The following is a 56554-nucleotide window of genomic DNA, read 5'->3' as shown; positions in this document are numbered from 1 at the left end:
CCGCGCGCCGGTTCAAGGTTGCGTGACTGCAGGGCCGCCTCTTCGGTTGACTGCTACGCCCGCACGTGGGCTCGAAGGCGCACTCGCCGAGATCGCGCGCAGTGCTGGTCTCGGGCCGCATGGTGCGCGGGAACAGGCTCTGAGACCGGCCGTCCTACCAACATGGGCCGGTGGCCGTCTGCCGAGCGGGGCCAACGCGTGTGCTTGGCGGCACGCCCGGCGCGTTCCACTAAGACGGGCCCTGAGTCATCGACCCGGGGTGGCCGGATGCTGCGCGCCGATTCACTGTTGCGTGATTGCAGATCCGTCTTTGTGGCCGACTGCTGCACCTACCCGTGGGCCCGAGGGCACACTCGCCGTGATCGCCCACAGTGCTGGTCTTGGGGCCGCATGGTGGGCAGGTCCACGCCTGAGCCCGGCTGTCGCACCAGCACGGGCCGGGGACTGTCCGCCGCACTAGGGCAAAGCCGTGTGGTCGGCGGCGTACCCGGCGCGTTCCTCTAGGACGGGCTGTGAGCTGTCGACCTGGGGTGGCCGATTGCCGCGCGTCGGTTCACGGTTGCGTGGCAGCCTCGTCTCTATGCCGGATGCTGCACCCGCATGTGGGACCGAAGGCGCACTCGCCGCGATCGCCTGCAGTGCTGGTTTTGGGGCGCTGATGGGCAGGTTCACGCCCTAAATCCGGCCGTCCCATCAACAAGGGCCGGGGGCTGTCCGTCGCGCTGGGCCGACGACCTGTGATCGGCGGCGTGCCCTGCTCGTCCCATCAGCATGGGCCGGGGCCGTCTGCCGCGCTGAGCCAGCGCTGTGTGGTCGGCGGCGTTGCTGGCGCGTTCCGCTCAGACGGGCTGGGGGCCGTCCAGCCGTGCTGGTCGGGTGCCGCGTGCCGGTTCATGGTTGTGTGGCTTAGGCCCCGTCTCTGTTGGTGGGTGCTGCGCCTGCATGTGGGGCCGGAGGCAGGCTCGCCGCGATCGGCCGCAGGGCAGGGCCACGTCATGGGCTCTGACGTTCTCGGCGTCGTTGTGGAGGGTCTTGGGCTGGGTGGAGGGGCGGTTGTAGGTGGCGTGATGGTGTGGTTTGTCGGCTCAGGTGTTTGTGCGTGCGGGTTTTTGTGTTGGGCGGGGGTGCTTGGGTGGGGAGCCGATGGCGATTGAGAGGACGAGGGTCAGGGCGGCGGCTGCTGTTATCTGGAGTTCGCCGACTGTGGACATGTCCTTCTTGGGGCCGCTGATCGGGGGGAAGCGCCCCTGCGGGTCGAGGACGACCGGGATGGTGTCGCCGACCGTGTGGCCTTCGCAGTTTGTGGCCAGTTCGCGGGTGAGCGGGGTGCCGTCGGGGTGGCGGAGTGTGCAGTGGTGTTGCGGTTTGCCCTTGGTGCCGCCGGTTGTCCAGGTCTTGGCCACGATCACGTCGGCGTCGGTGCCTACCAGGGTCATTGTGACGTCTCGGGCGGCGATGACGCCTACGGCGTTGAGGGTGAGGAGGGCCAGGTAGCCGAGGGAGAGGGGCACGATCTTGAAGCGGAGCGGGCGCCGTGTGTCGTACAGCAGGCCGAGGGCCACGGCCGTGCAGATGCAGCCGACGATGGCGGCCAGTGCGGCGGACGCCATGCCCCAGCGCAGGTAGGCGGCCGAGGCCAGGGTCAGGAAGAGGAGGGCTATGGCCAGCGTTCGGGCCCCGCGCCAGAGGGCGGAAACGGCGGCGGGCAATGCGTCCTCCAGGGTGCGGTGTGCTGATCGCACCGTAGCGGGCGCAAATCATCCGGAGGCGTCGGTATCGGTCGCTAGGGTGTGATCGCTCGGAAAGTGATCGGGGAGGCGGACGGTGGCGGAGCAGGCGTTTCAGGTCGATCTGCGTGGCGTGGTGGATCTGCTGAGCCGCCATCTCTACGCGAGTCCACGCGTTTACCTGCGGGAACTGCTGCAGAACGCGGTGGACGCGATCACCGCGCGGGGGGACGGCGGGCGCGTCGAGATCGAGACCGGGGGCGGGACGCTCAAGGTCCATGATGACGGGGTCGGGCTGACGGAGGACGAGGTCCACACGCTGCTCGCGACGATCGGGCGGTCGTCCAAGCGGGACGAGCTCGGGTTCGCGCGGCATGACTTCCTGGGGCAGTTCGGCATCGGGCTGCTGTCCGCGTTTCTCGTCGCGGACGAGATCGAGGTCGTGACGCGGTCCGCGAAGGGCGGGGACGCGGTCCGGTGGACGGGGCGGTCCGAGGGGAGCTATCGGGTCGAGGCCGGGCAGCGGGACGCGCCGGGGACGACCGTGACGCTGCGGGCGCGGCCGGGGGCGGGGGAGCTGCTCAGTCCGGAGGTCGTGGCCGAGCTGGCGCGTACCTACGGGTCTCTGCTGCCCGTTGACCTGGTCGTGGACGGTGTCGAGGTCACCGGGGAGCCGCCGTGGCGGGCCTCCTACCGGGATCCGGCCGGGCGGCGGCGGGCGCTGGAGGCGTACTGCGAGGAGCTCTACGGGTTCACGCCGTTCGATGTCGTGGATCTGGACGTGCCTGAGGCGGGCTTGACGGGGGTCGCGTTCATCTTGCCCGCGCCGGTGTCGCCTACTGCGCGGGCCTCGCATCGGGTTTATCTGAAGCGCATGCTGCTTGCCGAGAACGTCGAGGGGCTGCTGCCTGAGTGGGCGTTCTTCGCGCGGTGTGTCGTGGACGCGGGGGAGCTGCGGCCCACCGCCAGTCGTGAGGCTCTGTACGAGGACGAGCTTCTGGAGTCGACGCGCCTTGGGCTCGGGGACGTGCTTCGGCAGTGGCTGGTGAAGCTGTCCGAGACCGATCCGGCGCGGCTGCGCGCGTTCCTGCGGCTGCATCAGCTCGGTGTGAAGGCGATGGCGCTGCACGACGACGACATGCTGCGGATCGTCGACCGGTGGCTGGACTATGAGACCTCCGCCGGGCCGATGACGCTGCACGAGTTCCGGCGGCGGCATCCGGACGGGCGGTTCACCGCGAGCGTGGACGAGTTCCGGCGGCTGTCGGCGGTCGCGGGCGCGCAGGGCATCGGGCTCGTCAACGGCGGTTACGTGCACGATACGGAGATCATCGAGCGGCTGCCCGATCTCGATCCCGACATCCGGCTGGCCCGGCTGGACGCGGCGGAGCTGACCACGACGTTCGGTGTGCTCGATCCGGCCGCCGAGCTGGCGCTGCGGCCGTTCCTCGCGGCGGCGCAGCGGGCCGTCGAGCGGCTCGGGTGCGAGGTGGTGGTCCGCGATTTCGACCCGGCGTCGCTGCCCGCGCTGTACCTGACCAGCCGGGACGCGCAGTTCCGCGAGGAGTTGACGCGGGCGAGGGAGGAGGCCGGCGAGCTGTGGGCGGACGTCCTCGGCGCCGTCAACGCGTCCGCCGGCGTCGAGCGTCCGCAACTGGTGCTGAACTACCGCAACCCGCTGGCGCGGCGGGTCACTTCGCTGGGCGACGGCGGGCCGGTCGAGCTGGCCGTCCAGGCCTTGTACGGGCAGGCGCTGCTGCTCGGCCATCATCCGCTGCGGCCCGCCGACACGGCGGTGCTGAACCGTTCCTTCATCGGCCTGCTGGAGTGGGCCGTCCACTCCCCGGAGGCCCCCGAATGACAGATGACGTCTACGCGCTGATGGCGCGGTCGCAGGAGTTGCCCTACGGGGAGGCCCGCACCGTGCTGGTCGAGGACGCGCTGCGCCGTGCCGAGGCGGCCGGTGACGACGTGCTGGCCTTCCATGTGAGGGTTCGGCTGACCGACGCCTACCGGTACGGGGGCGAGCCTGCGAAGGCGTTCGCGACCTTCAGCCGGACGCTGGCCGAGCACGACCGCGACCCGGGCCGGTTCGACGACACCCATGGGCTGCTCTGGCAGATCAAAGCGATCGTCAGCTCGCTCACGCTCTTCCCTGAGATCCCGCTGGACCGCACCTATGCCGTGCTGGACGACATGGAGCGTCGCTACAAGGCGGGTGGGCACAGCCTCCAGGCGGTGTATCACTACCGCAACGTGGTGGCCCGGCACGTCGGTGACGGGACGGCCGACGAGTGGTACGTGAAGTGGCGTGCCGCCGAACGTGACGAGCTGTCGGACTGCGAGGGCTGCGACCCCACCGGCATGGCCCGGCACCTGATCGAGGCGGGGCGGCACGAGGAGGCGTTCGAGGTCGCCGCGCCGGTGCTGAGCGCGCAGCTGAACTGCAACGAGCAGCCGCAGTCGATCCAGACCGCGCTGATGCCGGTCTACCTGCGGCTGGGCCGTCCGGAGCAGGCCGCCGACGCACACCGCCGCGCCTACCGGGTGCACCGGGCGCGGCTCGCCGACCTCAGCGACATCGCCGAGCACCTGGAGTTCTGCGCGGTCACCGGCAACGAGGCGCGCGGCCTGGAGATCCTGCAGCGGCATCTCGGCTGGCTGGACCGGGCGCCGAGCACGCACGCCGCCATGGAGTTCTCCGCCGCCGCGGCCCTGCTGCTCGGGCGGCTGGCCGCCGCGGGGCACGGCGCGGCGACGGTCCGGCGGCCGGCCGCCGACGGGCGTCCCGCCGCCGATGTGCCGCTGGACGAGCTGCGCGCCGAGCTGGCGGGCCGGGCGACGGAGCTGGCGGCCCGGTTCGACGCCCGCAACGGCACGTCCTGCCAGGGCGACAAGGTGTGCGGCACGCTGGCCGCCGAGCCGGTCGCCGAGTTCGTTCCGCTGGCCGCCCACCACCGTCGTCCCGCCGCGGCTCCGGCGCCCGTCCGGCCGGCGGAGCCCGAGACGGATGATCTCACCGCCGTGACCGATCTCGACGAGCTGCTCGACATCGCCGACCGGCACCGCAAGAAGAGCGACATGCCCGGGATGCTGGCGGCGTGGCGGCGGTTCGACGCCGCCGCCGAGGCGGCCGAGCCGACGCCGCTGCAGAAGGCGCGCCGGCTGGACGCGCGGGGCGTCGAGCACGCCGTCGAGGGGGACGCGGAGAACGCGGCCGAGTGCTGGGCGGAGGCGGCCCGGCTGTTCGGCGAGCTCGGCGACGAGACGCGGCGGCACCGCACGCTCGGCCGGCTCGGCATGATCCGGCTCGAACTCGGTGACGAGGGCGGGATGGAGCAGGTGGTCGCGTCCGCCGAGCACTTCACCGCGCATCCGGGCGAGGACGGCGACGCCGCGCCCGCGCTGCTGCGGCTCGCGACCGCGCATGTCAAGGGCGACCGTCCGGACGAGGCTCTCGGCGTGCTCGACCAGGTGGCGGCGGACGGCGAGCATGTGGGCGAGCTGTGGTTCCTGCGCGGGCAGGCGCTGCTGCTCACCGACCGGGTCGACGAGGCGGTCACGGCGTTGCGCCGCTCCCTGGAGGCGGCGCGCGAGTCCAGCGATCCCGAGCACATCGCCTCGCCCGCGCTGCTGCTCGCGCGGACCCTCGCCCGGCGGGAGGACGGCCCCGGCGACGAGGCGTTCGCCCTGCTCGACGAGGTGATCGGCGTGCTGCGCGAGCCGTCGCCGATGCGCGCCGCCGCGTACACCGAGCGGGGCCTCGCGCACCTGAACGCCGACCGTGCCGCCGATGCCGTCGCCGACCTGGTGGAGGCCATCGCGGGCTGGACGGCCGAGGGGCTGCACCCGCAGGCCGTCCAGTTGCGGGTCGATCTGGCCGCCGCCTACCTGTCCACGGACCGGGCCCTGGAGGCCGCCGAGGCCGCCGAGGAGGCGCTGCCGAACCTCGACGACGACAACGGGCGCCGCTGCCGGCTGATCCTCGCGCACGCGCAGAAGCAGCTCGGCGAGGAGGACGCCGCCGCCCTGTTCACGGGTCTCGCCGAGGAGGCCGCGCGGGAGGGGCAGCATGACGCCGTCGCGCACTTCCTGAACGAGGCCGCCGACGTCCTGACGAACCTCGACATCGACGCGCAGGCCGCCGAACGGTACGCGCAGGCCGCCGAGGCGTACGAGAAGGCCGGGGACCCCTACGGGGTGGTCCGCGCCCGCCGCCGCGCCGCGATGTGCCTGATGTGGAGCGGCGAGGGGGAGCAGGCGGCGGCCGCCATGGAGACGGCCCGCGCCGCCCTCGCGGACCTGCCCCCGGACAACGAGCCCGTCCGCGTCTGGGAGACCGCCCTGACCTCCTTCGAGCAGGCCCGCGTCCTGGCCCGGCTGGGACGCCTGGACGAGGCGGCCGGCCACGCGACCGCCGCCGTGGACGGCTTCACCGCCATCGACCAGACCGAGCCCGCCCAGGACGCCGCCCGGCTCCTGGAGGACATCAAGGCCGCGCTCAGCTGACCCGTCGCGCCCCGTCCGAGGGGATGGCCTCCAGGAAGCGCGGCGGTGTCCAGCCGCGCTTCTCGTAGGCCGCCGTGACGGCCTCGCCGACCCGCTCCGCGCGGGCGGCGGGGGCCAGCACGATGACGGAGCCGCCGAAGCCGCCGCCGACCATGCGGCCGCCGCGGGCGCCCGCCCGCAGCGCCGCGTCCACGGTGGCGTCCGCCTCCGGCCACGACACCTCGAACTGGTCGCGCAGCGACAGGTGGGAGGCGTTCAGCATCGCGCCGAACTCCGGCAGGGCACCGGCCCGCAGCAGGCCGACGGTGGCCTCGACGCGGTGGTTCTCGGTGACGACGTGCTGGACGCGGCGCCGCAGCACCGGGTCCTTCAGCGAGCCCAGCGCGGCGGCCAGGTCCTTGACGTCGCGCAGCGCGTCCACGCCGAGCAGCGACGCGGCCTCCTCGCATTCGGCGCGGCGCCGCCCGTACTCGCCGCCGGTCAGGGCGTGCGAGGCGCGCGTGTCGACGACCAGCAGCGTCAGCCCGGCGGCCGCCGGGTCGAACGGGACCTGCGACGACAGGCCGCTGCGGCAGTCGAGCATCAGCGCGTGCCCGGCCTTGCACAGCAGCGACGCGGACTGGTCCATCAGCCCGCAGGGCATGCCGACCTGCTCGTTCTCGGCGCGCTGCGCGAGCCGCGCCAGCGCCGGGCGGTCGATCTCGACGCCGTGCAGGTCGCACAGCGCCAGCGCCGTCGCGCACTCCAGCGCGGCCGACGACGACAGCCCCGCGCCCTGCGGGAGGTCGGAGTCGATCAGCATGGACGCGCCGCCCGTGCCGTGCTCGCGCAGCACCCGCGCCACGCCGACCGGGTACGCGGCCCACGCGTGCTCGGCGGGCCAGCCCTCGGAGACGACCGGCGGGCCGTCCACCGGCGCGGTGACGGCGGTGGACGCCTGCCGCGACCGCACCTCGACCACGCCGTCGTCGCGGCGCGCCGCCGCCACCGTCACGCCGCGCGACAGCGCGAACGGCAGCACGAAACCGTCGTTGTAGTCGGTGTGCTCGCCGATCAGGTTGACCCTGCCCGGGGCGCGCCACACGCCGTCCGGCGCGCGCCCGAACGCCTCGCCGAACGCCGCCGCCAGGCCCTCGGTCATCGGGACCGCAGGAAGGTCCACGCGTCGTCGACCATCGTCCGCAGGTCGCGCTCCGGCTTCCAGCCGAGTTGGGCCTGGATCTTGTCGGACGAGGCGATCAGCACCGCCGGGTCGCCGGCGCGGCGCGGCCCGACCTCGGCCGGGATCTCGCGGCCGGTGACCTCGCGGCACACCTCCACGACCTCCCGGACGGAGTAGCCGGTGCCGCTGCCCAGGTTGAAGATCTGGTGGGCGCCCGGCTCGCAGGCGTCCAGCGCCAGCAGGTGCGCGCGGCCCAGGTCGATCACGTGGATGTAGTCGCGGACGCAGGTGCCGTCGGCCGTCGGGTAGTCGTCGCCGAACATCTTCACCGCGTCCCCGTCGCCCTGCGCGATCTTCAGCACGTTGGGGATCAGGTGGGTCTCGACGGTGTGCCGCTCGCCGTGCCGCCCGTAGGCGCCCGCCACGTTGAAGTACCGCAGCGACACCCCGCCGATGCCGTGCAGCCGCGCGTACTCGGTGAGGACCGTGTCGATCGCCAGCTTGGACGCGCCGTAGGGGTTGGTCGGACGGGTCGGGTCGGTCTCCAGGATCGGCGTCGACTCCGGCTCACCGTACGTCGCGGCGGTCGAGGAGAACACGATCCGGGGCACGCCGGCGACGCGCATCGCGTCCAGCAGCGCCAGCGACTCGCCGAGGTTCTTGTCCCAGTACAGGCCGGGCTTCTGCACCGACTCGCCGACCAGCGACCTGGCGGCGAAGTGCAGCACCGCCTCGAACCCGGCGCCCGCGAGGACGTCGCCGGCCATGTCGCGCAGCGTGCCGCGCACCAGCCGGGCGCCCTCGGGCACCGCGTCCTCGTGCCCGGTGGACAGGTCGTCCAGGACGACGACCTCGTGCCCCGCCTCCAGGAGCAGTGCGGAGACGACGCTGCCGATATAGCCGGCGCCTCCGGTGACGAGCAGCTTCACTGACGAACCTCCAGAAAAGTCTCGGGCGGCGGGGCCAGACCAGGCTATCCGCAACCCCGAACGGGGAAGGCTGAACGCATGGACCGGACGCCGCCCGGGACGCCCCCGCGGCCGCCCGCGGGGCCCGCGCGCCCGCTGGTGTGGCTGCTGTCGCGCTCCGCCGATCTCGTCGTGCGGCTGTCGGGCGGCGACCCGCGCGCGCTGCGCGAGGAGATCACCGCGGAGCGGATGCGGGCCCTCGTGGCAGGGAACACCCAGCTCACCGCCGACGAGCGCACCCTCATCGGGGAGGTGTTCGCGGCGGGTGAGCGGCCGCTGCGCGAGGTCCTCGTACCCCGCACCGAGGTCGTGTTCCTGGACGCGGAGCTCACCCTCACCGCCGCCGCGCGGCTCGCCGCGCGCAGCCCGCACTCCCGCTTCCCCGTCTGCCGCGACTCCCACGACGAGGTGATCGGGTTCGTCCACATCCGCGACCTGCTCGTCACGGACGGCCCCGACGCGCCCGCCGGGGACGTCCCGGTGGGCGATCTCGTGCGTCCGGTGAAGTTCCTGCCGCCGTCGAAGCGGGTACTGCCCGCGCTGTCGGAGATGCGCCGGGAGGGCTGCCACCTGGCGATCGTCACCGACGAGTACGGCGGGGTGGCCGGAATCGTCACCATGGAGGACCTCCTCGAGGAACTCATCGGCGACATCCGCGACGAATATGATGTGCAGGACGCGCAGGCACGGCGCCTGCACGGCGGAGTGGTCGAGGTGGACGGCCTGCTCAACCTGGACGACTTCGCCGCCGAGACCGGCATCCGGCTGCCGGACGGGCCGTACGAGACGGTCGCCGGGCACATCATGGCGGTGCTGCGCCGGGTGCCCGCCGAGGGCGACTCGGTGGAGGCCGCGGGCCGCCGCCTCGCGGTGGCCCGGATGGACGGCCGGCGGGTGGCCCGCGTGCGCGTCATGCCGCGCGCGGCGCCGCAGGCCGTGCCCGCGCCGCCCGGCACGCCGTCCGCGACCCCGCGGGCGGTGCCCGGCGACGCCGCCGGCGGCCCCTCCCGCGGGCCGGCGACCGGCGGCGGCGCTCCCGATGACACCTGAGAGAATCGGTCCGTGCAGATGCCCGAAGCGCCCACTCCCGAAGCGTCCGACGCCGGAACCACCGCGGCCCCGCCGCGGGTGCTGTCCGGCATCCAGCCCACCGCCGACTCGTTCCACCTCGGCAACTACCTGGGCGCGCTCCGGCAGTGGGTCGCCATGCAGGACACGCACGAGGCGTTCTACTGCGTGGTCGACCTGCACGCGATCACCGTCGAGCACGACCCCGAGCTGCTGCGCCGCCGCACGAAGGTCGCCGCCGCGCAGCTGTTCGCCATGGGCATCGACCCGGACCGCTCCGCGGTGTTCGTGCAGAGCCACGTCCCCGAGCACGCCGAGCTGGCGTGGGTGCTCAGCTGCCTCACCGGGTTCGGCGAGGCGGGCCGCATGACCCAGTTCAAGGACAAGTCGTCCAAGCAGGGCACCAGCGGGACGAGCGTCGGCCTGTTCACGTACCCGATCCTGCAGGCCGCCGACATCCTGCTCTACACGCCCGACCCGGCGGCCGGGCGCCCGCTGCGCGTCCCCGTCGGGGAGGACCAGCGGCAGCACCTGGAACTGACCCGCACCCTCGCGCAGCGTTTCAACCACCGGTTCGGGGAGACGTTCGTCCTGCCGGACGCCCACATTCCCGAGGGCGCCGCCAAGATCACCGACCTGCAGGAGCCGGGCGCGAAGATGAGCAAGTCGGCGTCGTCCCCGCAGGGCATTCTCGACGTGCTGGAGGAGCCGGGGCCCATGCGCAAGAAGATCATGCGCGCGGTCACCGACACCGGCTCCGAGGTCGTCTACGACGAGGAGAAGAAGGCCGGCGTCACCAACCTGCTGCGGATCTACTCCGCGCTGGAGGGCACGTCCATCCCCGACCTGGAGGCCCGCTACGCCGGCTCCGGGTACGGGCAGTTCAAGAAGGACCTCGCGCAGGTCGTCCTCGACACGTTCACGCCGATCCGGGAGCGCACCCTCAAGCTGCTGGACGACGAGGACCATCTCGACCGGCTCCTCGCCCGCGGCGCCGAGCGCGCCTCCGAGGTCGCCGTGCGGACGATGGAGACCGTGCGCGAACGGGTGGGATTCGTGGGACGTGGTCGCTGACCGCGCCGCACTCGACGACGCCGCGGAGGGCCCGGGGGAGGGCCTCTCCGCGGCCGAGACCACGATGACCGGCGGCATCACCGCCCGGCGGGCGCCGGGCCGCCGGGCGATCGGCGTCGCGATCCCGATCCCCGACCCGCACGGCTCCTACCTGCAGTCGCGGCGCGCCTCGTTCGGCGACCCGCTCGCGCACGCGATCCCGACGCACATCACGCTGCTCCCGCCGACCGAGGTGGACGAGGCGGCGATGGACGGCATCCAGCGGCACCTGCTGGCCGTCGCCCGCACCGAGCGGCCCTTCCCGATCAGGTTGCGCGGCAGCGGAACGTTCCGGCCGGTGTCCCCGGTGGTGTTCGTGGCGCTGGCCGAGGGAATCGGCGGCTGCGAGCGCGTCCAGGCGAAGGTTCTGTCGGGTCCGCTGGCGCGTCCGCTGCCGTTCCCGTACCACCCGCACGTGACGATCGCCCACCACCTGCCCGACGACGTCATGGACCGCGCGTTCAAGGAACTCGCCGCCTACGGCGCCGACTTCGAGGTGTGGGGGTTCTCCCTCTACGAGCACGGGCTGGACGGCGTGTGGCGCCGCCACTGCGACTTCGTGTTCGGCGACGGCGCCGTCCCCGCCCCCGGCCGCCGCCTCTGAGGCGGGGCGCCCCCCGCCCGGCCCTAAACGCTGCGTTTAACGGGCGATTACCGTACGCGGTATCGGGCGGCCCGGAGTGGGTACGGTGCGTACATGCGGCAGGTGATCAATAGCGTGCAGGGCCGGATCGAGTCCCTGTTCGGTAAGGGAAAGGACCTGCTGCGCGGCGCGCGCGACCGCTCGCGGTGGTTCGACCACCAGGCCCGCGCGTTCGAGCGCTACCAGGAGCGGCGCGGCGACCGGCTCGCCGCCGCCCTCACCTGCTACGCGTTCCTGTCGTTCTTCCCGCTGCTGGCGCTCGCGTACTCGCTGCTCGGCTACGTCGTCGGGGTCAGCGAGCAGGTCCGCGACTACTTCGTCCGGGCGATCGACTCGCAGCTGCCCGGCCTCGGGGGCCGGCTCCAGGTCGAGCAGATCGCCCAGTCCAAGACCGCCGTCGGGATCGTCGGCCTGGTCGCGCTGCTGTTCACCGGGCTCGGCTGGGTGCAGGTGCTGCGCGAGTCGCTGCGCGACATCTGGGGCAACGAACCGGGCGGCGGCGGCAACTTCTTCCTCAAGAAGCTGTGGGACGCCGCCGTGCTGGTGTTCCTCGGCGTGATCCTCGTCTGCGGCATGGCGGTCACGACGGTCACGACGTCGGCCACCGGCACCGTCCTGCACTGGCTGGCGCTGGACGACGTCACCGGGGCCGGGACGGCGCTGCGGCTGCTGTCGGTGGCCTGCGCGATCCTGTTCGACACCGTGGTGTTCCTGGTGCTGTTCAGCCGGCTGTCGGGCACCCGGGCGCCGTGGCGGCGGATCATCCGGGGCGCCCTGTTCGGCGCGGTCGGCTTCGAGGCCCTCAAGCAGATCGCGACGATCCTCATCGGGCGGACGACGCAGAACCCCGTCTACGGCACGTTCGCCGTGCTGGTCGGGCTGATGGTGTGGATCAACATCGTGTCCCGGTTCGCGCTGTTCACCGCCGCGTGGACGGCGACCCGCCGCGTCGTCCTCACCGCCGACGCCGAGAACCCGGAGAACCGCGCCGACGAGGCGGAGGTCGAGGCCCTCCGGGAGCGCGCCGAAGAGGACTCGGGCGGCGAGACCGAGGCCGGCGGCGACGCCGCCCGCCCGGAACGCGAGCAGGGCCCGAAACCGGAGCAGGGCCCGAAATCGGAGCAGGGCCCGAAATCGGAGCAGGGCAGGGAGCGCGAGGAGCGGGAGCCGGGTGCGACGTCCGCGCACCTGAGCCGCTGACCTACCGGCCGGTGTCGCGGGACGCCGCGCGGGCCGCCTCCAGGCGTCGCCGGCGGCGCAGCACCACGAACAGCACCGCGATCGCGAGCAGGGCGCCGGCCGTGCCGCCGCCGAACAGCAGCCACCGGCGGGACGAGTCGTCCGAGGCGAGCGGGCCGTCCGGCAGCACGCCGCCCGGGCCGGCGTCCTTGCGGGCCTGGTCGATCTTGCCGGGCGGGACGAGCGCGCCCACCGGCTCGACCTTGCCGCGCGCCGCGAAGCCCCAGTCCAGCAGCTTGGCCGCGTACGGGGACGGCGGCTGGTCGGCCCGCATCAGCGAGATCAGGATCGTGTGCCCGCCGCGCCGCGCCTCCGCGACGAACGTCTGCCGGGCGGCGATCGTGTAGCCGTTCTTGCCGCCGATCATGCCCTGGTACGCCTGGCGCTCGCCCGCGAGCATGTGGTTGTGGGTGTGGATCGGGTAACCGCCGACCTTCTTGCCCTTCTTGCGCTCCTTCTTCGTCGGCGGCGCCGGGAAGTTGAAGTCGATGGCCTGCATGTACGCGCGGTAGGCGGGGTTCTTCATGCCCTCCCGCAGGATCAGCGCCAGGTCGTAGGCCGAGGTGTGCTGGGTGCGGACGTCCAGCCCGAGGTCCCGGTCGAGCCCGTTCGGCGACCCGGCGAGGGTGTCGTGGGCGTTGATCCGCTTGGCCTCGGCGTTCATGTGGGCGAGGGTATTCTGCACCCCGCCGTCCGCCTCGGCGAGCGTGTACGCCGCGTCGTTGGCGGACATCATCAGCATCGCGTGGAACAGGTCGGAGACCTTGTACTGCATCTTGGGCGTCAGCCCGACCTTGGTGCCCTCGACGTCGCACGCCTTCTGCGAGGGGCGGACGAGCCGGTTCGCGTCCAGCTTGGGGATCAGCGCCAGCGCGGTCAGCGTCTTGATCGTGCTCGCCGGGAGGTAGCGGCCGTGCGGGTCCTTGGCGGCGAGGACCTCGCCGGTGTCGGCGTCCGCGATCAGGTACGAGGAGGCCTTGATCTTGGGCGGCGCGGGCACGCCGGGGGCGGCGTTGACGATGACGCCGCGGCCGGCCAGTTTCGGCCCGCCGACGGTCTCGGCCGCGGGCACGGGGGTGGCGGGCGCGGCGGTGACCGGCGGTGCGACCGGAACGCCCGGCCGAGCGGGGGCGGCCGTGGCCGGAGCCGCGACCAGGACGGGGCCGGCGGCGACGGAGGCCGCCGCGAGCGGAACCACTGTCACCGTCAGGGCGCGGCGGCCGACGCCGGCCGGCCTTCGTCGCTCAGCTCGCAAGCTCCCGACGCTCCTTCGTCCCGTGGGAGCGCGGTCGCTCCCGGCGCGCAGGCGGCCAACGCCCATGACTTCCCCCGAAGAGTAGGCGACGTATCCGGCGAAGGGGTACCCGACCGCGAACGCGGCAAGCACGGTACGGAAGCGACGGATGACGCAAACGTGATATGACGGTACGTAAGGGACGCCCCGTACCGGTTACCGTCCGTCATGAAAGGTAGTTTGGGACGGACTGACTAGTTCGATCTAGTGGTGTCCCGGACAAGATCAATGACCGGAAAGTAGGACCCCTGAAGGTCCGCCCCCCGCCCGCATGAGTCAATTGATCCGCAAAGGGCATGGACATCCGGCAGGGTGGCGGGCACGAGCGCCATCATGGAGCGAACACGTGACCTGGACCGGCGTTTGTCCAGGCTTAGGGACCCGCTGGCTGAATTGCGCCACGTGCCACGCAACGACCTGCAAGGATTGTGGACGGAGGTTGGCCGTGGCCATTGACTTCAACGCATCGAACGGCGCGACGCTCGGCGTCGAGTGGGAGATCCAGCTGGTCGATGCGGAGACCAGGCACCTGCGGCAGGACGCACGCGAGGTGCTCGCCGCCCTGCCCGCGCTCAGCCTCGACGGCGACAACCCCCGGATCCGCCACGAGCTGATGGAGTCGATGGTCGAGGTCGTGACCGGCATCTGCGACACCGTGGGCGAGGCCAAGGCCGACCTCTCCGGCACCCTCACCGCGCTGCGGGGCGCCGCCGCCGAGCGCGGCATCGCGCTGGCCTGCACCGGCACCCACCCGATCAGCGACTGGCGGGACGCCGTGATGGCGCCCATGGGCCGCTACGCCCAGCTGGTCGAGGAGATGCAGTGGCTGGCCCGCCGCATCCAGACCTTCGGCGTTCACGTCCACGTCGGCATCTCCGACGGCGCCAAGGCCATCCCGATCATCAACGCGCTCTCGTCCTACCTTCCGCACTTCCTGGCCCTGACGGCGTCCAGCCCGTTCTGGAGCGCCGGCGACACCGGCCTCGCGTCCTGCCGGGCGGTCGTGTTCGGCCAGATGCCGACCGCCGGACCGCCCCACCTGCTAGACGACTGGGCGGCCTTCGAGGATTACATGGCCACGCTGATGCGTTCGGGAACCATAAGGAGCATCAAAGAGGTCTGGTGGGACATCCGCCCGCATCCCGACTTCGGCACCATCGAGATCAGGATGTTCGACGGCATCCCCACCATGCGCGAGGTGGGGATGGCGGCCGCACTGTGCCAGAGCCTGGTCACGCTGTTCGATCAGCAGCTCGACCGGGGCTACACGCTGCCGCGCCCGGCCGCCTGGGTGGTGCGCGACAACAAGTGGCGCGCGACGCGATACGGGCTGGACGCGATCGTGATCACCGACGACCGCGGCAGCACCGCCCCGCTGCGCGACGAACTCTACGAGCTGATCCGCGAGCTGGAGCCCGTCGCCGACCGGCTCGGCTGCGCCGAGGAGCTCAAGGTCGCGGGCGAGGTACTGGAGCACGGGGCCCCGTACGAGCGGCAGCGCGCGATCCGCGCCGCGGGCGGCACGCTGGAGAACATCGTCGACGCGGCGATCACCGAGCTCGCGGAGGACCGGTTCGTCACACTGGGGGAGGTCGTACATGCCGGAGCCTGACAGGCCGCAGCGGACGGCCCGCCCCGCCGAGCGGGTCGGGCCGGCGAATCCCTCCGGCCGCGCCGACCAGGCCGGGCCCGCGAACCCGTCCGGTCCGGTGAACGCGAAGAGGCCGAAGAGCGAACAGGTAGCAGAGAACGTTCCCGAGAACGGGAGCACCACCGGGCGGGCGCCGTTCGGCTCCGCCGTCGCGCAGGGGGCGCAGATGACATATCCGGGACCCGGGGTGATGCCCGGCCTTGAACCACCCACCGCCGCGGACCACGTGGACCGGGAGGCCGGCGCCGCCGGCCGCCTGACCGGGCCCGCGGCACCCGGCGACGCGGCGCCCGCGGCCGCCGCGCCCGCCGACGCGACCGCCCTGCCCGACGCCGCCGTGCCCGCCCCCGTGCCCGCCGTGCCCGCCGACGCGGGCCGCGCGGCGCCGGTGCCGCTCGGCGGCGCCGTCCTGCAGCCGGAGCTCGACGCCTTCCTCGCCGCGCACGAGGCCGAGCTGATCGCCTTCCGCCGCGACCTGCACGCGCACCCCGAGCTGGGCTACGCCGAGCACCGCACGACCGCGAAGATCGCCGAGCGGCTGCGCGCCGCCGGCCTCGACCCGGTGATCCTGCCGAAGGGCACCGGGCTGTTCTGCGACATCGGCCCCGCCGACGGCACCACGGTCGCGCTGCGGGCCGACATCGACGCGCTCCCGCTGCACGACGAGAAGGAGGGCGTCCCGTACCGGTCGACCGTCCCCGGCGTCGCGCACGCGTGCGGCCACGACGTGCACACCGTGATGGTGCTGGGCGCGGGCCTGTTCCTCGCGCAGCAGGCCGAGGCCGGGCTGCTGCCGGGCCGGGTCCGGCTGCTGTTCCAGCCCGCCGAGGAGACCCCCGGCGGGGCGCTGGACGTGATGGCCGCCGGCGGCATCGCGGGCGTCGACCGCGCGTTCGCGCTGCACTGCGACCCGCGCATCGAGGTCGGCCAGCTGGGGCTGCGCACCGGCCCGATCACCGCGGCCTGCGACAAGGTGTACGTCAAGGTCACCGGGCCCGGCGGGCACACCGCCCGGCCGCACCTGACCGCCGACCTGGTGTACGCGCTCGCCAAGATCGTCACCGAGCTGCCGTCCGCGCTGTCGCGGCGCGTCGACCCGCGCTCCAGCCTGTCGCTGGTGTGGGGGCGGGTGTCGGCCGGGTCCGTCGCCAACGCGATCCCCGACGACGGCATCGCCGAGGGCACCGTCCGCTGCCTGGACGACGAGGCGTGGCACCGCGCGCCGGAGATGATGAAGGCGCTGCTGCAGTCGGTCGCCGCCGCCTACGACGTGGAGGCGTCGCTGGAGTACGTCCGGGGCGTCCCGCCGACCGTGAACGAGGCGGCCAGCGTGCAGATGTTCCGCGACGCCGCCGCGCAGGTGATGGACGAGGACGGCGTCGTGCCGACCCCGCAGAGCCTCGGCGGCGAGGACTTCGGCTGGTACCTGGAGTCGATCCCCGGCGCGCTGGCCCGGCTCGGCGTCCGCACCCCCGGCTCGCCCGGCGAGTACGACCTGCACCGCGGCGACTTCGACGTCGACGAGCGGTGCATCGCGGTCGGCCTGCGGGTGCTGAGCGCGACCGCGCTGACCGCGCTGTGGGAGGGCGGCCGGCCCGGCGACAGCGAGCCGATCGAAGGTGCCGCGCTGGCCTGATCCGCCGCGGCGGTCACCGTGCGTGACCGCCCGTTCCCCTTTTCGGTGACCTGTGCCGCGGCGCGTCCTCCACGTCGGCCCGCGCCCGCTCAGGACCGTGACCGCGCCGCTGACCTGTGGCGATATGCGTACGCATTGGTAACGGACCTGTTGCGAATCGGTGCAGGCGGGAAGTTTGCCCTCATTCGCGAGGTAGCGTCCCATCGATTTCGGTGACCGCATCGGTCACCGGACCGTGGGTGGGGAACGGAAGGAGCGCTACCTTGCGCCGTGGACTGAAGACTTCGCTCGTCACCGTGACGGGTGCGGCGCTGCTGCTCAGCGCTTCCGCGTGCGGCGGCAAGAAGGCGGACACCGGTGGCGGTGACGAGGGCGGCAAGAAGACCCTCAAGATCGGTCTGGCCTTCGACATCGGCGGCCGCGGCGACCAGTCCTTCAACGACTCGGCCGCCGCGGGCCTCGACAAGGCCAAGCAGGACCTGGACGTCCAGACCGAGGAGATCTCGGCCAAGCCGGACGAGCCGGACTCCGACAAGGAGTCCCGCCTGCGGCTGCTGGCCAACAAGGGCTACAACCCGATCATCGGTGTCGGGTTCGCCTACACCACCTCGATCGTCAAGGTCGCCAAGGACTTCCCGAACACCAAGTTCCTCGTCGTCGACGCCGACCAGTGCAAGGTCGAGGGCGCCAACGTCAGCGGCGCCTGCTTCGCCGAGGAGCAGGGCTCCTTCCTGGTCGGCGCGGCCGCCGCGCTGAAGTCCAAGTCCGGCACGATCGGCTTCATCGGCGGCGTCAACGTGCCGCTGATCCACAAGTTCCAGGCCGGGTACGAGGCCGGCGCGAAGGCCGCCAAGCCGGGCATCAAGATCCTGCCGGCGAAGTACCTGACGCAGCCGCCGAACTTCAACGGCTTCAAGGACACCAGCCTCGGCAACGAGGCCGCCAAGGGCCAGCTCGACCAGGGCGCGGACGTCATCTACCACGCCGCGGGCGGCGCCGGTATCGGCGTCATCAAGACGGTCGGCGCGGCCGGCAAGTGGGCCATCGGCGTCGACTCCGACCAGTACAACCAGCCCGCGGTCGCCGGGGTGAAGCAGCACATCCTCACCTCGATGGTGAAGCACGTCGACCTCTCGGTGTTCGACTTCGTCGAGAGCGTCGCCAAGGGCACCTTCAAGGCCGGCACGACGACGTACGACCTGAAGAACGACGGGGTCGGCTACTCCTCGTCCGGCGGCAACGTCGACGACATCAAGGCCAAGCTGGACGAGCTCAAGGCCAAGATCGTCAGCGGCGAGATCAAGGTCCCGACCAAGGCGTGAGCCGGCGATCGGGGAGTGCGGGGACGTTCCCCCGCGCGGTGGCGGCGTGAGGCCGCACCACCCGGCAGCGACCGCGCACCGGGAGCCGTCCAGGCGGGCGGCCCCCGGTGCGGCGGCGTGTCCCCGGCCCCGTACCGCGGCGCCTTCCGTGCACGTTCGAGGCAGGAGGAGGGGCACTCGTGCCTGACCAGGTGCCGGCCGTGCGGCTGACATCGATCACCAAGCGGTTCCCCGGAGTGGTGGCCAACCGCGACATCAACCTCACCATCGAGCGCGGCGAGGTGCACGCGCTCTGCGGCGAGAACGGTGCCGGCAAGTCCACGCTGATGAAGATCCTCTACGGGATGCAGCGGCCGGACGAGGGCACCATCGAGGTCGACGGCGAGCAGGTCTCCTTCCGGACCCCGGCCGACGCGATCGGCCGCGGCATCGGCATGGTCCACCAGCACTTCAAGCTGGCCGACAACCTGACCGTGCTGGAGAACGTGGTCCTCGGCGCCGAGCCCCGCGGCAAGGGATGGCGGCGCGGCCGGATCGACTTCGCCGCCGCCCGCGCCAAGATCAAGGAGATGGCGCGGGCGTACGGGCTGCGCGTCGACCCCGACACCCTGGTGGAGGACCTCGGCGTCGGCGAGCGGCAGCGCGTGGAGATCCTCAAGGTGCTGTACCGGGGCGCCCGCGTGCTGATCCTGGACGAGCCGACCGCGGTGCTCGTCCCGCAGGAGGTCGACGAGCTGTTCGGCAACCTGCGGGAGCTGCGCGCCGAGGGCCTCACCGTGCTGTTCATCTCGCACAAGCTGGACGAGGTGCTCGCCGTCGCCGACACCATCTCGGTGATCCGGCGCGGCACCACCGTCGCGACCCGGCTCGACCCCGCCGAGGTCACCTCCCGGCGGCTCGCCGAGCTGATGGTCGGGTCCGAGCTGCCCACCCCCGAGCTGCGCGAGTCGACCGTCACCGAGGACGTCCAGCTGGACATCGGCGGGCTGACGGTGCTGACCCCCGAGGGCCGTCCCGTGGTGGACGACGTGTCGCTGCGCATCCGGCGCGGCGAGATCGTCGGGCTGGCCGGGGTCGAGGGCAACGGGCAGACCGAGCTCATCGAAGCGATCATGGGCATCCGCAACGCCGACGCCGGGACGATCGTGTACGGCGGCGACGACATCGCGCACTGGGCGACCCGCCGGCGCCGCGAGGCCGGCATCGCCTACATCCCCGAGGACCGGCACCGGCACGGGCTCATCCTGGAGGGGACGCTCTGGGAGAACCGGATGCTCGGCCACCAGACCCGCAGGCCGAACGTCCGCGGCCCCTGGACGGACCGGCGCGGCGCGCGCCGCGACACGACGCGGATCGTCCGCGAGTACGACGTCCGGACGCCGGGCATCGAGGTGCCCGCCGCCGCGCTGTCGGGCGGCAACCAGCAGAAGCTCATCGTCGGCCGGGAGATGTCCGGCGACCCGCACCTGCTGATCGCCGCGCACCCGACGCGCGGCATCGACGTCGGCGCCCAGGCCGCCATCTGGGACTACCTGCGGCAGGCCCGCGCGGACGGGCTGGCCGTGCTGCTGATCAGCGCCGATCTTGAGGAACTCATCGGTATGTCCGACACCCTGCACGTGATCCTGCGGGGCCGGCTGGTCGCGGAGGTCGATCCGCGGACCGTCACCCCCGAGGAGCTCGGCTCCGCGATGACCGGCGCGGGCGGCGCCTCATGAGCGAGCCGAAGGACCCGACGCCCCCGGGCGGCGGCGAACCCCCCGAGCCCCCCGAGGACGCGTCGAAGGACGCGCCGAAGAGCCTGTCGAAGGACGTACCGCCCGCCGACGGCAAGGACGCCGGGAAGGGCGTCCCGGAGCCGGTGCCGGCGTGGAAGGCGATCCTGCGCGGGCTGGGCCCGACCGGGCTCGGCCTGAAGATCGGCGCGCCGGTGCTGGCGCTGCTGATCTCGCTCGGCATCACGATGATCCTGCTGCGGGTCACCGGCGCCGACCCGATCAGCTCGATCCAGAGCATGATCGACTACGGCACCACCGAGAACTCGATCGTCGACATCGTCAACCGCGCGACCAGGTACTACCTGTCGGCGGTCGCGGTGGCGATCGGCTTCCGGATGGCGCTGCTGAACATCGGCGTGGACGGCCAGTACCGGATCGCCGCGTTCCTCGCCGCCGCGCTCGGCGGCGCGATCACGCTGCCCGCGCCGTTCGGCCAGCTGCTGGTGATCGTCGCGGCGATGGTGGTCGGCGGGCTGTGGGCCGCGATCGCGGGTGTGCTGAAGGTGACCCGCGGGGTCAGCGAGGTGCTGTCCACGATCATGCTGAACGCGATCGCGACCGGCGTCATCGCCTACCTCCTGAACGACAAGCGGCTCGCCGAGGTGCGGCCCGGCAGCAACAACGTCGCGACCGCGCAGATCCCCGAGTCGGGACGGGTCGGGCCGCTGAACGGGTTCCTGTCCTCGATCGGCATCGACCTGCCCGGCGACGTGTACGGGCTGCTGCCGCTCGCGATCCTCGTCGGGATCGTGTTCTGGGTCGTGATCAACTACACCCGGTTCGGCTTCGACCTGAAGGTGTCGGGGCTGTCGGCGTCCGCCGCGCAGGCCAGCGGCGTCAACGCCCGCCGCATGATCGTCTACACGATGATCGCGTCCGGCGTGGTGGCCGGCCTGATCGGCATGCCGGAGCTGCTCGGCGCGTCCTACGAGTACTCGCTGAACTTCCCGGCCGGGCTCGGCTTCACCGGCATCACGGTGGCGCTGCTCGGCCGCAACCATCCGGCCGGCATCGCGCTCGCCGCGCTGCTGTTCGCGTTCCTCGACCAGACCTCCGACGTGCTCCAGGAGGTCGACGTGCCGAAGGAGATCGTCGGGGTCATGCAGGGCGTGGTCGTGCTGACCGTCGTCATCGTGTACGAGCTCGTCCGGCGCTGGGAGATCCGGCTGCAGCAGCGGGCCGTCGCCGCCGAACTGGCCACCGGCCACGACCTGGCCCGCGAGGCCGCTGGGAGCGCCTCATGAGCGCCGCGACCGAGGCGGTGGCCACCGTGAAGGCCGCCAAGGGCAAGATCAGGCTGCGCTGGCCGCACTACCTGCTGATCGGCTCCGGGCTGCTGGTGCTGCTGTCGCTGGTCCGCGTCATCGACGACGCCGACCCGGTGACCTCCAGCGGGACGGTCAGCGCCGCGCTGCGCCTCGCCGTGCCGATCTTCCTGGCCGGGCTCGGCGGGCTCTGGTCGGAGCGGTCCGGTGTGATCAACATCGGTCTCGAGGGCATGATGATCCTCGGCACCTGGACGGGCGCCTGGGCCGGCTACCAGTGGGGCCCGTGGATCGGCGTCCTCGCCGGGATCATCGGCGGCGCGCTCGGCGGGCTGCTGCACGCCATCGCGACCGTGTCGTTCGGCGTCGACCACATCGTGTCCGGTGTCGCGATCAACATCCTCGGGCTGGGACTGACCCAGTTCCTGGCCGGGCTGATCTTCGACACGGGCGCGGCGAAGGCGCTCGGCGGCGGGCCCCGGCAGTCCCCGCCGGTCGATCCGATCATGACGTTGACGCTGCCGGTCCTGTCCGGCGGCAAGATCGGCGGCTGGCAGAGCCCCGACTGGCTCGGCTCGCTGGAGGGCCGCCACTGGTTCCTGCTGTCGGACATCGCCGGCATCGCCCGCGGGCTGACCAGCGACATGTCGCTGCTGACGCTGGTGTCGCTGCTGCTCGTCCCGCTCAGCTTCCTGATCCTGTGGCGGACCCCGTTCGGCCTGCGCATCCGCTCCTGCGGCGAGGACCCGTACGCGGCCGAGTCGCTCGGCGTGCAGGTGTACCGGATGAAGTACGCCGCCGTGGTCATCTCGGGCGCGTTCTCCGGCCTCGCCGGCGCGTTCCTCGTCACCGTCGCCGCCCCGCTCTACCAGGACGGCCAGACCAACGGCCGCGGCTTCATCGGCCTCGCCGCCATGATCTTCGGCAACTGGCGGCCGGGCGGGCTCGCCGCGGGCTCGCTGCTGTTCGGCTACACCGACGCGATGAACGTGCGCGGCGGCGGGCAGGCCGTCCACGCGCTGCTGCTGTTCGTCGCGATCCTGCTGATCGGCGTCGCGGTCTGGCAGGCGCTGCGGGCGAACCGGCTGCGCGGCCAGATCGTCACCGACCTCGGCCGCCGCGAGGTCCGCAACGCCTACCTCGGCGCGGTGCTGTCGCTGGTGGCGGCGGCCGGGCTGCTCGTCTGGTTCCTGATGAGCGAGATCGTCCCCGGCGAGCTGGTCTCCTTCACACCGCACCTGACGACGCTGCTCGTCCTGGCCCTGGCCAGCCAGCGCCTCCGCATGCCCGCGGCCAACGGCGTCCGCTACAGACGAGGCGAGGCAAGATAACTGTCATGGAGATCGACTGGCCTGGCCTGCGCACCGCCGCGCGGGAGGCGATGACGCGTGCGTACTGCCCGTACTCCGGGTTCCCGGTCGGCGCCGCAGCGCTGGTGGACGACGGCCGGATCATCACCGGGTGCAATGTCGAGAACGCCTCGTACGGGGTCGGGCTGTGCGCCGAGTGCTCGCTCGTGTCGGCGCTGCACGGCCCCGGCAAGGGCGAGCGGCCCCGCCTCGTCGCGGTGTCGGTCGTCGACAAGCACGGCGACCCGGTGATGCCGTGCGGGCGCTGCCGCCAGCTCCTGTGGGAGCACGGCGGCGCGCCGATGCTGCTGGAGACCGTCCGCGGCATCCTGCCCATGTCGGACGTCCTCCCGGACGCCTTCGGCCCCGACGACCTGATCGAGAGAGCTTGATCCATGGATGCCATTGACGTCATCCGCGCCAAGCGCGACGGCGGGGTGCTGAGCCCCGCGCAGATCGACTGGGCGGTGGACGCCTACACGCGGGGCGCGATCGCCGAGGAGCAGATGTCGGCGCTCGCGATGGCGATCCTGCTGAACGGCATGACCCGGGCCGAGGTGGCGCGGTGGACGGAGGCGATGATCCGCTCCGGCGAGCGGATGGACTGGTCGGCGCTGGACCGCCCGACCACCGACAAGCACTCCACCGGCGGCGTCGGCGACAAGATCACGCTGCCGCTGGCGCCGCTGGTGGCGGCGTGCGGCGCGGCCGTCCCGCAGCTGTCCGGCCGGGGCCTCGGCCACACCGGCGGCACCCTCGACAAGCTGGAGTCGATCCCCGGCTGGCGGGCGTCGCTGTCGAACGCCGAGATGCTGGACGTGCTGCGGTCGGCGGGCGCGGTGATCTGCGCGGCGGGCAGCGGCCTCGCCCCCGCCGACCGCAAGCTGTACGCGCTGCGCGACGTGACCGGCACGGTGGAGTCGATCCCGCTGATCGCGTCCTCGATCATGTCGAAGAAGATCGCGGAGGGGACGGGCGCGCTCGTCCTGGACGTCAAGGTCGGCTCCGGCGCGTTCATGAAGACGGTCGAGAACGCGCGCGAGCTGGCCGAGACGATGGTCGCGATCGGCACCGACCACGGCCTGCGCACGGTCGCGCTGCTCACCGCCATGGACCGGCCGCTCGGCAACGCGGTCGGCAACGCCGTCGAGGTCGCCGAGTCGGTGGAGGTCCTGGCGGGCGGCGGCCCGTCCGACGTGGTCGAGCTGACCCTGACCCTGGCCCGGGAGATGCTCGACGCCGCCGGGATCACGGGCAAGGACCCGGCGGACGCGCTGAAGGACGGCTCCGCCATGGACGTCTGGCGCCGCATGATCACCGCCCAGGGCGGCGACCCGGACGCGCCGCTGCCGACGGCCCGCGACACCCACACGGTCACGGCGCCGTCCAGCGGCGTCCTGACCCGCCTGGACGCCTACGGGGTGGGCGTCGCGGCGTGGCGGCTCGGCGCCGGCCGGGCCCGCAAGGAGGACCCGGTCTCGTTCGGCGCGGGCGTGATCTGCCACGCCAAGCCGGGCGACACGGTCAGCGCGGGGCAGCCGCTCCTCACGCTGTACGGCGACGACGAGGCCCGGTTCGCCCGCGCCCTGGAGTCCCTGGACGGCGCCTACGAGATCGAGGACGGCGCGGCCGCGTCCCCGCACCCACTGATCATCGACCGGATCGCCTGACGGGCGCGGCGTCGCGCACGAAGAAGCCGACGGCCCGGGTGGTCACCCACGCCTGGGCCGGGTCGCGGGCGTTGATGTCGGCGTGCCTCGGCCAATCCGATTGCCCGCCGTCTCGGGGCGGCACTAGCTTGGCCGGAGTGGATCACTTCTCACGCTCGTGGACGGCGTTGCTCGGGGCGGTCGCCGAACTCTCCGACGGGGACTGGGAGCGGCCGTCCGGCTGTGCGGGGTGGCTCGTCCGGGACCTGGTGTGCCACCTGGTCATCGACGCCCAGGACGTGCTGATCACGCTGGTCACGCCCGCCGACGGCGAACCGACCGCCGACGCCGACACCTACTGGAAGCTCGTCGACCCGCCGACCGGCGATGACCCGCTCGACGCGCTGATCCCGCGGCTGGCCGCCGCCTACGGCGACCCGGCCCTGCTGAAGTTCCATATCGACGACGTCGGCTCCGCCGCCGGGCGCGCCGCCGAACTCGCCGACCCGGAGCTCCGCGTCGCGACCCAGGACATGGTGCTGACCGCCGGGGACTACCTCTCCGCGTACGTCATGGAGTGGACGCTGCACCACCTCGACCTGATCGCGGACGTGCCCGAGGCCGCCGGCCCGCCCGCCGAGACCCTCGCCGCCTCGCGCGCGTCGCTGGAGCGGATCGCCGGGGCCCGGTTCCCGGCCTCGTTCTCCGACACGGACGCGCTGCTGATCGGCACCGGCCGCCGCCCTCCGACGGACGCAGACAGGGCCGCGCTCGGGGACCTGGCCGCACGGCTCCCGTTCGTCCTCGGCTGAGTTCCGCGTGTGAGGGTGGCCGGATCCATGGCCCTTCTGTCGGGCCGCCGTCCGTCCGGAGGGCACGGCGGGCCGGTTAGCCGATCTTGGTCAGAAGACGGCCGGGTGATCAGTGGAGGATGGCGAGGGGAACGCGGTGCTCGGTGCCGTCCGGGGCTCGCCAGGGGGCGGTGACATGGGCCTGGACGTCGGTGACGGTGTCGTGGGGGGCCAGGACGCGGGTCACGCCGATCGTGAGGGTGCCGCTCGGTTCGGTCGCCACGGTGATGCCGGTGCGGTCGGGGCCGTGCTCGACCACCTTGATCGCGGTCAGCGTCGAGGCGGTGGTTCCGGTGAAGTGCGCCGAGACGGACGGGTCCGGTTTGTCGCCGATGGTCTGGTGCTGCGGTTCGGCGCGCCCCTGGAGGAGGGCGAGGAGCTGGGCGACGAGCACCGGGTCGCGGGTGCCGTCGTAGACCCATCGCCGTCCCAGGACGCCGTGCTCCGAGGTGCCGACGAGTCCCTCCTCGGCCCCGTCCAGCGGGGCGCCGCGGTAGCTGAGCGGTACGTGGTAGGAGATGGGCCGGTCGCCGGAGGTGTCGGTGACCACCATGAACTCCATGCCGACCTCGCCGTCCGGGTCGTCGAGCCGGAAACCGCCCGCCCTGGTCAGGCGCGGCGCGGGTCCCGGGCCGGCGTACCAGGGCTGCGCGGGGAGCCATGCGGTGAGCAACTCCAGCTTCCCGGGCGTCATGGTCGTCTCGTAGATGACTGCCATGCGATCTTTCTACCGGATCGCCTGCCGGCTCCTTCTCGGCGGCATCGCCTTGGCGGGCCCTCGGCTGGGTAGAACAGCGGATGTGCTCGAAGCGTCGGCCGGCGGCTCCGGGCGGGGGGCTCAGGGAGAAAGGCTGATCGATGGGGACCGACCTCGAAGGCTTCGCCGAACTGATACCGCTGGATCACGGCCTGTGCGTGGTCAGCACGCTGCGGGGCGACGGCGGTGTGCAGTCGTCCGTCGTCAACGCGGGCGTTCTGGAGCATCCGCTGCGGGGCGGACGGGTCGTCGGGCTCGTCGCCACCGGTGGTTCTCGCAAGCTGCACCATTTGCGCGCCGACCCGCGGGCCACGATCGTCGCCCGCGCGGGCTGGCGGTGGACGGCCGTGGAGGGCGACGCGGAGATCATCGGCCCGGACGATCCGCAGCCCGGCGTCGACGGCGAGGCGCTGCGGTTGCTGCTGCGCGACATCTTCAGCGCGGCCGGCGGCACGCACGACGACTGGGACACCTACGACCGCGTGATGGCGGAGGAGCGGCGGGCCGCCGTGCTCGTCACCCCGCGCCGCGTCTACGGCAACCCGCCGGCCTCCTGAACTGCGCGCCCGCTTTTCGGCGGCCGCTTCCGGGCGGCGCCTGGAAAACGGCACGGGAACAACGTTGAAGTGGCCGGTTCCGTCGAGGGGGATGTACTCTGGTCGCCGAAAGACCACCTCTGTGAACTGTCGCCGCCGAAGCGTCCGAGGCGCCTGCGGGTGTTGACTCATTTCATTACCGGACCGCCGGAAAACGTGACTCGGTGGGCGTTAATCCCGGGGCCCTGTCCGCAATGACCTTCAGGCTAGGGATTTGTATCGGATGGGCGAGGAGCGCGCACGCCTTGATCGTGACTCCCGTCAGAAATCGATCTTTTCGTGATCACAGATATCGGACAGGTGCTTTACGCGCCGTCTGGCACAGTTGTCAACTACCCTGCCGGGTGGTTCTGCGGTACCGCGCGTCCCGTCCGGTGATCAGTGGCTGAGCTGCGCTTTCATCGGGTTTCGGGGACGCCTGGGGATGGTGGGGCGCCGGGCTCGGGGGAGCGGCCGGGGTGTGACCGGGCCGTCGTCCCAGAGGTGAGAATCTCTCTCAATCGTCACAACAGCAGCTAGTTGCACATTAAACTCATCATTCCCAAAGTGATCAGCCGTCGACTGCGGGCACGGCCGGAACATGGCCTGCAGGCTCGAATCGTCGTTGGCTGATTACGGTCAGCCAGAGGAGCCTTGCGTCTGGTGATCGTTCGTTTCACCATGGCGTGAGAGTCTCAGACGAGCGATTGGCAAGGAGGTTCGCTCGGCCGGCCCAGCGGCCGGTCGGGCATGAGCGTGTTCTTCCGACGGCCGGATTCCGGCGACTTCCCCCTGCATTGACGCGCCGACCCGTGAGAGCGGACACCATGACGAATGCTCTACTGTCCCTGTCCACGAACGACTTCATCGCCGGTATCGAGGCGATCGCCCCCCGATTCGACACCGCCACCTACCCGCAGCAGAACCTCCCGGCCGACGACTGGACGCTGCTGACCCGGGCCGGCGTGCTGCTGCCGACGCTGCCGAGAGAGTTCGGCGGACGCGACAGTCACGTCGAGATGTGCCGAGTCGTGGAAGCGCTGTCCGAATGGAACCTTCCGCTCGGCATGTACGCCACGGTGATCACCGGGGTGGCGCTGCGACCCATCGCGCTGTGGGCGGACGAGGAGGCCAAGCGGGAGGTGCTGCCGCAGTACGCCGGCGGCGACCCCATGGTCTGCGGGTTCGCGTCCACCGAGCCCGGCTGCGGCTCCGCCATGTCCGGCATGACGACCACGTTCGAGGAGGTCCCGGGCGGCTACCGGATCCGCGGCCGCAAGCACTGGCAGGCGTTCAGCTCCAGCGCGCACTGGTGGCTGGTCAGCGCGAAGAACGACGACTGCGGCCGCGAGTACGGCTACTTCATCGTCAAGCGCAGCGAGGGCTTCCGCACCCTGCAGCCCTACGAGCCGCTCGGCCTCAAGGTGATCGACTACGGGCTCAACGAGATCGACGTGGTCGTCCCCCGGCACCGGCGCATCCGGGTGGAGGGCCGCAACCTGCGCCCCATGGTGGAGATGCTCATGGCGTCGCGGGCGATGATGGCGGCGATGGGCGCCGGCTTCCTGCGCCGCATCAGCCGGGAGGCGCGCGCGTACGCGAACGCGCGGCGGATCGGCCCGGGGCCGCAGTCGGCGATCCGGTTCGTCCGGTACCGGCTCGCGGCGATCGACACGTCCTACACCGTCTGCGCGGCGCTCAACGACTACCTGCAGACCTCGCTGGACATGAAGTCCGACATGATCGGCGCGTTCCCCGCCGTCCAGGCCATCAAGACGGTCGCCACCGAGCGGATGCTCAGCGCCGCGCACCACTACCAGCAGCTCTCCGGCGGCGAGGGGTACCGCTGCGGGTCGCCGACGAACATCTCCGCGCAGGCGTTCCTCGACGCCCGCGTCTACACCATCTTCGACGGCACCAACGACCTGCTCAGCCAGCAGCTCACCGAGTACTGCCTCGCGCGGACGGACGGCCTGCCGCTCAGCAAGTTCCTGGCCGACTGGCCGCTCACCGCGTCCGCGATCACCTCGCAGGGGCTGGACCTCGGCTTCCTCGACCGGGACCTCCGCCAGGAGCACCTGGTCCTCGCCGGCCGCGCGATCGCCTACGCGTTCGCGATCGCCCAGGTCATGCGGTGGGCGGCGAAGCCCGGCAACGACGCGGGCCGCGCCCGGGCGGCGATCGAGTTCCTCAAGGCCGACATCGCGGGCGTCGCGACGGAGTTCGGGCTGCTGTCCACGGGCGTGCTCGGCATCGAGGACGGCGCCGTCCCGCCCTCGCCGGGCGTGCTCTTCTCGCGCTCGGTGCCGCTGCCCGCCGAGGCGTGACCCGGCCCCGGGTCAGCCCAGCATCTCCTCGCGGCGGCGGATCAGCTGGACGAGTTCCGCCGCGCGCTCCTTGATGAGGTTCAGCCCGGGGTGGCCCCACGGGCGCGGCTCGCGGTCGATGATGCAGATCGTGCCGAGGGTCGTGCCCGTGTGGTCGATCAGCGGGGCGCCGACGTAGGTGCGGATGCCGAGCTTGTCGACGACCGGGTTGCCGGCGAAGCGCGGGTAGTCGCACACGTCGTCCAGGACGAGCGCCTTGCGCCGGACGACGACGTGCGGGCAGTAGCCGTGGTCGAGCGGGACCTCCCGGCCCAGCTCCACGCCGCCGGACGGGTCGGTGGGGTCCTGCGGGGAGTACAGGCCGGACAGGTACTGCCGGTCGGTGACGAAGTTGACCATCGCGAACGGGGGCAGCCCGGTGCCGACGAGGCGCCGGGCGGTCTCGGCGAGGTCGCGGGCGAACGCGTCGAACTCGGGGTCGGCCTCCTGCCCGAGCCCGAGCTCGCGCAGCCGCGCCACGCGCCGCGGCACCTCGGGGTCGACGGGGGTCAGCAGATGGCCGGGGGGCTCGTAGAGCGGCTCTTGGGTCACGGCGATCTCCAGATGCGGTGGGGCGGGGTGGGAGTCAGGCGGTCGGGGAGGTGAGGCGGTCGGGAGCGGGGGCGGTCGCGGTGGCGATGAGGTGGCGGATCAGGGCCCGCAGCACCGCGGTGGCGGAGCGGGCGTCCCGCGCGTCGCACAGCACGATCGGCACGCCCGGGTCGAGTTCGAGGGCGGCCCGCACCTCGTCGGGGTCGTAGCGGAACGCGCCGTCGAACTCGTTCACCGCGACGAGGAACTTCGTCCCCCGGTTCTCGAAGAAGTCGACGGCCTCGAAGCAGGCGTCCAGGCGGCGGGTGTCGGCGAGCACGACGGCGCCCAGCGCCCCCGCGCACAGCTCGTCCCACATGAACCAGAAGCGCTGCTGGCCGGGCGTGCCGAACAGGTACAGCACGATGCCGTGCTGCTCGATCGTGATGCGGCCGAAGTCGAGCGCCACGGTGGTCGTGGTCTTGCCCTCCACGCCGCCGAGGTCGTCGATGCCGACGCTCGCGGTGGTGATGAGCTCCTCGGTGCTGAGCGGTTCGATCTCGCTCGCCGCGCCGACGAACGTCGTCTTCCCGACCCCGAATCCGCCCGCGATCAGGATCTTGACCTGAGTGGGGAACATCTCAGGCTCGTTGTAGGCCATCGAGCAGCTTCTCCAGGAGGTCTCGGTCGGTGAGCTCGGCCGCGGGGCGCGGCGCTCGGGTGGACATGGCCCGCCAGTTCACGAGGTCGGCGAGGAGGACCTTGGTGACCGCGACGGGGAGCCGCAGGTACGCCGCGACCTCGGCGACCGAGGTCGGGGTGCGGCACAGGCCGAGCGCCCGGTGGTGCTCCGGGTCGAGGTTCGCCGGCACCTCGCCGGTCGCCACCACCAGGGACAGCATGTCCAGCCGCATCGCCGGCCGGGTGCGCCCGGCGGTCACCGTGTACGGGCGCACCAGCGGCCCGGCGTCGTCGTCGAGCCAGACCTCGTCCTCGCCGGCCGTCATGACGAGGGGATCGGACCGCCCGGCGCCGCCGCCGCGCGCGTCGCCGTGCCGAGGAAGGGACGGACGGACTTGATCAGCCGGGCCATCTCGAAGCCGACGACGGCCGGATCGGCCTCGCCCCTCGCCAGCACCGCCAGCACCGAGTTGTAACCGGCCCACGAGATGAACAGCTGGCTCGACTTCAGCTCCGTCACGACCTGCCGGACCTCGTTGCTGTCGTCGAACTTCGTCCCCGCGCTCCGGGCGATGGAGAACAGGCCCGAGGCGAGCGCGGCGAGCTGCTCCGCGCTCGCGCGGTCGAAGCCGTCGGAGGCCTTCAGCATGCCGTCGGCGGACAGCAGCACGCTGCCGCGGATGACCGGAACCTCCTCGCCCAGCCCCCGCAACAGCCAAGCAAGATCCTGAGCCTGGTTCGGGGAGACAGCACTCAATGGACGCTCCTTATCCCTCGTGATGTTTCGTCAGTCCGTACCATCGGTGCCGTCCACGTCGCCGTCGCTCTCTTCGGCGCCGCGCACGCCCCGTTGGAATGCCGCCATGAGACCGGGATTGTGCGCGACCTCCGTATCGTCCTGCAGATGCTGCGGCGCGGGAGGATTCACCAGTTCGGGAGCCATATTCGTCTGGACCCGGCGGCGCGGCAGCGACGGCCGCTCAGCATTGTCCACCATGCCGGATTCCGCCACCGCACCGGGATTTGCGGCCGGACCGGAATTCGCGGCCGGACCGGAATTCGCGGCGGCGGCGGAATTGGCGTGGCGGCCGGGGTCGTCCGCCGCGACGAAGCGGTCGGCCGGGGCGTAGCCCTCCGACGGGCCGGAGTACGCGGACGCGGGGACGGTCTCCCGCGAGGCGGCCGGGGCGGCCGCGGCGGCGGGCACCGGGACGGGCTCGGCGTGCGCCGGCTGGGCCTGCGGTACGGCCTCGGCCTCCGCGGGTTCCGCGCCGACCAGTTCGCCCGGCACGACGACGGTGGCCTGGACCCCGCCGTAGAGGTTGTCGCGGAGTTCGACGCGGACGCCGTGCCGGCGGGCGAGCGCGGAGACGACCAGCAGGCCGATGCGCCCCTCCTGCAGCAGCTCCTCGGCGCCGCCCCGGTCGGGGTCGGCGAGCAGGTCGTTCAGCCGCCGCTGGCTCTCCCGGGGGATGCCGAGGCCGCGGTCCTCGACCTCGATGGCCAGCCCGGCGGTGACGGCGTCGACCCGGACCAGCACCTGCGTGTGCGGCGGCGCGAACCGGGTGGCGTTCTCGATGAGCTCGGCGAGCAGGTGGACGACGTCCGCGACCGCGCTGCCGTCCAGGGTGCCCTCGACGGGCGGGACGACCTTGACCCGGTTGTAGTGCTCCACCTCGGCGATGGCCGAGCGCAGCACCTCGTAGACGGTCACCGGCCGGCTCCACTGGCGGCGGGACGCGGCGCCGCCGATCACCGCGAGGCTCTCGGCCTGGCGGCGCATGCGGGTGCTGAGGTGGTCGACCCGGAACAGGCCCTTGAGCAGGTCCGGGTCCTCGACCTGGTTCTCCAGCTCGTCGAGCCCCTTGATGGCGCGGTGGGCCAGCGACTGCATGCGGCGGGCCAGGTTGACGAACACGTCGACCCGCCGGTCGGTGCCGCTGCTGGTGCCCGTGCCGGCGGCGGCGCCGGCGCCGCCGGTGCCGTTCTGCGCGCGGCTCGCGGCGACGTCCAGCACGGCGTTCCACGCCTCGCCCTGCGCCTGCCGCAGCTCGTAGGCGAGCCGGACGAACGCGTCGCCCGACTCGATGGCCGGGACGTCCTCGCTGCGCGGTGCCGTCTCCCCGGCCTTGACCCGCTCGGTGAGCTCCTTGAGGCCCTGCCGGCCGCGCGCGATCGAGAACCACAGCTCGCCGAGCCGCCGCTGCACGTCCTCCGGAGTCGGGCCCTGGACCCGGTCGGGCCGCCGGGCGGGCTGCCGCTCGAACCTGCGGGTCGCCACGTCCGCCCCGAACACGGCGGCGCCCAGCGTCAGGACGGCCGCCACGGCGGCCGCGGCCAGCACGAGCTGCGCCCGCGGCGTCACGTCGTCGCCGTTGTAGAGCACCGCCGCGGCGGCGACCCCGAGGATCCCGATAACGGCCGCGGGAAGGACGGAAATGCACAGGTGAAAGGACCGTGCGCTGCTCTGGCGACGCGTTCCGCGGGTCGGCGGCCTGCCGTGCCGCCGGAAATCCTGGCGCTCGGTGTCGGCAGGTTCGGAGAAAACGGGCATCGGACGTCCTCAGCGCGGTCGACGGCACGGCACGGGGTCACATTACTGAGTGAGACGTACTCTTACCGGTACAGTCCGTATCTAGGCTGACACACCGCCCGTTCGGGGAAGCGTGGATTGCCGAGATTACCGGGACGTCCGTCCGCTTTCCGGCAATCTGCGGCACTGTGCCCATTTTTGCCCGATTGGCAACAAATGTACGGCCTGTATTGCGTGCGCGCTCCGGTGTGCCGCCCGGCGCGCCGCCGACCCGTCAGCGGCCTGCGGCGGAGCGCCTTCGGGCCACGTCCCTCACGTAGTGCGGGAGCGCCTCCAGCGACACCAGCGGCGGCAGCAGCTCCGGCGCGGTGGTGAGGGCGCGGAACGCCATGGCCGCGGTCACCCCGTGGCGGGGACGACGCACCCGCTCGACCGGGTCGCCCGCGCGGATCTCGCCGGGCTCGACCACCCGCAGGTAGGCGCCGGGCATCGCCGCCCGCGTGAACCGCTTGATCCAGCCCGCCTCGTCCAGCCACGCCTGGAAGGTGCCGCAGGGGATGCGCGGGCAGCTCACTTCCAGCAGCACGTCCGGCCCCACGTGCCACCGCTCGCCGATCAGGGCGCCGTTGACGTCGATCCCGGCGGTGGTCAGGTTCTCGCCGAAGACGCCGTCGGGCAGCGGCCTGCCCAGCTCGTCCTGCCAGAAGTCGAGGTCCTCGCGCGCGTACGCGTAGACGGCCTGGTCCGGCCCGCCATGACCGCGCACGTCATGGACGCGGTCGCCCGCCAGCCCGACCTCGCCCGTCCCCTCGGAGGCCGGTGCGGCGACCGCCACCGGCCCCTCGACCGGGCGCTTGTCGATGCCGGTCAGCCGGAACGGCTTGGCCGGGTTGGTGCGCGGGTGCCCGATGTTGACCGAAAGCAGCTTCACCCGACGACGGTACGAACCGTCCCGCCGGACGCGCGAACCGGGCTCACTGCGGTCCTGCCTTGGGAGCCGCGCGGACGTGCGCGCGCTCGCCCTGCCGCCCGATCAGGCTCAAGAACTCGACGGGCCCGGCGCCGGTCGCACCGAACCAGTGCGGGATGCGGGTGTCGAACTCCGCGGCCTCCCCGGGTTCGAGGACGAGGTCGTGCTCGCCCAGCACCAGCCGCAGCGTGCCGTTGAGGACGTAGACCCAGTCGTAGCCCTCATGGGTGCGCAGGTCGGGCTCTGCGCCGTCCTGCCCGGCCGGGAGGATGAACTTGTACGCCTGGATGCCTCCGGGCCGGCGGGTGAGCGGCAGGACGGTCGCTCCGTCGCCGCCCGCGACCGGACGCAGGTGGACGCGCGGGTCGCCGGTGGGCGGCGCGTCGACGAGCTCGTCCAGCGTGACCCGGAAGGCGCGGGCGAGCGGCAGGAGCTGTTCGAGCGTGGGCCGCCGCAGCCCGGACTCCAGCCGGGACAGCGTGCTGGCGGAGACGCCCGTCTCCTCGGCGAGGCCGGACAGGGTGGTCCCGCGGCGGCGCCGGAGCTGCTTCAGCCTCGGCCCGAACGCGTCGAGGGTGCGCTCAACTGCCTCGTCCATCCCCTCATTTTGCCAATCGGCAACAGGCTTCGCCGGTTCGCCCCGGCGGTCGGCACCATCGTTGTAGCTGGTGAGAGCAACTGGAGGGGACGGCGAATGACGCACGAGTTCGACAAGGGCTACTGGGAGCGGCACTGGCGGGAGGGCACCGCCGCCGGGGCCATGGGCGGGAACCCGCCGAACCCCTATCTCGCCCGTGAGATCGGGGAGCTGGCACCGGGGACGGCGCTGGACGCGGGGTGCGGCGCCGGTGCCGAGGCGATCTGGCTGGCGGGGCGCGGCTGGCGGGTGACGGCGGCCGACATCTCGTCCGAGGCGCTGGCCCGCGCCGCCGAGCGCGCGGCGGCCGCGGGCGTGTCGGAGGGCCTGCGGTGGGTGGAGGCCGACCTGGCCGCGTGGACGCCGGACGAGCGGTTCGACCTCGTCACCACCCACTACGCCCACCCGGCGATGCCGCAGCTGGAGTTCTACGACCGCGTCGCCGGATGGGTGGCGCCCGGCGGCACCCTGCTGATCGTCGGCCACCTCCATGGGCACGGCCACGGGCATGGGCACGGCGAGGAGCACGGCCCGCCCGCCGAGGCGTCGGTCACCGCCGCCGCCATCACGGCGCGCCTGGACGAGACGGCCTGGGAGATCGTCACCGCCGAGGAGGAGCACCGGACGATCACCGGGCACGGCGGCGCGGAGAAGCCCCTCCACGACGTCGTCGTCCGCGCCGTCCGCCGCACCGCGATGTGACGGCTTTCACATCAACTTCCGGTCGCAATTCCTGATCATGTTTATCCGCCGGAGCCGGTGGAAAAAGGCGCGAACCAACCCGGGGCCCGGCCCATCATACGAGTGCATAAGGGGGCACGGTGCCGGGGCCGAAAGTCGAGTAAGCCGCCGTGTCGCAATGGAGCAGAAGATGCGACTTGGAAAGGCGACCGTTCTCGGTCTCGTCGTCGGCGCGGTGTCCGTCGGCCTGGCCGCGCCCGCGATGGCGGAGGGCGGCGACGTGCTCGTGCAGCCGAGCCAGGCCCGCCCCGGCGGGCAGGTCACCGTCGTCGGGAAGAAGTGCCAGGTCGACGGGGAGGCCGGCTCGCTGGCGTTCGTGGGCGGGGCCGTCCCGCTGAACGGTGCCGAGGAGGTCGACGGCCGGGCCGGGCTGGCGACGATCAAGACCGACACCGTCCCCGGCGAGTACACCGTGCAGGTGCGCTGCGGCGGGCACAGGTCGGTCGGCTACCTCACGGTGGTGAAGGCCGGGGCGAAGCCCACGCCGATGGGCAGCACGCACCCGACCCCGACCGGCGGGGCCAAGACGGGCTTCGGCGGCGGCGCCGGCGGGACGAGCGCCGCGCCGCTGGCCGCCGGCGGCGTCCTGCTGCTGGGCGCGTTCGGAGTCGGCGCCGCGGCCGTCCGCCGGCGCAGCGGCGCGGACGCCTGACGAGACTCGCCGATGCCATTCCCGGGCCCGCGGAGAACCGTGCGAGAAATTGCGCACGGCCGCGGGTCACGGGAAATGGCAGATCATTTTCGAGTGGGTGATCGGTGATGCGCGGAAAGGCCGGCCTCTGGACGCCGGCGGCGGTGCTGCTGGCGGCCGGCCTGGCGGTGATCGCGCTGGGGCTGCGCGGCCCCGGCGGCCCGCCGCGGCCGCCCGCGTGGGCGGCGGCCACCCGGCCCGCCGGTTCCGCCGGTCCGGTGCTGCCGCGCTCGGTGCCCGTGCAGGTGGCCGTCCCGGCGATCGGGGTCCGCGCCCCGCTGGTCCGGCTGGGCCTCGACGCGGACGGCTCCGTCCAGGTGCCGCGCGCCGACCGTCCGGGCGAGGCCGGCTGGTACGACCTGGGGCCGGCCCCCGGCGAGCGCGGCGCCGCCGTGCTCCTCGGCCACGTCGACTCGGCGGCGGGGGCGGCCGTCTTCTACGACCTCGGCCGGCTGCGGCCCGGGCACCGCGTCGAGGTGACGCGCGCGGACGGCCGCGTGGCCGTGTTCACCGTCGAGTCCGTGGAGCGGGTCGCCAAGGACCGGTTCCCCACCCAGCGCGTCTACGGCCCCCTCGACCGCCCCGGGCTCCGGCTCGTCACCTGCGGCGGGCCGTTCGACCGGGCGGCCCGCGGCTACCGCGACAACGTCATCGTCTACGCCACCGAGACGTCCGTCCGGTAGGGCGAGCGCTTCCCGCCGCCGCGCGTCCGGTGCGAGGATCGGACCAGCCGATCGTGAGAGGACCGCGCATGGCAGCCTCCCCGGAGTTCGACACCTCCGTCGCGCACCCGGCCCGCGTGTACGACTACTGGCTCGGCGGATCCGGCAACTTCCCGGCCGACCGGGAACTCGGCGACGCGATGGTCCGGGCGATCCCGGCACTGCCCGCGATGGCGCGCGCGAACCGGTCCTTCATGGAGCGGGCGACGCGACACCTGGTGGAGTCGGGCGTCACCCAGTTCCTCGACATCGGCAGCGGCATCCCCACGTCGCCGAACCTGCACGAGATCGCGCGGGCGGTCGACCCGTCCGTCCGCGTCGTGTACGTCGACAACGACCCGCTGGTCACCGAGCAGGCGCGGGCCATGATCGCGGACGTGCCGGGCGTCGCCTACCTGCACGGCGACCTCACCGAGCCGCAGGCCGTCCTGGACGATCCGCTGCTCGCCGAGACGCTCGACCCGGCCCGTCCGGTCGCGCTGATGGTCGTCGCGCTGCTGATGTACTTCCCGCCCGACCGGCACCCGGAGCGGTGGGTCGCGACGCTGCTCGGCGGGCTGCCGTCCGGCAGCACGGTCGCGATCTCGCACCCGACCGCCGACTTCGACCCGGAGGCCGTCGCCGCCGCCAACGCCGCGGCGAACGCGGCGGGGATCCCGCTGGTGTCCCGGACGCGGGACGAGTTCGCCGCGCTGTTCGGCCCGGCGACACTCCTACCACCGGGCGCGGTGCCGCTCGCGACATGGCGTCCCGACACGCCCCCGGCCGACCCGCACGAGGTGTACTACTACGCCGGCCTGGCCCGCAAGGACTGACCCGGTCAGCCGAAGTGGCCGGCGAAGCCGTCGTGGAGGCGGTCGAGGCCGAACTCGAAGAGCTCCTCGTAGGAGAAGTCGAAGACGTTGTCGGAGAGCTGCGCCATCACGGGGAAGTCGCCGCTGAGCAGAGCCGCCTCCAAGGACGGGCCCTGCGCGGCCCAGAACTCCTCGTTGCTGAGGCCCGTCCGGCGTTCGGCCCGGCGCTCCAGGATGTAGCGGCGCGCGACGCTCTCCACGTAGTCGCTCTGGACGCTGACTATCATCATCAGCGTGCGGTCGTCGACGCCCGTCGGGCGCAGCCTGCCGAGGAGCCTGTCCAGCCCGCGCATGGAGTTGGGCCCTAGGAGCGGACGGCTCTGGTCCACGAACGGGTACCACGGATGGTCCAGGCACAACCGCCAATGGCCGTGCGCCTCGTCCGCCAGGATCTCCCGCCAGCTCCGCCCGTCACCGTCCGCCTCCGTGCCCTCGGGGACGGCGGTGACGTGGTCGAGCATCAGGTCCAGCAGCTCGCTCTTGCCGGGGACGTACCGGTAGAGCGTCATCGTCCCGACGCCCAGGCGGGTCGCGATGGAGCGCATCGACAGCGCGTCGAGCCCCTCGGTCTCGGCGAGCTCGTCGGCGACCTCGACGGCCGCCGCGATGACCCGGTCCAGGGTGAGGCCCGGCGGCCGCCCCCGAGGCGGCCGGACCCGGTCGCCCCACAGCAGCTTCAGACTCCGCCCGAGATCCCGGCCGTCGCCGCGCTCCGATGCCATGACCCGTCCGTCCCGCTCTTCCCACCCAAGGCGCCTCCGACAGCGCACACACGAAGACGCTACAGGGCGTGTTGGCCCAGGGGGGCGACCCCCTGGAGCCTGTGTTGGCCCAGGGGGGCGACCCCCTGGAACCCCCGTTACGGCCGAGAGGCCGTTTCCCGATCCGCTGGCGCGTCTCGTGAAACAGCCTCTCGGCCGGCGGGGCGTGCGGCCTCCGGGCGCTAGGGCGCCCTCCGGCCGCCCGCCCCCGTGGGTGCGGCTGAGGTCAGCGCAGTTTGGGCTAGGGCGCCCTCCGGCCGCCCGCCCCGTGGGCGCGGCTGAGGTCGCCGCACTTTGGGTATGGTGTACGTTAATTCGCGTATGGGATACGCGAAGTGGAGGTGCTGATGGCGGAGGACGCGATCCTTGCGGTGGGGGTCCGCAAGGACTATGGGACGAAACGGGCGCTTGACGGCTTCGATCTCACGGTGCCGAAGGGCATGGTGTACGGGCTGCTCGGGCCGAACGGCGCGGGCAAGACGACCGCCGTGCGCATCCTGTCGACGCTCGCCCGGCCGACCGGCGGGCGGGCCGAGGTCGCCGGGTTCGACGTCGCGGCCCGGCCCCGGGCGGTGCGGCGGCGGATCGGGCTGGCGGGGCAGCACGCCGCGCTGGACGAGGTGCTGACCGGGCGGCAGAACCTGCGCATGTTCGGCCGCCTGTTCCACCTCGGGAAGCGGCGCGCGGCGGAGCGCGCGGAGGAACTGCTGGAGCGCTTCGACCTGCTGGACGCCGCCGACCGCGGCGTGAAGGGGTACAGCGGCGGGATGCGGCGGCGCCTCGACCTCGCCGCCAGCATGATCCTCGCGCCGGACGTGCTGTTCCTCGACGAGCCGACCACCGGGCTCGACCCGCGCGGCCGCAACGAGGTGTGGGACTCCGTCCGCTCGCTCGTCGCGCAGGGCACGACCGTCCTGCTGACGACCCAGTACCTGGAGGAGGCCGACCGGCTGGCCGGGCGCATCGCCGTCCTCGACCGGGGCCGGGTCATCGCCGACGGCACGCCGGAGTCGCTGAAGCGGCTGATCGGCGGCGACCGGATCGAGGTGGTCGTGCGCGACCCCGTGGAGCTGGCGGCCGCGGCGGCGGTGGTCGCCCGCGCGGCGTCCGCCGAGCCGCGGGTGGACGCGGAGGCGGCGCGGGTGCACGCGCCGGTCGCCGACCGGGTGGCGGCGCTGACCGAGGTCGCCCGCACCCTGCAGGACGACGGGATCGCCGTCGAGGACATCGGGCTGCGCAGGCCCACGCTGGACGAGGTGTTCCTGCGCCTCACCGGCCACCGTGCCGAGAAGGAAGAGGTAGGGGCATGAGCGCAGTGGAACGCGGGGCCGCCGTGGACGAGGGGGTCGGCGAGCGGCTCTACTGGGCCGTCGCCGACTGCTGGACGATCGTCCTGCGCGGCCTCACGCACTACGTCCGGCAGCCGAGCAACATCGCCTGGCAGCTCGGGTTCCCGATCGTGTCGGTGCTGCTGTTCGGCTACGTGTTCGGCAGCGCGATGTCCGTCCCCGGCGGCGGCGACTACCGCGAGTTCCTGATGCCGGGCATGTTCGGGATGACGATGGCGATGGGGTTCATGAACACCGCGTACGCCGTCGTCTTCGAGAGCACGCGCGGGGTCACCGACCGCTTCCGCTCGATGCCGATGGCGTCGTCCGCGACCGTGACCGGGCGCGGCGTCGGCGACCTGATCGGCGCGACCCTCGACCTCGTCGTGCTGGGGCTGACCGCGCTGGCGATCGGCTGGCGCTCCGGCGGCGGCGTGCTCGGGACGCTCGCGGCGTTCGGCCTGTTCCTGCTGCTGCGCTTCGCGCTGATCTGGATCGGCGTGCTGCTCGGCCTGCTCGTGCCCAACGAGGAGGCGGCGGGGAGCCTGTTCGCGGTCGCGTTCCCGTTCGCGATGATCTCCAGCGCGTTCGTGGCGCCGGCGCTGATGCCGGACTGGCTGGGTGCGATCGCGCGGTGGAACCCGGTCTCGGCGACCGTCACCGCGTCCCGCGAGCTGTTCGGCAACCCGGCCGCCGTCGGCGGTACGTGGGTCGAGCAGAACGCCCTGCTGATGGCGCTCGTGTGGCCCGCCGTCATCACCGCGATCTTCCTGCCGCTGGCCGTCCTGCGGTACCGGCGGCTGGGGCGCTGATCCGTCCTCCGACACGTCTTGACGCATGTCAGGGGCGGTGCAAGCGTGGGAAGTGATGGTGAAAAGGGGGACCCATCATGACTGAGATCAAGAGCATCGAGAAGCCGGACGACCGGCGCGACTTCCCCAGGGGCCACCTTGAGGTCGTCAACTTGACCGGTCTCGTCTTCGGCAAGGCGACGTTCGAGCCCGGCTGGCGCTGGACGGAGTCGGTGAAGGACATCGCCGGCACCGACCTGTGCCAGGTGCACCACAACGGCTATGTCGTGCAGGGCCGGATGCGCATCCAGATGAGCGACGGCGCCGAGGGCGAGGTCGGGCCCGGTGACGTGTTCGTCGTCGAGCCCGGCCACGACGCGTGGGTCGTCGGCGACGAGGCCTGCGTCATGTTCGACTTCGCCGGCGGCATCGGCGAGTACGCCAAGGCCGGCTGACCGGCGCGCCGCGGCGATGGCCGGTGGGTCCGCCCACCGGCCGCACCCTTCCCCCTCGGCCCCCGCGCATGGCGAGAATTGACGACGTGGGAGCGGGTGCGGCCGGGTAGGTTCGAGAGATGAACGAGCGGCCGACTCTTGAGGACATCCGGCGCGCGCCGAAGGTGCTGCTGCACGACCACCTGGACGGCGGCGTCCGGCCCGCGACCATCGTCGAGCTGGCCCGCGACACCGGGTACGCCGACCTGCCCGCCACCGATCCCGACGCCCTGCGGACGTGGTTCGAGGAGGCGTCCAACTCGGGGTCGCTGGAGCGCTACCTGGAGACCTTCTCCCACACCGTCGGCGTGATGCAGACCGCCGAGGCGCTCACCCGGGTCGCCTACGAGTGCGCGGAGGACCTCGCGAACGACGGCATCGTCTACGCGGAGGTCCGGTACGCGCCGGAGCAGCACCTCAGCCGGGGCCTGACGCTGGAGCAGGTCGTCGAGGCCGTCCTGGACGGCTTCGCGCGGGCCCGCAAGGACTTCGGCATCCGGGTCGGGACGCTGGTCACGGCGATGCGGCACCAGGCGCGCAGCATGGAGATCGCCGAGCTGGCCGTCCGCTACCGGGACCTCGGCGTCGTCGGGTTCGACATCGCGGGCGCCGAGGCCGGCTACCCGCCCACCCGGCACCTGGACGCGTTCGAGTACCTCCAGCGGGAGAACGCGCACTTCACCATCCACGCCGGCGAGGGCTTCGGGCTGCCGTCGATCTGGCAGGCGATCCAGTGGTGCGGCGCCGACCGGCTCGGCCACGGCGTGCGGATCATCGACGACATCGAGGTGGACGGCGGCGACGCCCGGCTCGGCCGGCTCGCCGGCTACGTCCGGGACAAGCGGATCCCGCTGGAGATGTGCCCGACGTCCAACATCCAGACGGGCGCGGCGAAGTCGATCGCCGAGCACCCGATCGGGCTGCTGCGCCGGCTCAGCTTCCGCGTCACGGTGAACACCGACAACCGGCTGATGAGCGGGACGTCGCTGTCGCAGGAGTTCGCCAAGCTCACCGAGGCGTTCGGCTACGGCTGGGACGACCTGCAGTGGTTCACGGTGAACGCGATGAAGTCGGCGTTCGTGCCGTTCAACGAGCGGCTCGAACTGATCAACGGGGTGATCAAGCCCGGCTTCGCGCAGCTCAAGTGGAGCGGCGCCCGGCCACTGGCATGATCGAGCCATGACCATTCGCTCCACCGGCGGGCAGGTCGCCGCTTACGCGTGGCTCGTGTTCGCCCTGCTCAACTTCGTGGACCTGTTCGTCGGCATCACCGGTCACCCCGACTACTCGCTGACGACGTTCACGATCGCGTTCCTGCTCCTGCTCGGCTGCGGGGTCGCCTACACGGTCGGGCTGCGCCCGGCGATCGTCGGGGACGACGAGGGGATCACCGTCCGCAACCCGCTGCGGGACGTCCGCGCTCCGTGGGCGGCGGTCCGGAGCATCGAGGGCAAGAACGCGGTGACCGTGCGCTTCATCGGCCCGGACGGGGCGGACGTGGAGACCCGCGCCTGGGTGCACCAGACGTCCCCCCGCGCGCAGGCGAAGGCGGAGGCCCGCGCCGAGAAGCAGGCGCGCAAGAACCAGGGCGCGGACATCGACCTGCGCGGCCGGACGCCGACGAGGTTCGCGGCGCAGCAGCTCAACGAGCTGCGCGACCGGCACCGCCCGCGGGCCAAGTCGGGCGCCCCCGACCGGGCCGCCGCGGCGAAGCAGGCCGAGACCGCCCGGGGCACGGTCGCCTGGTCGGCCCCGGCGGTGGCGGCCCTGGCCGTCCCCCTCGCCGCGCTGATCGTCGCCCTGGTCGTCTCGCTGGTCCGCTGACCGCCCCTAGGCGAGGGCGGTGGAGAGGGCCGTGCGGAGCGCGTCCAGTTCGGCGGCGGCGCGCGCGCGGGTCGCGGCGACGTCGCCCTCTACCGGGAGGACGACCTCCAGGTAGCACTTGAGCTTCGGTTCCGTGCCCGAGGGGCGGACGACCACGCGGGCGCCGCCGGACAGCCGGAAACGGAGGCCGTCGGTGGGCGGCAGGCCGTCCGCCGGGCGGGCGAGGTCGTCGAACGACACGACCCGGCGCCCGGCGAGCTCCGCCGGGGGAGCGGCGCGCAGCCGGGTCATGGCGGCGGTGATCAGCGACAGGTCGTCCACCCGGATCGAGAGCTGCGACGTGGCGTGCAGGCCGTGCTCGCGGGCCTGGTCGTCGAGCAGGTCGAGCAGCGTGCGGCCGTCCCGCTTCGCGGCGGCGGCGAGGGCCGCGACGGCGAGGGCCGCGCCGATGCCGTCCTTGTCGTTGACGAGGACGCCGCGGTCGTCGCCGACGCTGTAGCCGAGCGCCTCCTCGTAGCCGAACACGAGCCGGTCGGGCCGCCCGTGGGGGGACGACCCCCCGGTCGGGTGGGGCGCGCCCGCCTTCATGATCCATTTGAAGCCGGTGAGCGTCTCGGCGAACCGCACCCCGTGCGCGGCGGCGATCGAGCGGAGCAGCGACGACGACACGATCGTGGTGGCGACCAGCCGGTCGTCGCCGGCGGTGTGCCGCAGGACGTGCTCGGCGAGCAGCCCGCCGACCTCGTCCCCGGTCAGCGTCCGCCACCCGGACGGGGACGGGACGGCGACGGCGCAGCGGTCCGCGTCCGGATCGTTGGCGATCACCAGGTCGGCGCGCCGCTCCTCCGCCAGCGCCAGCGCGAGGTCCAGGGCGCCGGGCTCCTCCGGGTTCGGGAACGCGACGGTCGGGAAGTCGGGGTCCGGCTCCGCCTGCTCGGGGACGACGGCCGGGGCCGGGAAACCGGCGCGCTCGAACGCCGCGAGCAGCACGTCCCGGCCGACGCCGTGCATCGGCGTGTAGACGATCGAGATGTCGCGGTCGTCGCCGAGGCGCAGCGACGACACCGCGTCCAGGTACAGGCCGGCGTCGGCGTGGACGGGCCAGCCGGACCCGAGCGGCAACTCGTCCACTCGTCCGACCGCGTCGATCGCGGCGGAGATCTGGCTGTCCTGCGGCGGGACGATCTGCGCCCCGTCCGACCAGTACACCTTGTAGCCGTTGTCGCGCGGCGGGTTGTGGCTGGCCGTCACCATGACGCCCGCGACGATGTCGTCGAACGAGCGGGTGAAATGCGCCAGCACGGGGGTCGGGACGGGCTCGGCGAACACCTCCGGGCGCAGCCCGGCGCCGCTGAGCACGGCCGCCGTGTCGTCGGCGAACCGGCGCGAGCCGTGCCGCGCGTCGAAGCCGACGACGACCCGGCCGCCGGGCGGCAGGCACGCGGCGAGCCCGGCGGCGGCGCGCATGACCGTCACCCGGTTCATCCGGTTCGGGCCGGCGCCCAGCTCGCCGCGCAGGCCCGCCGTCCCGAACTCCAGCCGGGACCCGAACCGCGCCGCGAGCGCCGCGTCGTCGGCCCGGTCCAGGATCGCGCGAAGCTCGGCGCGGGTGTCCGGGTCCGGGTCCTGCGCGAGCCATTCCTCGGCGCGCGCGCGGAGGTCGCTCACAGCTTCGCCAGGACCGTCGCGAGGAGCGTGCCCATGCGCCCGGCGGACGCGCGTCCCGCCGCGAGGACCTCCTCGTGGTCGAGGGGCTCGTCCGACAGCCCGGCCGCGATGTTGGTGACCAGCGAGATCCCGAGGACGTCTGCGCCGCCGTGCCGCGCCGCGATCGTCTCCAGCACCGTCGACATGCCGATCAGGTCGGCGCCCAGCGTGCGCAGCATCCGGATCTCGGCGGGCGTCTCGTAGGTCGGGCCGCGGAACGCCGCGTACACGCCCTCCGCCAGCGTCGGGTCGACCTCCTTGGCGAGGGCGCGCAGCCGCCCCGAGTACGCCTCGGTGAGGTCGAGGAACGTCGCGCCGGTGAGCGGGTTCGCGCCCGACATGTTCAGATGGTCGGAGATAAGCACGGGGTCGCCGACGCTCTGGTGCTCGGGCCGCAGCCCGCCGGCCGCGTTCGTCAGCACCACCGTCTTCACCCCGGCGGCCAGCGCCGTCCTGACGGGGTGCACCACGGCGTCGACGCCGCGGCCCTCGTACAGGTGCGTCCGGCCGAGGAACACCAGCGCCCGGTGCCCCGCCACCTCGACGACGCGGATCGTCCCCGCGTGCCCCTCCACCGCCGGGGGCGCGAACCCGGGCAGCTCGGTGGCCGTCAGCTCGGTGGCGGGCTCGCCCAGCTTGTCGGCCGCCGGGACCCAGCCCGAGCCCATCACGAGGGCGACGTCGAACGAGTCGAGGGACGTGCGGTCGCGCAGCGCGTCCGCGGAGGCCCGTGCCAGTGCAAAAGCGTCGTTGCTCACATCGCCGACACTACCGCCGGGTTCCCGGTGGGACGATCAGTCCCCCAGCGACCTGCACGGACGTGTCCGCAGGTCCTTGACGTAGTCGTCGGGCGCGCCGGCCTTCTCCGCCGCGTCGGCGAGGATGCCGAGGTAGCGCGCGGACGGCAGGCCGCCCTCGTAGTCGTCCAGGACGTACATCCAGCACAGGACGTCGCCGTCCAGGGTCTGCACCCTGACGCGGATCTTGCGGTAGACGTCGAGCGCGGCCCCTTCCCAGGCGTCGAGTTCCTTCTCGTCCCAGGCGGGCACGTCGTACATGACGACGAAGACCTGCTCGGACTCCTCCTCGACGACCGTCGCGAGGGCGCCGTCCCAGCCCTTGTCCTGCCCGCCGAAGGTGAGCCGCCACCCGGCCAGCCAGCCGGTGCCGCGCATGGGCGAATGCGGAGCCCGGCTCGCCATCTGCTCGGGATCCATGTTGGAGGCGTACGCCGCGTACAGTGCCACGTTGGCCAAGGCTACGCCACGCTTGGAGCGGGGGTGTGGGGGTTGCCCCCCACAGTGACGGGCCACGCTTGGAGCGGGGGTGTGGGGGTTGCCCCCCACAGTGACGGGCCACGCTTGGAGCGGGGGTGTGGGGGTTGCCCTGTCGTGGGGCGCGGCGGAGGGACAGGTCACGCCGGGGTGGGTGCGAAGCCGGACTTTTCACTGTCGGGAGTAGGAAACAATGGAAGATGTGACCCGGATCGTGATCATCGGAGGAGGCCCGGGCGGTTACGAGGCCGCGCTCGTCGCGGCTCAGCTCGGCGCGGACGTGACCGTCATCGAACGGGACGGTCCCGGCGGCGCCTGCGTGCTCACCGACTGCGTGCCCTCCAAGACGCTCATCGCCACCTCGACCCGTATGGCGGTCATGTCGGAGTCGACGGGCCTCGGGCTGCGCTTCAACGGCGGCCCGGACGGCATCGTCGGCGCCCTGGAGGCCGACATGGCCGAGGTCAACAAGCGCGTGAAGGACCTCGCGCGGGCCCAGTCGTTCGATGTCGCCGAACGGCTCGCCTACGAGGAGGTGAAGATCGTCCGCGGTGAGGCGCGGCTGGTGGAGCCGCATGTCGTCGCGGTCGGCGACCGGCGCATCCGGGCCGACATCGTGCTCATCGCGACGGGCGCGACGCCGCGCGTGCTGCCCGGCGCGGAGCCGGACGGCGAGCGCATCCTGAACTGGCGCCAGCTCTACGACCTGCCGGAGCTCCCCGAGGACCTGATCGTCGTCGGGTCCGGTGTGACGGGCGCGGAGCTCGCGGGCGCGTACCTGTCGCTCGGGTCGAAGGTCACGCTGGTGTCCTCGCGCGACCGGATCCTCCCGACGGAGGACGCCGACGCCGCGTCCGTCCTGCAGGACGTGTTCCTGCGGCGCGGGATGAACGTCATGTCGCGGTCGCGGGCCGCGGGGGTGGAGCGCTCGGGCGAGGGCGTGATCGTCACCCTGGAGGACGGGACGAAGATCGAGGGCTCGCACTGCCTGATGACGGTCGGGATGGTCCCGAACACCACGGGGATCGGCCTGGAGGAGGTCGGCGTGCGCTGCGACGCGCGCGGCTTCGTCGAGGTCGACAAGGTGTCGCGGACGTCCGTCCCGCACATCTACGCGTCCGGTGACTGCACGGGCGTGCTCATGCTCGCGTCCGTCGCGGGCATGCAGGGCCGCATCGCGATGTGGCACGCGCTGGGGGAGGCGGTGCAGCCGCTCAAGCTCGGCTGGGTCGCGTCCAACATCTTCACCGACCCCGAGGTCGCGTCGGTCGGCGTGACGCAGCACATGGTCGATTCCGGTGACGTCAACGCCCGGACGGTCATGCTGCCGCTGTTCACCAACGCGCGCGCCAAGATGCAGGGCTTCGAGGACGGTTTCGTCAAGGTGTTCTGCCGCCCGTCCACGGGGATCGTGCTCGGCGGCGTCATCGTGGCGCCGCGCGCCAGCGAGCTGATCCTGGCCGTGTCGGTGGCCGTCCAGCAGCACCTGACCGTCGACCAGGTCGCCCAGACGTTCGCGGTGTACCCGTCGCTGTCGGGCAGCATCACCGAGGCGTCCCGGCGGCTGATGGCCGAGCACGCCTACTAGAGGACGTGCCCGGCCCCAGCCCGCGGGAGCCGCGCTAGAAGTAGCGCAGCGCCACGTACACCCACGCCATCAGCGTGCTCAGCACGGTGACGACGATGCCGTAGCGGGTGAACTGCCAGAAACTGATCGGGTTCCCGGTCCGGGCGGCGATGCCGATCGCGACGACGTTGGCGCTCGCCGCGACGGCGGTGCCGTTGCCGCCGAAGTCGGCGCCCAGCGCGAACGACCACCACAGCGCCTCGGCGGTCGTCGGGTCGGGGGCGCCCGCCGCCATCCCCTCCACGATCGGCGCCATCGTCGCCGCGTAGGGGATGTTGTCGAAGAACGCGCCGAGTACGGCGGACCCGAACAGCAGGCTGGTCGCGGCGGCGAAGTAGTTGTCGCCGACCGCGTCCGCGGCCCAGACGCCGATCTTCTCGATGACGCCGGTGTGCCCGAGGCCCGCCACCATCACGAACAGGCCGACGAAGAACACCAGGACGGGCCATTCGACCTCGTCCAGGACCTCCCCGACGTCGACCCGCGACACCAGCAGCATCACCCCGGCGCCGACGAGCGCGACGATCGACGGCTCCATGTGCACCACCGAGTGCAGCATGAACCCGACGATGACGAGCCCGAGCACCGCCAGGCACCGGACGAGCAGCGCCGGGTCGGTGATCGCCTTCCGCTCGTCCAGCGACATCACCTCGGCGACGTACCGCTCGTCGTAGGTGAACGACTTGCGGAACAGCACCCGCGCCAGCAGCACGAACGCGATGAAGATGACCACCACGATCGGCGCCATGTGGACGAGGAAGTCGTTGAACGTCAGCCCCGCCCGGCTGGCGATGATGATGTTCGGCGGGTCCCCGATGAGGGTCGAGGCGCCGCCGATGTTGGACGCCAGCACCTCGGCGATGAGGTACGGGTGCGCCGGGATCCGCAACCGGTTGCAGACCACCACCGTCACCGGCGCCACCAGCATGATCGTGGTGACGTTGTCCAGGAACGGGGAGGCGACCGCGGTGATCGCCATGAGCATCACCAGCAGCCGGTACGGCCGGCCCTTGGACCGTTTGGCCGCCCAGATCGCCAGGTAGTCGAACAGCCCGGTGCCCTTGATGACCCCGACGATGATCATCATGCCGAGCAGCAGGAAGATGACGTTCCAGTCGATCCCGTCGTGCTCGGAGAAGAAGACCCCGGCGCCGGGAGTGAGCCCCAGCACCGTCATGGCCCCGGCCGCGATGAGGACGACCTTGACCTTGTCGACCTTCTCCGTGGCGATGAAGAAGAACGCGACGACGAAGATGGCGAGCGCCGCCACCGCCGTCATCGCGGGTCCTCCGTCCGGAGGCCGCCGCGCGGCGGTGGGTCGGGGCGTTGCCGGAGGGTCAGTCGTCGGGCTGGCTGAGCGCCAGCGCCGACAGCAGCCGATCGAGGATCACCGCGCCGGTGAGCAGGCCGGCGTCGTCCACGACCGCCACGATGGGACTGCGCTGCCGGGCCATGAGCGCGGCGAGTTCCAGCAGCGTCGCGGAGGATTTCACGATGAACGGGCGGGGAGTGTGCGTGCCGAGGCAGTCGCCCACTTTCCTGTCGCGGATCTCGTGCCAGAAGACGTCCGCATGCGTCTCGTCCACGACCCGCGTCAGCGCCGGGTCCTCCTGGTAGGCGACGGGGACCGCCAGCCGCAGCACCTGCGTGCCGGGCAGGACGACCCGGGGGCGCTGCGCCTCGTCCACGACGATCAGTCCCGGCAGCCGGCCGAGCGCCATGACCTGTATCGCGTGCGCGATCGAGTCGTCCCGCGTCACGGTCGGCACCTTTATGGCGATGTCCCGCGCTTGCATTGCTTCCTTTCGGCTTCCGGAAAGCCTGGCTCTTCGGGTTGATAGATTCCTCCTTCTGACGCCGGGGGCGCTCCCTTCGCAGGACGGCCTCCGCGGCGCCTTGGGCGGGTGAAGGTGCCCGCCGGTCGTTCGGTGTGCCATGCGTCCGCCCCTTTCCGCGTACGGTGTCCAGTCTTTGTGCCGGGAGCTCCGCGCTTTATCGGGTCTGACCCCCATATCGGCGCCATGGAGCATGTATCTGCAGGTGGAGGAGAAGCTGCTCGCGGGGCCGCGCCTAGGATGGATCCGAGACCGGAGGTGATCGGGTGCACACTCGCGAGTCCGCCACCCGGATACTGCTGGCCGACGATCACGCGTTGGTGCGCCGCGGGCTGCGGCTGATCCTGGACGCCGAGCCCGACCTGACCGTGGTCGCGGAGGCGGCGGACGGGGCGGAGGCGATCGACGCGCTCGCCGCGGGCGGCGTCGACCTGGCGATCCTCGACATCGCGATGCCGCGGATGACGGGGCTGCAGGCCGCGCGCGAGATCTCCCGGCGCTTCCCCACCGTGCGGACGCTGATCCTGTCGATGTACGACAACGAGCAGTACCTGTTCGAGGCCCTGAAGGCGGGCGCGTCCGGGTACGTGCTGAAGTCCGTCGCCGACCGCGACCTGCTGCACGCGTGCCGCGCCGCGATGCGCGGCGAGCCGTTCCTGTACCCGGCGGCGGTGACGGCGCTGATACGCGAGTACCTCGGCCGGGAGCGGGACGGCGGCGGCCCCGACAGCATCCTCACCCCGCGCGAGGAGGAGATCATCAAGCTGATCGCGGAGGGGTACTCGTCCAAGCAGATCGCGGAGACCCTCACGATCAGCGTGAAGACGGTCGACCGGCACCGCGCCAACATCCTCGGCAAGCTCGGCATGCGCGACCGGCTGGAGCTGACGAAGTACGCGATCAGGGTCGGGCTCGTCGAGCCCTGACCCGGCGGCTCAGCCGGTCACCGCGGGCCGGGTGCCCTCCGGCGGCACCTCCAGCCGCACCTCGGTGCCGCCGCCGTTCGCCGGCCCGATCGTGAGCCGCGCCCCGATGAGCATCGCCCGCTCCCGCATGCCGTGGATGCCGGAGCCGACCTCGGTGGGCGGGCCCACGCCGTCGTCGACGACGCGGAGGACGACGCTCCCGTCCTCCTCCTGCGTGAGCGACAGTTCGGCGTTGCGCGCGCCCGAATGCCGCCACACGTTCGTGAGGCCCTCCTGCGCGATCCGGTAGATCACCAGTTCGGCGTCCGGGCCGAGTCCCTCCAGCCCCGTCTGGACGCGGCGCGTCACCCGCGGCCCGCCGGTCCCGGAGAAGTCCCCGGCGAGCGCGGTGAGCGCGCTGGTCAGGCCGAGGTCGTCGAGGACGCCGGGGCGCAGCCGCCGCGCCACGCGCCGCACCTCGTCCAGGCTGGACCGGACGACCTCCTGGACGCCCCGCAGCTCCTCCGCCACCTCCTCGGGCGCCCGGTCCACCACCGACTTCAGCTCCAGCAGCACCACGGTGAGGGACTGCCCGATCTCGTCGTGCAGCTCCTGCGCGATGCGGCGCCGCTCGGCCTCCTGCGCGTCCAGCACCACGGCGGTGCTGATGCTGCGGTCGGCCTCCAGCCGGTCCAGCATCGCGTTGAACTGGTCGACGAGGTGGAACAGGTCGCCGTTGCCGGTGGCGGAGAGCCGGTCGCGGGAGCGCAGCGAGTCCAGCCGCGCCATCAGGGCCGTGAGCCGCTCCAGCGGGGACAGGCTGGCGCGCAGCAGCAGCGCGTTCGCCGCCGTCATCACCACCAGCCCGACCACCAGGACGGGCAGCTCCCGCAGCAGGATCGGCGAGGATATGGTGACGGGCGCGACCGCCAGCAGAGCGGTGCCGATCGCGAAGATCAGCCCGTTGATGCCGAGGATGCGCCAGTACAGTGCCGAGGCGGGTGTCCTGCTCATGGGACCACGTCATCGCATGCGGCGCCCTTTTGTCCATGTGGGGCGGCACCCGTGCCGACCTGCATGTCCGTCCCCCTCTCTTATGGGCATCGGACCCGATGGCGGGCCCCCGCCCCATCGCCGACGGTGGAAGGTGAGAACAGGGGGGAGGAGGTCGGATGGTCCCGCTCGCCGCGCGAGAGAGCCCGCTGGCCCCGTCCACCGCGTTCCTGATCGTCCTCGGACTGGCGGTCGCCGTGGCCGCGCTCTCCGGGCTCCGGCGCGTCGGGTCGTGCGAACGGCTCGTCGTCCGGCGCTTCGGCAGGACGCGCGGGGTCCGCGGGCCCGGGCTGCGCTACCTGCTGCCGCTCGCCGACAGCGGCGTGCGCGTCCCGGTGGGGCCGCGGCCGCACGACCTGTGGTTCCGGGCGATGACCAGGGACGGTGTGCCCGTGCGGCTCAAGGCCCACGCCCTGATGGGAGCCGACGACCCCGTCAGGTACGCCGCGGCCGCGGACACCTCGGGCACGCCGTCCTCCGCCGCGCAGGCGGTGACCGAGGTCGCGCTGCGCGGTCTGATAGCGGACCGGGACCTGGCGGACCTGCCGTCCCTGCTGGCGGGCGGGGACGACCCGGAGCTGGTCCGGCGCGTCGACGAGGCGGTCCGGCCATGGGGAGTGGCCGCGACCCTCGTCTCCATCACCGACGCGACGGTCCCGGTCCGCTCCGCCACGGGCAGTGCCACTGCCGCGACCGGCGGCGCCGCGCGCTGATCGCCGCGGCCCGCCGGGGCGGCGGCGATCAGAAGCCGCCGAAGTCGCCACCGCCGCCGAAGTCGCCGCCGCCGAAGTCCCAGCCGCCGCCGATGTCGCCGCCGCCGTCGCCGAACCCGCCGTCCATGCCGCCGTAGCCCATGCCGCCGCCCATCATCGAGCCGAGCGCGGTACCGATCATCAGCCCGCCGAGCAGGTCGAACCCGCCGTAGCCGTAGTAGTAGCCGCCGGCGTAGGGCGCGTACGCGGGGCCGGCGTTCCAGTACGGCTCCCGCGCGCCCCGGTACGGGACCATCCGGATGTCGGGGTCGCCCCCGCGCAGGACGGCCTCCGCGTCGGCCTCGCACGCCGGGACCGAGCGGATGCTGCCGCCGGGCGGCGCCCACATGACGTCCCGCACGGACGGGCCGTGCTGCGGGTTGAAGAAGCAGGGCGCGCGCCGCTCGGGCACCGGGTCGCCGGCCAGCCGGGCGCGGGTGGCGGTCATGTAGTAGCGGCCGTCCTCCAGCGCCGTCGTCACCGATGACATGTCCTGCGGTCTGGCCGCGCGCTCCGTCGCCGCCTTCGCCTGGTCGTAGGAGTTCATGGCGTGCTCGTAGTCGGCGCGGATCGCCGGGTCGAGGCCCTTGTCCATGACGTTGAGGTCGAGGCGGGCGATGTCCTCGCCGAGCAGGGTGACGTCCTCCTGGACGCCCTGCTTGAGGTCCTGCATCTCACTGGCCTCGCGGGCCAGGCGCCGCTTGCGGGCGCCGAGGAACACGACCGTCGCCACCCCCACCACGAGCACCACCAGGCCGAGGGCGACGTATCCGATGAGCGCGCTGGACCGGGCGTTCTGGTCGACCTTCGTCTCCGCGCGGCTCCCGAAGTCGACCAGCCGCTGCTTCAGCGGCATGCCGTTCGTGCGGGTGACGATCTGGTTGATCTCGCGGGCGTCCAGCTTCTGCGAGATCGCCGCCATGCGGCTGCCGTCGGCGGTGACGGCGACGAACGTCCCGCCCTTGCCGACCCGCTGCGCGACGGCCGGGAGCAGCTGCCTGACCTGGCTCGCGGTCGCGTTGTTGCTGATCACCATGGCGCGGACGTCGGCGTCGTGGTCCCCGGCGAGGGACTGCTTGATCTGGTTCTGGTCGGCCGCCGACAGCACGTTCCCGGCCTCGCTCGTCACGTAGAGGCGGGAGTTGATGAGGCCGTTCGCGATCTGCCCGACCGTGTCGGCCCGGAGCTGCGCGGGCTGGGCCGCCTGGGCCGCCTGGGGCTGCGCGGCCTGCGGGTGGACGGCCTGGGCGGTCTGGGCGGTCTGGACGGTCTGGACGGCGGCGGGCCGTGCCGGGGCGGCGGCGGACGCGGACGCGGACGCGGGGGCGGAGAAGGCGAACGCCGGCACTGCGACGGCGCCGATGATCGCCGAGACGGCGCCCCGGCGTGCCGCTCGGATGGCCCGGTTCTCGGTGCTCATACCTACTATCTGCCCACGTGGGCGGCCTGATGCCTCCTCCGTTGGACGGATTTGCACCGGCCCGGCATGGGGCCCGGCACCCATGCGGGCCGCCCGCTCCGCCCGGCGCCGGCCGGGCGGAGCGGGCCGCCGGTCAGCTGTCCTTGATCTCGCAGATCACGGCGCCGGCCGAGACCGTCTGCCCGACCTCGGCGGACAGGCCGGTGAGCGTCCCGGCCTTGTGCGCGGTGAGCGGCTGCTCCATCTTCATGGCCTCCAGGACCACGATGGTGTCCCCGGCCGCCACGGTCGCGCCGTCCTCGACGACGATCTTGACGATGGTGCCCTGCATCGGGCTGACCAGGGAGTCGCCGGACGCCTGCGCGCCGCCGCCCTTCGTGCCGCCGCGCCGCTTGGCGGGCTGCGCCTTCCCGGCCGCGGGGGCCGCGGACGCGCCGAGCCCGGCGGGCAGCACGACCTCGATGCGCCTGCCGCCGACCTCGACGGTGACGCGCTCCCGCTCGCCCGCCTCGTCCTCGTCGCCCGCCGGAGCGTGCTCGAAGGGCGGGATCTGGTTGTCGAACTCGGTCTCGATCCACCGGGTGTGGACGGAGAACGGCGTCTCGTCGTCCTCGGGGACGAACGCCGGGTCGTCCAGCACGGCCTGGTGGAACGGCAGCACCGTCGGCATGCCGTCGATGACGAACTCGGCCAGCGCCCGGCGGGACCGCTCGACGGCCTGCCGCCGCGTCGCGCCCGTCACGATCAGCTTGGCGATCAGCGAGTCGAACGCCTGCGGGACGGTCTGCCCCGCGCCGTACCCCGCGTCCAGCCGGACGCCGGGGCCGGTCGGCGGCTCCCACGCGGTCAGCGTGCCGACCGCCGGCAGGAAGCCGCGGCCCGCGTCCTCGGCGTTCAGCCGGAACTCGATCGAGTGGCCGCGCAGCTCGGGGTCGCCGTAGCCGAGCTCCTCGCCGTCGGCGATCCGGAACATCTCGCGGACGAGGTCGACGCCGGCGACCTCCTCGGTGACCGGGTGCTCGACCTGGAGCCGGGTGTTGACCTCCAGGAACGAGATCGTGCCGTCCTGGCCGACGAGGAACTCGCACGTCCCCGCGCCGACGTACCCGGCCTCCTTCAGGATGGCCTTGGACGAGCTGTACAGCAGTTCGAGCTGCTCGTCCGACAGGTAGGGGGCCGGGGCCTCCTCGACGAGCTTCTGGTGGCGGCGCTGCAGCGAGCAGTCGCGGGTGGATACCACGACCACGTTGCCGTGCTTGTCGGCCAGGCACTGGGTCTCGACGTGCCGGGGCTTGTCCAGGTACCGCTCGACGAAGCACTCGCCGCGCCCGAACGCGCCGACCGCCTCGCGGACGGCGGAGTCGTACAGCTCGGCGACCTCCTCCAGCTTCCGGGCGACCTTCAGCCCCCGCCCGCCGCCGCCGAACGCGGCCTTGATCGCGATGGGCAGCCCGTGCTCCTCGGCGAACGCGACGACCTCGTCCGCCCCCGACACCGGGTCCTTGGTGCCGGCGACCAGCGGCGCGCCGACCTTCTGCGCGATGTGCCGGGCCTGCACCTTGTCGCCCAGCGCGGTGATCGCGGCGGGCGGCGGGCCGATCCAGGTCAGCCCGGCGTTCTCCACCGCGGCGGCGAAATCGGCGTTCTCCGCCAGGAACCCGTAGCCCGGGTGGACGGCGTCGGCGCCCGCCTCGGCGGCGATCTTCAGCAGCTTCTCGATGTTCAGATAGCTCTCGGCGGCCGTCTGCCCGCCCAGGGCGAACGCCTCGTCGGCGACCCGAACGTGCAGCGCCTCCAGATCGGGTTCGGCGTACACCGCCACACTGGCCAGCCCCGCATCACGGCAGGCACGGGCTATACGGACCGCGATCTCACCGCGGTTGGCGATCAGGACCTTGCGCACGTGGGTCTCCTCCCTCAACCTCGCAGGCAGTCTAGATAACGGCCGAACCAGCTTTTCGTAAGGCCCTCCTTATAGGGCTCCATGTCCCGGATAGTGGGAGGTTTCGCGAGATAACGGTCTGGTGACCGGGGGAGCGCCACCGCGCCCGCCGCCGTCTCATCCGCGACCCGCACACCGACGGGGCGGGCGCGAGAGGAGTGGTCGTGGCCAAGAAGGAGTCGTCCGGCAACAACCGGGCCGGAGCGGGCAGCCGGCTCTCGGGGCTCAGCAGGCCCCGGCGGCGCACCGCCGTCATCGCCGCCGTGCTGCTGGTCGTCGTCGGCTGGCCGGTGCTCAGCGCCCTGTTCGGCGGCTACGAGCGGACCAGCGGGGGCGAGATCGCCGTCATCCGCAACGGCGGGTTCTTCGACAACAACAAGATCCGCCAGGTGATCAATCCGGGCTCGGGCCGGGTCTGGATCGGCCTGTACTCCCAGGTCCACAAGTACCCGGCCCAGCAGCGCTTCTACACGATCACCTCGGACTCCAAGAAGGGCGACGAGACCGGCGTGGACGTCGTCACCGTGCCGAGCTCCGACGGCGTCAACATGGGCATCGAGGGGACGCTGTACTTCACCCTCAACCAGGACCACGCGGCGATCAAGGAGTTCGACGACAAGTACGGCACCCGCAAGTTCCGCAGCGCCGGCGGCGAGATGTACAACGTCTTCGACGGCGACAAGGGCTGGTCGGCGTTCCTCGACCAGATCGTCCGGCCGGTGATCGACAACGACCTGCGCAGCCAGATCAACAGCTTCCGGTGCGCCGAGCTCGTCTCCTCCTGCGCGCTCGTGCAGAACTCCTCCGCGCCGCGCGGCGTCCAGCCCGTCGGGGCGAAGGCGCAGAGCAACAACGCCAACATCGCCAAGGTGCAGAACGCGATCAACACCAGCCTGGCCGCCGACCTGGAGCAGACGCTCGGCGGCAAGTTCGTGACCAACATCCACTTCAACCTCGTCCGGATCACCCTGCCGGAGAAGGTGCAGGACGCCGTCGACCGCGCCCAGGCCGCGTTCGCGCAGGTCAGCGAGGCGCAGGCGAAGGTCGCCACGGCCAAGGCGGAGGCCGCCGCCAACAAGGCCCGGCAGGACGGCTACAACAAGTGCCCGACCTGCGCGAGGATCGAGGAACTGAAGGCGCTCCCGCAGGGCATCACCGTGTACGCGCCCGGCAACCCGAACGGGTCGCTCCTGCGGGGCCGGTGACGGGGAGGCGGTCATGCGGTTCCTGATCGTGCTGGTGGCGCTGGCGGTGGCCGCCGCCGTGGTCGTCCTGCTGGTGTACGCGTTCGCCGACCGCTCCGCCGCAGGCGGGGCGGCGCTGGAGCGCGGCGCCCGCTGGGAGACGCACACCGAGTCGTCAGGCGGCGTCACCACGGTCGTCGTCCGGCAGGTCACCCGCGACGACGCCGGCGACCTGCTCGCCGAACTCGGCCGGCAGACGGTCGCCGCCATCGAGGACGGCGACGCGGAATGGGAGGAGCGCTATCACGAGGCGATGGCGCAGGCCCGTTCCCGCGTCGCCGCGCTGCAGAGCGAAGCGAGCTGACCTGCCATTAC

At 72.5% G+C, this 56554-nt stretch carries 52 protein-coding genes; 31 read left to right on the top strand and 21 right to left on the bottom strand.

Features of this window, described 5'->3' with window-relative positions:
* Positions 1-1085: 1085 nt before the first annotated feature.
* Entirely contained in the window at positions 1086-1742 is a 657-nt protein-coding gene (locus ACGFI1_RS20780) for a hypothetical protein (RefSeq protein WP_392787152.1), read from the bottom strand.
* 82 nt (positions 1743-1824) lie between these two features.
* Here ACGFI1_RS20780 and ACGFI1_RS20775 point away from each other — a divergent pair, with 82 nt between their 5' ends.
* Positions 1825-3588, top strand: a complete 1764-nt coding sequence (locus ACGFI1_RS20775) for an HSP90 family protein (protein ID WP_392787150.1) — start codon at positions 1825-1827, stop codon at positions 3586-3588.
* Positions 3585-6236, top strand: coding sequence for a hypothetical protein (locus tag ACGFI1_RS20770; RefSeq protein WP_392787148.1), 2652 nt, complete (start codon positions 3585-3587; stop codon positions 6234-6236). Before ACGFI1_RS20775 ends, ACGFI1_RS20770 begins: the two co-directional genes overlap by 4 nt.
* Here ACGFI1_RS20770 and galK read toward each other — a convergent pair.
* Together galK and galE are read right to left on the bottom strand one after the other, a co-directional pair.
* Complete coding sequence (gene galK / locus ACGFI1_RS20765) at positions 6229-7377, bottom strand: galactokinase (RefSeq protein WP_392787536.1); 1149 nt, start codon at positions 7375-7377, stop codon at positions 6229-6231. The genes ACGFI1_RS20770 and galK overlap by 8 nt on opposite strands.
* A complete protein-coding gene (gene galE, locus ACGFI1_RS20760) occupies positions 7374-8327 on the bottom strand; it encodes a UDP-glucose 4-epimerase GalE (RefSeq protein ID WP_387077278.1) in 954 nt (317 codons plus the stop codon). The genes galK and galE overlap by 4 nt, the downstream gene beginning before the upstream one ends.
* Before the next feature lie 78 nt (positions 8328-8405).
* Between galE and ACGFI1_RS20755 the strand changes: the two genes are divergently transcribed.
* From ACGFI1_RS20755 to ACGFI1_RS20740, 4 genes are all read left to right on the top strand, one after another.
* On the top strand, positions 8406-9416 hold the full coding sequence (locus tag ACGFI1_RS20755) for a hemolysin family protein (RefSeq protein ID WP_138640845.1): 1011 nt from the start codon (positions 8406-8408) through the stop codon (positions 9414-9416).
* 18 nt (positions 9417-9434) lie between these two features.
* On the top strand, positions 9435-10508 hold the full coding sequence (gene trpS, locus ACGFI1_RS20750; protein ID WP_138640847.1) for a tryptophan--tRNA ligase: 1074 nt from the start codon (positions 9435-9437) through the stop codon (positions 10506-10508).
* Positions 10498-11151: a 2'-5' RNA ligase family protein gene (locus ACGFI1_RS20745; protein ID WP_386876096.1), complete on the top strand. Its 654-nt coding sequence runs from the start codon at positions 10498-10500 to the stop codon at positions 11149-11151. Before trpS ends, ACGFI1_RS20745 begins: the two co-directional genes overlap by 11 nt.
* A gap of 93 nt (positions 11152-11244) precedes the next feature.
* Positions 11245-12390, top strand: coding sequence for a YhjD/YihY/BrkB family envelope integrity protein (locus tag ACGFI1_RS20740; RefSeq protein WP_392787145.1), 1146 nt, complete (start codon positions 11245-11247; stop codon positions 12388-12390).
* A 1-nt stretch (position 12391) separates the two neighbouring features.
* Here the strand turns inward: ACGFI1_RS20740 and ACGFI1_RS20735 are convergent, their stop codons facing one another.
* Positions 12392-13684 carry a D-alanyl-D-alanine carboxypeptidase family protein gene (locus ACGFI1_RS20735; protein WP_392787142.1) on the bottom strand — a complete coding sequence of 431 codons (1293 nt, stop codon included), beginning with the start codon at positions 13682-13684 and terminating at the stop codon, positions 12392-12394.
* 484 nt (positions 13685-14168) lie between these two features.
* Between ACGFI1_RS20735 and ACGFI1_RS20730 the strand changes: the two genes are divergently transcribed.
* From ACGFI1_RS20730 to ACGFI1_RS20690, 9 genes are all read left to right on the top strand, one after another.
* A complete protein-coding gene (locus ACGFI1_RS20730) occupies positions 14169-15335 on the top strand; it encodes a glutamate--cysteine ligase (RefSeq protein WP_138641810.1) in 1167 nt (388 codons plus the stop codon).
* A 427-nt stretch (positions 15336-15762) separates the two neighbouring features.
* Positions 15763-17010 (top strand): amidohydrolase, encoded by a 1248-nt coding sequence (locus ACGFI1_RS20725; protein ID WP_356948743.1) that lies wholly within the window; start codon positions 15763-15765, stop codon positions 17008-17010.
* Positions 17011-17273: 263 nt separating this feature from the next.
* Positions 17274-18332 (top strand): BMP family lipoprotein, encoded by a 1059-nt coding sequence (locus tag ACGFI1_RS20720; protein ID WP_386876102.1) that lies wholly within the window; start codon positions 17274-17276, stop codon positions 18330-18332.
* A gap of 179 nt (positions 18333-18511) precedes the next feature.
* On the top strand, positions 18512-20050 hold the full coding sequence (locus tag ACGFI1_RS20715; protein WP_301175139.1) for an ABC transporter ATP-binding protein: 1539 nt from the start codon (positions 18512-18514) through the stop codon (positions 20048-20050).
* Positions 20047-21354, top strand: a complete 1308-nt coding sequence (locus ACGFI1_RS20710; protein ID WP_392787139.1) for an ABC transporter permease — start codon at positions 20047-20049, stop codon at positions 21352-21354. The genes ACGFI1_RS20715 and ACGFI1_RS20710 overlap by 4 nt, the downstream gene beginning before the upstream one ends.
* Complete coding sequence (locus ACGFI1_RS20705) at positions 21351-22706, top strand: ABC transporter permease (RefSeq protein ID WP_364553075.1); 1356 nt, start codon at positions 21351-21353, stop codon at positions 22704-22706. Before ACGFI1_RS20710 ends, ACGFI1_RS20705 begins: the two co-directional genes overlap by 4 nt.
* A 5-nt stretch (positions 22707-22711) precedes the next feature.
* On the top strand, positions 22712-23116 hold the full coding sequence (locus ACGFI1_RS20700) for a cytidine deaminase (RefSeq protein WP_392732580.1): 405 nt from the start codon (positions 22712-22714) through the stop codon (positions 23114-23116).
* Positions 23117-23119: 3 nt separating this feature from the next.
* The gene (locus ACGFI1_RS20695; RefSeq protein WP_392787136.1) at positions 23120-24394 is read left to right on the top strand and encodes a thymidine phosphorylase; all 1275 of its coding nucleotides are present in this window, start codon (positions 23120-23122) and stop codon (positions 24392-24394) included.
* A gap of 137 nt (positions 24395-24531) precedes the next feature.
* Positions 24532-25185 carry a maleylpyruvate isomerase N-terminal domain-containing protein gene (locus ACGFI1_RS20690; RefSeq protein ID WP_392787134.1) on the top strand — a complete coding sequence of 218 codons (654 nt, stop codon included), beginning with the start codon at positions 24532-24534 and terminating at the stop codon, positions 25183-25185.
* Between the two features lie 109 nt (positions 25186-25294).
* Here the strand turns inward: ACGFI1_RS20690 and ACGFI1_RS20685 are convergent, their stop codons facing one another.
* Entirely contained in the window at positions 25295-25942 is a 648-nt protein-coding gene (locus ACGFI1_RS20685; protein WP_392787131.1) for a maltokinase N-terminal cap-like domain-containing protein, read from the bottom strand.
* Between the two features lie 140 nt (positions 25943-26082).
* Here ACGFI1_RS20685 and ACGFI1_RS20680 point away from each other — a divergent pair, with 140 nt between their 5' ends.
* Positions 26083-26538 (top strand): TIGR03618 family F420-dependent PPOX class oxidoreductase, encoded by a 456-nt coding sequence (locus tag ACGFI1_RS20680; protein ID WP_392787129.1) that lies wholly within the window; start codon positions 26083-26085, stop codon positions 26536-26538.
* Positions 26539-27383: 845 nt separating this feature from the next.
* Positions 27384-28883, top strand: a complete 1500-nt coding sequence (locus tag ACGFI1_RS20675) for an acyl-CoA dehydrogenase family protein (RefSeq protein ID WP_392787127.1) — start codon at positions 27384-27386, stop codon at positions 28881-28883.
* Between the two features lie 12 nt (positions 28884-28895).
* Here ACGFI1_RS20675 and ACGFI1_RS20670 read toward each other — a convergent pair whose 3' ends face one another.
* From ACGFI1_RS20670 to ACGFI1_RS20640, 7 genes are all read right to left on the bottom strand, one after another.
* Positions 28896-29474, bottom strand: coding sequence for a GAF domain-containing protein (locus tag ACGFI1_RS20670; protein WP_301175145.1), 579 nt, complete (start codon positions 29472-29474; stop codon positions 28896-28898).
* Between the two features lie 34 nt (positions 29475-29508).
* Positions 29509-30114 carry a GTP-binding protein gene (locus ACGFI1_RS20665; RefSeq protein ID WP_301175146.1) on the bottom strand — a complete coding sequence of 202 codons (606 nt, stop codon included), beginning with the start codon at positions 30112-30114 and terminating at the stop codon, positions 29509-29511.
* Positions 30095-30460, bottom strand: coding sequence for a DUF742 domain-containing protein (locus tag ACGFI1_RS20660; RefSeq protein ID WP_138638979.1), 366 nt, complete (start codon positions 30458-30460; stop codon positions 30095-30097). The genes ACGFI1_RS20665 and ACGFI1_RS20660 overlap by 20 nt, the downstream gene beginning before the upstream one ends.
* Positions 30457-30891 (bottom strand): roadblock/LC7 domain-containing protein, encoded by a 435-nt coding sequence (locus ACGFI1_RS20655; RefSeq protein ID WP_138638978.1) that lies wholly within the window; start codon positions 30889-30891, stop codon positions 30457-30459. Before ACGFI1_RS20655 ends, ACGFI1_RS20660 begins: the two co-directional genes overlap by 4 nt.
* A gap of 30 nt (positions 30892-30921) precedes the next feature.
* The gene (locus ACGFI1_RS20650; RefSeq protein ID WP_392787125.1) at positions 30922-32688 is read right to left on the bottom strand and encodes a sensor histidine kinase; all 1767 of its coding nucleotides are present in this window, start codon (positions 32686-32688) and stop codon (positions 30922-30924) included.
* 253 nt (positions 32689-32941) lie between these two features.
* Positions 32942-33598, bottom strand: a complete 657-nt coding sequence (locus tag ACGFI1_RS20645; RefSeq protein WP_387077300.1) for an MOSC domain-containing protein — start codon at positions 33596-33598, stop codon at positions 32942-32944.
* Between the two features lie 43 nt (positions 33599-33641).
* Positions 33642-34235 (bottom strand): helix-turn-helix domain-containing protein, encoded by a 594-nt coding sequence (locus ACGFI1_RS20640; protein ID WP_392787123.1) that lies wholly within the window; start codon positions 34233-34235, stop codon positions 33642-33644.
* 96 nt (positions 34236-34331) lie between these two features.
* Here ACGFI1_RS20640 and ACGFI1_RS20635 point away from each other — a divergent pair, with 96 nt between their 5' ends.
* The 4 genes from ACGFI1_RS20635 to ACGFI1_RS20620 all read left to right on the top strand — a co-directional run bounded on the left by ACGFI1_RS20635 (position 34332) and on the right by ACGFI1_RS20620 (position 37243).
* Entirely contained in the window at positions 34332-34976 is a 645-nt protein-coding gene (locus ACGFI1_RS20635) for a class I SAM-dependent methyltransferase (RefSeq protein ID WP_387077305.1), read from the top strand.
* 169 nt (positions 34977-35145) lie between these two features.
* Positions 35146-35667: a hypothetical protein gene (locus tag ACGFI1_RS20630; RefSeq protein ID WP_386876127.1), complete on the top strand. Its 522-nt coding sequence runs from the start codon at positions 35146-35148 to the stop codon at positions 35665-35667.
* A gap of 107 nt (positions 35668-35774) precedes the next feature.
* Positions 35775-36389: a class F sortase gene (locus ACGFI1_RS20625; protein ID WP_386876128.1), complete on the top strand. Its 615-nt coding sequence runs from the start codon at positions 35775-35777 to the stop codon at positions 36387-36389.
* A 68-nt stretch (positions 36390-36457) separates the two neighbouring features.
* On the top strand, positions 36458-37243 hold the full coding sequence (locus ACGFI1_RS20620; RefSeq protein ID WP_392787121.1) for an SAM-dependent methyltransferase: 786 nt from the start codon (positions 36458-36460) through the stop codon (positions 37241-37243).
* A gap of 5 nt (positions 37244-37248) precedes the next feature.
* Here the strand turns inward: ACGFI1_RS20620 and ACGFI1_RS20615 are convergent, their stop codons facing one another.
* Positions 37249-38004, bottom strand: coding sequence for a TetR/AcrR family transcriptional regulator (locus ACGFI1_RS20615; protein ID WP_392787120.1), 756 nt, complete (start codon positions 38002-38004; stop codon positions 37249-37251).
* A 386-nt stretch (positions 38005-38390) separates the two neighbouring features.
* On the opposite strand from ACGFI1_RS20615, the gene ACGFI1_RS20610 reads away from it, so the two are divergent.
* The 5 genes from ACGFI1_RS20610 (at position 38391) to ACGFI1_RS20590 (ending at position 42480) form a co-directional block, all read left to right on the top strand.
* Positions 38391-39353 carry an ATP-binding cassette domain-containing protein gene (locus ACGFI1_RS20610; RefSeq protein WP_392787118.1) on the top strand — a complete coding sequence of 321 codons (963 nt, stop codon included), beginning with the start codon at positions 38391-38393 and terminating at the stop codon, positions 39351-39353.
* Entirely contained in the window at positions 39350-40183 is an 834-nt protein-coding gene (locus ACGFI1_RS20605) for an ABC transporter permease (protein ID WP_386873579.1), read from the top strand. Before ACGFI1_RS20610 ends, ACGFI1_RS20605 begins: the two co-directional genes overlap by 4 nt.
* A 77-nt stretch (positions 40184-40260) precedes the next feature.
* Complete coding sequence (locus tag ACGFI1_RS20600) at positions 40261-40617, top strand: cupin domain-containing protein (RefSeq protein ID WP_138638967.1); 357 nt, start codon at positions 40261-40263, stop codon at positions 40615-40617.
* Between the two features lie 119 nt (positions 40618-40736).
* Positions 40737-41828 carry an adenosine deaminase gene (locus ACGFI1_RS20595; RefSeq protein WP_387077316.1) on the top strand — a complete coding sequence of 364 codons (1092 nt, stop codon included), beginning with the start codon at positions 40737-40739 and terminating at the stop codon, positions 41826-41828.
* Between the two features lie 7 nt (positions 41829-41835).
* Positions 41836-42480, top strand: a complete 645-nt coding sequence (locus ACGFI1_RS20590; protein ID WP_392787116.1) for a PH domain-containing protein — start codon at positions 41836-41838, stop codon at positions 42478-42480.
* 6 nt (positions 42481-42486) lie between these two features.
* On the opposite strand, the gene ACGFI1_RS20585 is transcribed toward ACGFI1_RS20590, so the two are convergent.
* From ACGFI1_RS20585 to ACGFI1_RS20575, 3 genes are read right to left on the bottom strand one after another with little or no spacing between them, the layout of a single operon-like run.
* Positions 42487-44148 (bottom strand): phospho-sugar mutase, encoded by a 1662-nt coding sequence (locus ACGFI1_RS20585; protein ID WP_392787114.1) that lies wholly within the window; start codon positions 44146-44148, stop codon positions 42487-42489.
* Complete coding sequence (locus ACGFI1_RS20580; RefSeq protein ID WP_392787112.1) at positions 44145-44945, bottom strand: purine-nucleoside phosphorylase; 801 nt, start codon at positions 44943-44945, stop codon at positions 44145-44147. The genes ACGFI1_RS20585 and ACGFI1_RS20580 overlap by 4 nt, the downstream gene beginning before the upstream one ends.
* Before the next feature lie 36 nt (positions 44946-44981).
* On the bottom strand, positions 44982-45434 hold the full coding sequence (locus tag ACGFI1_RS20575) for a gamma-glutamylcyclotransferase (RefSeq protein ID WP_138638962.1): 453 nt from the start codon (positions 45432-45434) through the stop codon (positions 44982-44984).
* A 229-nt stretch (positions 45435-45663) separates the two neighbouring features.
* Between ACGFI1_RS20575 and ACGFI1_RS20570 the strand changes: the two genes are divergently transcribed.
* On the top strand, positions 45664-47049 hold the full coding sequence (locus ACGFI1_RS20570) for an NAD(P)H-quinone dehydrogenase (RefSeq protein WP_301175185.1): 1386 nt from the start codon (positions 45664-45666) through the stop codon (positions 47047-47049).
* A gap of 34 nt (positions 47050-47083) precedes the next feature.
* On the opposite strand, the gene ACGFI1_RS20565 is transcribed toward ACGFI1_RS20570, so the two are convergent.
* Both ACGFI1_RS20565 and ACGFI1_RS20560 read right to left on the bottom strand, forming a co-directional pair.
* Positions 47084-48367, bottom strand: coding sequence for an ArsB/NhaD family transporter (locus tag ACGFI1_RS20565; RefSeq protein ID WP_392732568.1), 1284 nt, complete (start codon positions 48365-48367; stop codon positions 47084-47086).
* A 58-nt stretch (positions 48368-48425) separates the two neighbouring features.
* The gene (locus ACGFI1_RS20560) at positions 48426-48848 is read right to left on the bottom strand and encodes a CBS domain-containing protein (RefSeq protein ID WP_364550728.1); all 423 of its coding nucleotides are present in this window, start codon (positions 48846-48848) and stop codon (positions 48426-48428) included.
* A gap of 341 nt (positions 48849-49189) precedes the next feature.
* Here ACGFI1_RS20560 and ACGFI1_RS20555 point away from each other — a divergent pair, with 341 nt between their 5' ends.
* Complete coding sequence (locus ACGFI1_RS20555) at positions 49190-49849, top strand: response regulator transcription factor (protein ID WP_364550726.1); 660 nt, start codon at positions 49190-49192, stop codon at positions 49847-49849.
* A gap of 9 nt (positions 49850-49858) precedes the next feature.
* Here ACGFI1_RS20555 and ACGFI1_RS20550 read toward each other — a convergent pair whose 3' ends face one another.
* Positions 49859-50842: a HAMP domain-containing sensor histidine kinase gene (locus ACGFI1_RS20550; RefSeq protein ID WP_364550724.1), complete on the bottom strand. Its 984-nt coding sequence runs from the start codon at positions 50840-50842 to the stop codon at positions 49859-49861.
* 158 nt (positions 50843-51000) lie between these two features.
* Here ACGFI1_RS20550 and ACGFI1_RS20545 point away from each other — a divergent pair, with 158 nt between their 5' ends.
* Positions 51001-51594: an SPFH domain-containing protein gene (locus ACGFI1_RS20545; protein ID WP_364550722.1), complete on the top strand. Its 594-nt coding sequence runs from the start codon at positions 51001-51003 to the stop codon at positions 51592-51594.
* A gap of 28 nt (positions 51595-51622) precedes the next feature.
* Here the strand turns inward: ACGFI1_RS20545 and ACGFI1_RS20540 are convergent, their stop codons facing one another.
* Positions 51623-53053, bottom strand: coding sequence for a hypothetical protein (locus tag ACGFI1_RS20540; protein ID WP_392787105.1), 1431 nt, complete (start codon positions 53051-53053; stop codon positions 51623-51625).
* Between the two features lie 133 nt (positions 53054-53186).
* Positions 53187-54956, bottom strand: a complete 1770-nt coding sequence (locus ACGFI1_RS20535; protein WP_392787103.1) for an acetyl/propionyl/methylcrotonyl-CoA carboxylase subunit alpha — start codon at positions 54954-54956, stop codon at positions 53187-53189.
* A gap of 203 nt (positions 54957-55159) precedes the next feature.
* Between ACGFI1_RS20535 and ACGFI1_RS20530 the strand changes: the two genes are divergently transcribed.
* Both ACGFI1_RS20530 and ACGFI1_RS20525 read left to right on the top strand, forming a co-directional pair.
* A complete protein-coding gene (locus ACGFI1_RS20530; RefSeq protein ID WP_386873586.1) occupies positions 55160-56200 on the top strand; it encodes an SPFH domain-containing protein in 1041 nt (346 codons plus the stop codon).
* A 13-nt stretch (positions 56201-56213) separates the two neighbouring features.
* Positions 56214-56543, top strand: a complete 330-nt coding sequence (locus tag ACGFI1_RS20525; protein WP_364550714.1) for a hypothetical protein — start codon at positions 56214-56216, stop codon at positions 56541-56543.
* Positions 56544-56554: the final 11 nt, after the last annotated feature.

Source organism: Actinomadura geliboluensis, assembly GCF_043197915.1.
Lineage (GTDB): Bacteria > Actinomycetota > Actinomycetes > Streptosporangiales > Streptosporangiaceae > Spirillospora > Spirillospora geliboluensis.
Note: the sequence above shows the minus strand (reverse complement) of the source record. Positions and strands in the feature narration are given on the sequence as shown.

Excerpts from the sequence above, each read along its gene's own strand:
- ACGFI1_RS20755 (WP_138640845.1), top strand. The coding sequence starts at position 8,406 with ATGGACCGGACGCCGCCCGGGACGCCCCCGCGGCCGCCCGCGGGGCCC.
- ACGFI1_RS20590 (WP_392787116.1), top strand. The coding sequence starts at position 41,836 with ATGACCATTCGCTCCACCGGCGGGCAGGTCGCCGCTTACGCGTGGCTC.
- ACGFI1_RS20605 (WP_386873579.1), top strand. The coding sequence starts at position 39,350 with ATGAGCGCAGTGGAACGCGGGGCCGCCGTGGACGAGGGGGTCGGCGAG.
- ACGFI1_RS20565 (WP_392732568.1), bottom strand. The coding sequence starts at position 48,367 with ATGACGGCGGTGGCGGCGCTCGCCATCTTCGTCGTCGCGTTCTTCTTC.
- ACGFI1_RS20665 (WP_301175146.1), bottom strand. The coding sequence starts at position 30,114 with ATGGCCTACAACGAGCCTGAGATGTTCCCCACTCAGGTCAAGATCCTG.
- ACGFI1_RS20740 (WP_392787145.1), top strand. The coding sequence starts at position 11,245 with ATGCGGCAGGTGATCAATAGCGTGCAGGGCCGGATCGAGTCCCTGTTC.
- ACGFI1_RS20640 (WP_392787123.1), bottom strand. The coding sequence starts at position 34,235 with ATGGACGAGGCAGTTGAGCGCACCCTCGACGCGTTCGGGCCGAGGCTG.
- trpS (WP_138640847.1), top strand. The coding sequence starts at position 9,435 with ATGCCCGAAGCGCCCACTCCCGAAGCGTCCGACGCCGGAACCACCGCG.
- ACGFI1_RS20620 (WP_392787121.1), top strand. The coding sequence starts at position 36,458 with ATGGCAGCCTCCCCGGAGTTCGACACCTCCGTCGCGCACCCGGCCCGC.
- ACGFI1_RS20540 (WP_392787105.1), bottom strand. The coding sequence starts at position 53,053 with ATGAGCACCGAGAACCGGGCCATCCGAGCGGCACGCCGGGGCGCCGTC.
- ACGFI1_RS20660 (WP_138638979.1), bottom strand. The coding sequence starts at position 30,460 with ATGACGGCCGGCGAGGACGAGGTCTGGCTCGACGACGACGCCGGGCCG.
- ACGFI1_RS20625 (WP_386876128.1), top strand. The coding sequence starts at position 35,775 with ATGCGCGGAAAGGCCGGCCTCTGGACGCCGGCGGCGGTGCTGCTGGCG.
- ACGFI1_RS20705 (WP_364553075.1), top strand. The coding sequence starts at position 21,351 with ATGAGCGCCGCGACCGAGGCGGTGGCCACCGTGAAGGCCGCCAAGGGC.
- ACGFI1_RS20710 (WP_392787139.1), top strand. The coding sequence starts at position 20,047 with ATGAGCGAGCCGAAGGACCCGACGCCCCCGGGCGGCGGCGAACCCCCC.
- ACGFI1_RS20650 (WP_392787125.1), bottom strand. The coding sequence starts at position 32,688 with ATGCCCGTTTTCTCCGAACCTGCCGACACCGAGCGCCAGGATTTCCGG.
- galK (WP_392787536.1), bottom strand. The coding sequence starts at position 7,377 with ATGACCGAGGGCCTGGCGGCGGCGTTCGGCGAGGCGTTCGGGCGCGCG.
- ACGFI1_RS20525 (WP_364550714.1), top strand. The coding sequence starts at position 56,214 with ATGCGGTTCCTGATCGTGCTGGTGGCGCTGGCGGTGGCCGCCGCCGTG.
- ACGFI1_RS20630 (WP_386876127.1), top strand. The coding sequence starts at position 35,146 with ATGCGACTTGGAAAGGCGACCGTTCTCGGTCTCGTCGTCGGCGCGGTG.
- ACGFI1_RS20595 (WP_387077316.1), top strand. The coding sequence starts at position 40,737 with ATGAACGAGCGGCCGACTCTTGAGGACATCCGGCGCGCGCCGAAGGTG.
- ACGFI1_RS20610 (WP_392787118.1), top strand. The coding sequence starts at position 38,391 with ATGGCGGAGGACGCGATCCTTGCGGTGGGGGTCCGCAAGGACTATGGG.
- ACGFI1_RS20545 (WP_364550722.1), top strand. The coding sequence starts at position 51,001 with ATGGTCCCGCTCGCCGCGCGAGAGAGCCCGCTGGCCCCGTCCACCGCG.
- ACGFI1_RS20675 (WP_392787127.1), top strand. The coding sequence starts at position 27,384 with ATGACGAATGCTCTACTGTCCCTGTCCACGAACGACTTCATCGCCGGT.
- ACGFI1_RS20695 (WP_392787136.1), top strand. The coding sequence starts at position 23,120 with ATGGATGCCATTGACGTCATCCGCGCCAAGCGCGACGGCGGGGTGCTG.
- ACGFI1_RS20700 (WP_392732580.1), top strand. The coding sequence starts at position 22,712 with ATGGAGATCGACTGGCCTGGCCTGCGCACCGCCGCGCGGGAGGCGATG.
- ACGFI1_RS20550 (WP_364550724.1), bottom strand. The coding sequence starts at position 50,842 with ATGAGCAGGACACCCGCCTCGGCACTGTACTGGCGCATCCTCGGCATC.
- ACGFI1_RS20770 (WP_392787148.1), top strand. The coding sequence starts at position 3,585 with ATGACAGATGACGTCTACGCGCTGATGGCGCGGTCGCAGGAGTTGCCC.
- ACGFI1_RS20600 (WP_138638967.1), top strand. The coding sequence starts at position 40,261 with ATGACTGAGATCAAGAGCATCGAGAAGCCGGACGACCGGCGCGACTTC.
- ACGFI1_RS20685 (WP_392787131.1), bottom strand. The coding sequence starts at position 25,942 with ATGGCAGTCATCTACGAGACGACCATGACGCCCGGGAAGCTGGAGTTG.
- ACGFI1_RS20680 (WP_392787129.1), top strand. The coding sequence starts at position 26,083 with ATGGGGACCGACCTCGAAGGCTTCGCCGAACTGATACCGCTGGATCAC.
- ACGFI1_RS20635 (WP_387077305.1), top strand. The coding sequence starts at position 34,332 with ATGACGCACGAGTTCGACAAGGGCTACTGGGAGCGGCACTGGCGGGAG.
- ACGFI1_RS20615 (WP_392787120.1), bottom strand. The coding sequence starts at position 38,004 with ATGGCATCGGAGCGCGGCGACGGCCGGGATCTCGGGCGGAGTCTGAAG.